The following is a 57,200-nucleotide window of genomic DNA, read 5'->3' on the forward strand; positions in this document are numbered from 1 at the left end:
AATCGCGGTCGCTGGGCGCCGGGGGCCCGAACACACACCGTGCCTGCGGCCGCACGGTCGCGGAGCGAAGAGGCACTGAGCGGCCAGCGCCCACGGCGATCGAATCCAGCCCGGCCTTGACTACATGAGTAACTCCAGGACTGTCACGTGACAGGAACTGGGAAGAGCCAGGCATACGGGGCTTGGCGCCGAATGCGTACGGAATGGACCGGACGTGACCAGCGTAATTCGTGCGTCGGGTGACTTGCCTGCTGCCTTCACCAGTTTCGTGGGGCGGCAGCAGGAGATGGCTGAAGTGCGCCGTCTTCTAGGGCGTGGGTTTCAAAAGCGTCGGCCAGCCACCGATGTCATCGTCCGCTACGAGGCCATTGCATGCTCTGACGCGCCAACACGCACCAGTGCTATGTTCCGATCGCGAATCGAACGGCAGTTGCTGGGCACGGGGGCTGGGGTGGCTTTGCTGGAAGCGCTGATCACGACCGTTACTGGAGCGGCCTCGGCGACTGCAGGAGTGCTGGTAGGTGGGATCGTCACCAGACGGGGCCAGGACCATCAGTGGTCGCGAGATCAGCAGCTCGTTGCTTACCAAGAACTCCTCGGCCACTACGCCAAGTTCACGATGGAGATCAAGCGCGCACACGCCGAACGTCGCGGCTGGGACTACGACTGGGCCGAGTGGAGCGCCGTTCTGACGAAGGTCAGCTTGATCGCTCCCGTAGAAGTTGCGGGAGAGGTCGACAGCTTCGGCCAGTCGGTCGACCGCTTCTTGGACCGCGTCGCGCGAGAAGTCGATCCGGTCCGTACGCCACTTGGCGAAGAGGAGTTCCGGGAGGCCGGCGCGGAGGTGGCTCAGGCGCAGGTGCGACTGGTCAATGCGATGCGGCGGTCGCTGGGAGGTGGACGGAAGGCGCTGACCTTCTGGATTGGAGGGTCGCACGCCGGCCCAGGGAGTCGCGGATCGTTGTAGTGATCACAGCCACTCGTTGATGACGGCGATGGTGACCGTGGCCTCGCAGCGGACGGCCAGTTTGTCGTACCTCGTGGCCACCGCCCGGTGACGCTTGAGGCGGTTGATCCCGCACTCGACTGCGTGGCGCTCGCGGTAGTCGGCCTTGTCGAACTTCGGCGGGCGACCGCCGCGGGTGCCCAGCTTCTTGCGGTTGCGGATCTGGTCGGACTTCTCCGGAATCGTGCAGCGGATGTCGCGTCTGCGCAGGTAGCCGCGGTTCGCTCGGGACCCGTAAGCCTTGTCGGCCCGGACCCGGTCCGGTCGGCAGCGCGGCCTGCCGACGCCCACGCGCGGTACCCGGATGCGCTCCAGGACCGGCTGGAACTGGGGACTGTCGTGCCGCTGGCCGGCGGTGACCAGGAAGGACAGCGGCTTCTGTCCGTGCTCGACCGCCAAGTGCACCTTCGTGGTCAGTCCACCGCGCGAGCGTCCGAGCCCGTGGTCGGCGGGCTCGACTGCGACTCCGCCGGGTTTGTCCTGCTGCAGATCCCCCTTTTCGAGCGCCTGCGGCATGCTGATGCGTCCGCGCGACCGTGGAGTCCACGCTCACGTCCCAGGTGATCAGGCCTCTCGCGTCGGCCTCGGCCTGCAGCTGGGTGAGGATCCGGCTCCAGGTGCCGTCGCGCTGCCAGCGACGGAAGAGGCCGTAGACGGTCTCCCACTCGCCGTAGCGTGCGGGAACGTCGCGCCAGGGCGCGCCGGTCCGCGTCCGCCAACGTATGCCGTTGATCAGCTGCCGCTTGGACCAGACCGGAGGCCGCCCCGGCTTCTTGCCCCCCGGCAACAACGGCTCCAGCTCGGCCCATTGCTCGCTCGTCAGATCTCCACGCCCCACGAGTGGATCATGACAGGCCTTGATCCACTTATGAAACAGGCCCTAGGTGTGGCGCGGCTGGTGGCCTTGAGCGGAGCGGGCGGGGTGGGCAAGACGCGGTTGGCCTTGGAGGTGGCTGCGGCGTCGGCTCGGGCACACCTTCGCCACCTTCGACCACTACAGCTCGTTCGCCTACCTGGGCCAGTACTGGCCGCAGGGACCGCTCATAGCGCGAGCAGTTGGGGCGGAGGTGTACCTCCGCCCCAACTGCTCGAGAAGGAAGACCCTCATGACAGGCACGACCGCCTGGATCAGCCCGCTGACGCAGGGGTGGGTCGGCATCCCCACGCGCAGGGAGGTGGCCGCCTCTCACTGCCGCACCAGCCGCGGTCTGTTCGCCGAATGGGCCGAAGGGCTCGGATTCCTGGCCCATTTCGGCCGCAACTGGGACGCCTTCCGCGATAGCCTCGGCGACGCCGTGGCCAACACTGACGTCGATGCATCGGACCCACACAACCCGCCCCGCTGGGGGTCCTCCTGCGGGAAGCCGGGGACCTCCTCGCCGACGAGCCACCACAAGCCGTCCGGATCCGATCATCGTTGACACCTGAGTCTCCGGTCACTCCGGAGATCTGCATGTCGAATTCCATGCGGGCGGGACCATCCCCGCGTGCGCGGGGAGCAGTCGCGCTCCAGGTCGTCGCCCTGGATGGGCTTGGGACCATCCCCGCGTGCGCGGGGAGCAGACTGCGTGACCTGCGGCTCCATGGCCACAACGCTTGGGTTTCATAGAGTTTCATCGAAGCGGTCGAACATGGCATACGGCGCGTTTCCGGAAACTCGATGTTGGTCGGCAGCGGATTCTACTGTCTGCCCACTGCATGCCGAGCGGTCGGGTTTGAAGTCGCTCAGACATCGGGCGATTCCCTGCAGAAGCCTGCGTCGCTTGGGATTTACCTTGACAAACTGCAGCTCGTCACGGAGCGGCTGTGCCTTCCGCTACGGGAGCGGGTGCTGTCGCTCCAGGGTGCTGACGATGCGGCCGGTCGGGAACGAGAGCCGTCCCACCGGGACGACCCATTGGGCCCACGCTGACAGTGGTTCCGGCAGGGGCAGCCCGGCGCTGGCAGCCGCGGCCGCAACTTGATCCATGCTGCGAAGCAGAGCCTGCCACTGCTGTGCTTGTACTGGCGTCATGTGCGGATCGGCACCGTTACGCCAGGCGGCGGGCTCCCGGTGCGGGGTCAGCGTGGTCCGAAACTGCGCCCACGTTTGATCAGGGTCGCGTGCTGCGGCATGGTGCAGGTGCAAGAAGAGCGCTGGCCCCAGGGACGGGTAGGAGATGAGCGCGGCGAGCAGCACCATGCTGCTCCGGTAGGGCCAGTACGTGACCGGTTGCTGTCCATTCAGCCTGCTGCCGGGCGGGGAGACGTGCTGTTCGGCGAGGTCTGCGTTGCGATGTGCATGGCGCATCGCTGTGAGCAGGCCGTAGCTGTTGGCGAACCGCTTGACCGCCCGTGGGGTGGACACCAGCAGTGGTGGGCCAAGGAGATCCATGAGCGTGATCTCGTCTGGGGTGAGGGTCAGGGGGTCGACCCGCTCCACGACGCGGGCGGCGGGCAGCTCTGCCCAGGCATCGGACGGCTGGGTGTGTTCCTCACTGTCCGTCTCAGGTTCAGGAGCCTGCGGCTCGGTTGGTGGCACTGGTGTGTCCGCCTCCGGGGGTGTGGGGGCGGCTGGTGTCTCCGGCGTTTGGGCAGTTGCCGTGCCGACCAATGTCCGCAACAGCCGCTGGTATCCGTTCGTGTTGAGGGGCGGCAGGGTGAGAACCACTTGGAAGATCTTTTCCAGGTACTGGGTCGGGGTTGAGCGCCACAGTTCCTCGTCGTCGGGGTCGACCGAGCTCCCTTCCTCGGTTTCGTCCTGTGCGAGAGGCGAGGGCACGTCCACCAGTTCGCGGTAGTGCGAAGCAATGGAGCGCAGGAGCCATCGGGGATCGACGGCTACCACGACAACGAACAGCTCGACGGCCAGCAGCAGATGGATGGCCTCCAGCATCTCGACGACGCGCTGTGGCGGGCAGCGATCAAGATCGTCGATATAGAGGATGATCCGGTCGATCCTCGGCAGTTCGTCATCTACTTCATCGGCACGTGCCCCGCCGCTGCGGTCGGGCTGGCCATCAGAGGCATCGCTGCCGGGAACCTCCGTTCCGTCTGCCAAGTCACGGCCTGGGCCCTGGGCGTGAGTGGGGATCGCCCGCTCCTGCGTGGCACTTGCCAGGAGTTCGGCCATGCGCTGGAAATCCTCGCGGATCTGTGTCATCACTCCAAGGCGGCCCCGGTAGCTGCCCTCCGTGGCCCGCTCTATGGCCAGTCCTGCCAACTGCCCGGCGGCCGTCAGGTTCTGCAGCTGCGTTTCGAACGCGTGGACCTCGGCTTCGGCGACCTCCGCGGCTGTCTCCATGCGCTGGCGCTGCTGCGTTCCGTACCGAAGGGCTGCCTGCCACGCCTTGCTTGCGCGTGCCTTCGCCGCGTTCGCGAACTGTGCTTTCAGGAACAGGGCCGCGAGCAGGCCGGCCACGCCCGGAACCGAGGCTGCCCAACGCCACACGCCTGGAAGACCCCAGACGACTGCTGCGGCCACCACGGCCAAAGCGACAACAAGGCTGAGGAGCTTCACGATCACGGCTGCGGGAACTCCACGGACAAGCCGCCATGCTGCTCTGCCTGTCTCCTGGAATGCCGCAGCGCTGCGAGCAGCCTCCCGGAAGACTTCTTCAGGGCGCTCACCGGCGAGAAGTCTCAACTCCTGTTGCTGAGCCGGCGGCAGTGAGTCCCAGGGGCCTGCCGGTTCGCGGAGGGCTCGCCGCAGGTCATCCCGACGCGCGCGGGCCGCTCGCAGCCGTTCCCTGAGGCCCCGCTCCGCGATCAACTCCGCTGTCAGCCGGGACTGCCGACGCTGTTCGGACGCCAGATCCCCGTCCGTGGGAGTGGCGAGCTGAGCGAACAGTTCGGCGACCAGGCTGGCCCAGAGGTCCGTCTCCGCGTAGTGCCAGGCGTTGAACTGCACCTGACGGACCGCGGTATGGGACAACGGGTTGTCCGGCCGCGCTGCTGTCTCAACCTCTTGGCGCAGCAGGTTGAGGAAATGGCTCTTGCCTTCACCCCAGTCCCCAAACAGCCCTACCGCCAAGGGAGGCGTGGCGGTGCGCGCGGTGACCAGTTCTGCCAGGGCGGCTGCATCGTCAGTGCGGTCCAGCTCGTCCACAGCGGGAACGGCATCCGACCTGTAGGCCGGCAGGAACCTGGGCAAGGGGCGATCTTCGATGATCTCCCAGGGCCGGATCTCCTCGCGGCTCCCAGTGAACAGAGTCGGCCGGTCTCCAACCTGCCCCCAAATACCCCAGCGGACCCCAGTTGGGTGACCGGTCAGCGGTTCCCCCAGCGGTGCGCCACGGACCGGGTCCCAGAGCCTTACCGTTGCGTCGTCGCCTCCGGTGGCCAGCACGGGACGCCCCTCGATGCTGCCCCAACTCCCCCACCGCACGGTGCCGGTGTGCCCGATCAGCCCACGAGCTGTTGAAGCACCAGGACCGGCGGTGAAGAGGTTCACGACCCGACCGTCACCTCCTGCCGCCAGGACAGCCTGGCCGCCGACAGTGGCCCATTTCCCCCACAACAGGGGGCCGGCGGCCCTCGTCTCACTGACCAGCGTCACGGTGGACGGGGTGGTGTCAACGCTGGTCATCTGGACCTTGCTGCCATCACCGCCGGTAGCGAGGACGGGCTGGTGGTCGACGATCCCCCAGGCCCCCCACTGGGTGGGACCCGTGTTTTTCTCAATTCCCCGAGTCTGCCCGGGTTCCCATAGGTTCACTACCTCGTCTTGGCCACCCGTGGCCAAGACCGGATGGCCGTTGGCCATCCCCCACGCTCCCCACGAGACAGGATGGAAATGACCGTGGAGCGGATTCCCCAGCGGCAGCCCCTCGGCTGGATCCCACCACCGGACCGTTCCGTCCTCTCCCCCGCTTGCCAGCACCGGCCGTCCCTCAATGCGCTGCCATGCCCCCCACAGCACAGGACCATCATGGCCGGTGAGCGAATGCGTGACGGCCGCCAGCGACGACGGGCCCTGGCCCGATTCGAAGTGGCCCCACAGGCTAATCGTCCCGTCCTCTCCCCCCGTGGCCAACACCGGCCGACGGCCAACCGACCCCCAAGCCCCCCATCGCGCAAACCCCTCGAAGCCGCGGACGGACAACCCGGCAACCTCGCTGGACGCCGACGTGGGAACCCAGAAGCTCAGATCGCCAAGGCCTGCTGCGGTGAGAACAGGCTGACCGTTGACATACATCAACGCCCCCCAATCGCCAAGGGAAGTCGAGTTGGCGTTGAGTAACGGCTGGCTCAGAGGCACCCCCCGCCACCTAGGACTCGGCGTACCCGACGGTACGTCCAGCACGCCGTGGCGTTCGCCAAGTTCGCGCAGGTCGGAGTGGGCGCCGTAGATCTGGAGGGCGGTTGCGAGCATCAGGCGGAACGTCGTGGGAGCGCCGGCGTCGATCTGGAAGAAGATCTCGTTCCAGAAGTTGAGCGGGCTGGTGAACGCGGGGACCTGACCCCGCGGGAAGCCGATGTTGTCCAGCAGTAGTCGGGCCGAGTCCATGTCGCGGGAGATGTCGGCGATCGCACTGAGGAGCGTGAGCCGTTCCTGGGGAGTGAGCTGAATGTCCCGGGGCGGCTGATTCATTTCTCCAGCTGTCTCCACGCTTAGCCCCCTCCGGCCGGGCGTACGGACAAGATGTCCTCCAGAGCGACGCTGAGCGTGCTCGGCCGTGTGTCCGGATCCGTCCGACCTGCGTTCGCCGGCTGAACCTGGGCCTCACCAGGACATCGGCAGTTCGGGCATGACGGAGTATCAATACCCGCTTGTGTGGGCTTGCGCGGCCCCTTTCAGACTAATGGCCGCATGTAGGGCAGGGACCGGTATCGGTGAACTCGGACCACGACAGAGGGCCATAGCCGGCTTCCAGTACGGCAAGCAGGGACCATCCCCGCCTGCGCGGGGAGCAGATTGCGTGACCTGCGGCTCCGTGGCCACGATGCTTGGGTTTCATAGAGCTTCATCGAAACGGTCGAACGTGACATACCGGGGAACTTTCGAAAGCCCGATGTCAGTCGGCAGCGGATTCTACGGTCTGCCTACTTGATGCCGGCGGTCAGGGATTGAAGTCGCTCAGACAGCGGTCGACTTCCTGCAGAGGCCTACGTCGCTGGTGATTTACCTGTATCCATCGGGCCATGACGGGTGCAGGGGAGCCCCGCTCAGTGAGCTGAACCGGATTTCGTAGAGGCCGTCCCACTGAGGCTCTGTACCGTCGTTGGGTTGCTTGAGGGCATGAATCTCGGCCCGGCAGTTGGGCGACAGCGGCGACGACCTCCTTGTCGGACGCGACGCTCAGGGCAGTCAGCCCTTGGGGTGCCGGTTCCTGACGCAGGATTCAGAGCTCTCTCCAGAGCCACGCGCGGAGATCGTCGAGCTCGCGCCGAATCGTCAGGCTGCGCGAGGGGATCGTCCAACTCGGCCTGCATCGGATCCCTCTCGTCCTCAGTCACGCGGCTGACTTTCTGTAGTGGAGGCGAGGGCCTGGACTTGCGACAGGGCGGTACGACGGCGCGCGAGATCGACGTCGATGATCTTCACAGTGAGGGCGTCGCCGACCTCGATGACGTCTTTGGACGATTCATGCAGCTCGCTGGTGTGCACGAGGCCCTGGAAGCCGTCTTCTCGGTCTTCGATGCGCACGAAGACGCCGAACGGCACGATCTTGGTGACCGGCCCAATGACCACTTGGCCGATCCTCTGCGCGATCTGCGGCCACGGGTCGTCCTGCACTGCACGTAGCGACAGTGGCACCCGCTCCCGGACCATGTCGACGTCGAGGACCTGGGCGGTGATCTCCTGGCCGACGCTGACGACGTCGGAGGGGTGGTTGATCGGACGCCAGGACAGCTCCGGAATGTTGATCATCGCAGTGAAGCCGCCGATGTCCACGAAGGTGACTCCGAAGCTGGCGATGGCCGTCACCGTGCCTGTGACGACCTGGCCGCGCCGCAGGGTTTTCAGGAAGGCCCAGTCCCGGTCGCTGGGCGTCGGCTCGGTCTGCCAGCGTGCACGGACAACGCCGTCGCTGTCGGGCAGTACAGCTGTGAACAGCGGGTGCCGCTCATCGGTAGCCAGAGATACGACACCTGCAGCACACGCGCCGGCGAGCTGGGAGGTCACTGCCTCGAACTGGGTCTCGTCCACGACGGTGCTGGTGATCCGCCCGTCCTTGTCCTCCCAGATGACTTCCACCAGGCCCTCGTCGGGCAAAGAGGCCACTGCCGCGTCGATGTCGGTGAGAAGGTCCGGCCAGACCGCCAGCTGTGCGCGCGGGGTCAGCTGAGAGCGCACCGCTTCGGGGTTGTCGCGGGTGAGGCGGTGCCACCGGGAGGCGTTCGCGGCGTAGGTCTCCTCCAGGAACGTGGCGCGGTGGGCGCTGACCGCCCAGTGGAGGCGGGCCCAGAAGTCGGCGTCGGCCGGGCGCTGTACGCGCACTGGGTGGTCGGGGGCGAACTCGTACGGAGAAGCGTCCAGACGTTCCGGGAACAGCCCGAGCGAGCGGGTGCGGGCCAGCGCCGCTTCGCAGGGCAGGTTGCTGCCGATGTAGAGGTACTGGTCCCAGCCGACGTGCACCGCGAATACTCCCTCCGTCTCCAGGCGGCACCAGGCGCCGTTGTCGCGAAGCATGGCCCGGACGAGTTCCAGGCCGACGGCGGTCGGCACCAACGCACCGTCGTGGAACCCGGCGAGGCCGGCTGGGAAGAGGTCCGCCAGGCCGTCGCCGTCGACCGGTGGCTCCAGGCCGAAGGGGGCGAAGCCGCCGATCTGCGGCTCGCGGATGGCCAGCTGGTCGACACCGGACTCTTCGGCGAAGACGGCGATGGCCTGCAGGTACGCGGCTTCGACTGGCCCGTGGTCGCTGATGGAAGGCTCGGTCCCGGTGTAGTGGCCGTGCTCATCGCGGTCGGCAGGATCGTACTTGGTGACCCGGTAGACGTAGGGCAGCACGTCACTGCCCGGCCGAGGTCGAAGGCGCGGGTGCGTTCTGGTGGCGTTCAAATACGCGGTAGACCATGGCGCGGCTGACGGAGAAGAGTTCGGCGATGGTGTGCTCGCCGGACTGGTGCTGCCGGACCAGGTGCGTCTGCTGACGGGCAGTGAGCTTGGGCTGCTTCCTTGAGTCTGCCCTTGGCCCGCGCCACCGCCATGCCTTCGCGGGTGCGTAGCCCTTGACGCGTTCGCTCATGCCCGGAGCGTACGGCAAGCCCCCGCTGAGCATACAGATCACCGGACACCCTAAATGGGACACCGTCAGCGCAGGTCGATCATCCCGACCGAGCAAGATCACAATTGTTCGGTCGGAGTTCCTCTCACGTACGCCGACGGACGAGTGCCCAACAGGCGTCAGGACCCGGGCAGGTAGATGAACTACCCCTTGGTGGAGGGGCGTACATCGACGTAGTCGCCGGTGGCCTTGGCCGGGCCGGTGGTGGAGGTGCCGGTGAAGTTCCAGCGCCAGTAACCGTCCTTGACCGCCTTGACCGTGGTGCGCAGGGTGCCGGTGTTGCTGGTGCTCACAGTGGCCACCGTGGTGTAGATGCTGCTGTTCTTCGGGCGGAACTGCAGTTCCACGGCCCGGCCCGCATATCCCGCATACCGGTAGGTGTCCCAGTTGGCCCGCACCAGCGTGCCGGTGACGGCGATACGAGCGCCCTTGGCCACCGGTTCCGGTGCGGCGTTGACCGTGAGCCGCGCGGCACGCTTGAGGCCGAACGACCCCACACCGGGGGCGAAAACGGAATCGCCGTCGTTGGCGTCGGCCAGTGCGTCGACCGACCATGTTCCCGCGTTGGTGTTGGCCAGGTCCACCGGATCGTCACTGCCCGGGGCCGGGTGGGCGTTGACGGTGAACACCGTCGTGCACGCTGTCGCGGTCTCGCAGAACGCGTCGGTGGTGTAGAAACCGCCGTGCGGCCCCTTCAGATCCACATCGGCGAAGGACAGGCCGGAGTCATCCGATCCGCTGACCGTGACCGGGAAGACCACGTTGTGTGTGATCCCCACGATGACGTCATGGCCGGAGTTGATGGTGGCGCCGCTGACCACCGGGGCACGGGGTGCGGTAGCCGATGCGGCATCGGCGGAGGCGCCGATGCCCGCCAGCGCAACGGCGACGGCCCCCACCAAAGCGGTGCGGCTTCTCGCACGGCCGCCGGGCCCGCGGCGTAGGACACGTGCGGCGGTGACGGGCGAGGCGATGTCGCGCCGGCCGCTCGATCTGTCGCCCGGTGATCCGGCGAAGCGGCTCATGAATCCTCCAAAGGATGACAGGGGCCTTGCCACCAACCACCCCACGAGCAGCAGCAGTTGGTGGCGAGCTCAGGAAACGGATGGGTGTCACCCCATACGACTCCCGAACCAGCCCGACCGTTGCCCCGGCGGGACCGGGAAAACAACCGCCATCGGAGCCGGACACCAGACGGACAAGACGACAGGGCCGGTACCGCTTCACGCGTGGCCAGGGCTCATGTCAGGCTCCGTCCCGTGGAAATTCCCGATGTCCTGACCGACGTGGCGCAGAACGGGCCGGCCGGGCCCAGCGTTGAGTGGAGCCCACTGGGGTGATGCGACCGCAGCCTCGGCGAACCGAGGGGCGTCGAAACGATGAGCCGGGACAGAAGCTGGCCGCGGCTCTATGCCTACGAGGAGTTCACGGGGCGGGAGGGGGCGGAGGGTGGCCGGGGCTGACGTGGGTGATTCAGCGGCGGGTCGTGCTGGCGGACCGGGTCGAGCAGCTGGGCAAGGAACTCGCGAAGGCAAAAGCCGTGGTGGCCCGTCTGGCGGCGGCCGCAGCAGGCCGTTGCCCGGCTCGAGGCACACCTGCGCCACCGCCGGCGGCCCAGGCCACCGTGCTGATCGCAGCTCTCAACGAATGGCTTTGATCGGCGGTGGCCTTCTCGTCTTCGTTCACCAGTCCCGGCTGGCGGTCAGCTCCTCCGCGTCCGCGTCCGTGAACCCGTATGCCGACGCGACGAAACAGAACTCGTCACAGATCCACTCACGCGCAACCGTCTCGATCTCACTCCCGGCCGCCACGAACTCCCTGTCCAGCAGGTTGAACTCCTCCGTCGCAGCCTGGGTGAGCGCATACAAGGTCTCCAGATCCGACGGCCGCTCGGCCTCAATTCGCTCGCACAGCCGCAGCAGGATGGCCTTCCCCTTGTCGACCACGTGATCAGGGAAGTACGAGTCGCCGTACATCTGCCGCAAAAACGCGTGTCCCGCTACCCGCTGGTTGGTGATCGGCATGCCACTCCCCTGTCTCCGCTACGAGCTGACGCGCCGATCATGCCCGGCAGCACTGACAACGGCTCAAAAGCCGTGAACGTGAGCCGGGCGTCACCCTTGCAGATCGCCAACCCGAACCGGGCATCACCCGTGAAGGGCCACCGTCCGGAAGCCGGTGCAGCCCGCAAAGGACGCCAACTCGAACCTGGCGGCGTCCTCGAAGACCCGCACCACGAACACGGCGCCGAATCTGAAAGCCACCGACGCGAACCCGCCGACGCCCGTCAAGACCGTCAGCCCAAACCAAACGACACCGGCCCGTTGGCTTACGGCCCGCTACCAGCGAGGGTGGATGTGGAATCTCGTCTCAGCCTGAGGAGCGGCTGGTGGAGCAACGCCGAACTGGGGACCGAACCGCACAGGACGCTGCCGGCTTTGACGGTGACGGATTCGACTTCCGGCGCAGCACGTTCCACGGCCCGGTGACAGGGAAGATCGCTTATTACCATGAGCCGTCTCGACCGCCGGCCTCGTGGCCGCATCAAGTCGGGGCAATCCCTGCGCAGGCGGGGGGCTTCCAGGATCGCGCGGAGACCGTCCTCCTGGACAGAGCCCTCCTACTGACGGGCGTAACCGGTGTCACGCATGCCACGCCGACAGCGGTCCTGGCCGGCCTGGGAGGGACGGGAAAGACTCAACTCGCCGCCCGCTACGCACGGACCCTCTGGCAGAGCGGCGATCTAGACGTGCTGGTCTGGGTAACCGCAGCCGAAACATCCGCCGTCATCTCCTCCTACGCGGCAGCGGCGACGGAACTGCTGGGGAGCACATCACCTGTCAACGCAGATCAGGCCGCCACCGCATTCCTGGCCTGGCTGGAGCCCAAGTTCGGCCAGCGTCCCTGCCGCTGGCTGGTCGTCCTCGACGACGTGACCGACCCTGACCACCTGTGCGGCTTATGGCCGCCCGCCAGCCCCACCGGCTGCACGCTCGTCACCACCCGCAGTCGCGAGCCCGCTCTGTTGGCCGGCCGTCAGCTCATCCCGGTCGGAGTCTTCTCTCCGGCGGAATCGCTCGCCTACCTCAACGCCGTCCTGGCTGCCCACTGCTTGGCCGAACCGCAGGAAGTGGTAGCCGCCCTTGCACATGATCTGGGACACCTGCCCCTGGCCCTGTCCCAGGCCGCTGCCTATGTCGCCGAGCTCTCTGACGTGGGAATGAACTGCGCTCAGTACCGCCGGCTGTTCTCGGACCGCGCCACAGTGTTGGATGACACCGCACCCGCTCGCCGACCCGATGGACAACGGGAGACGGTAGCCGCTACCTGGGCCCTGTCCATCGAACGAGCCGACGCCCTCCGGCCCGTGGGATTCGCCCGCCCTCTGCTTCAACTCGCGGCGTTCCTGGACGGCAATGGAGTCCCGGATGCCGTTCTGGTCAGCGCACCGGCTCGTGCCTATGTCACGCGGAACCGAAGTGCATCCCACTCAACAGCTCCTGCTGACAAAGCCCATGCCTCCACGCCGGCGGAGCCAACCGCTCGCCCGAGCGCAGCACACACCACGGCTGACGGACTGCTCTCCGAGAGGGACGTCCGCCTGTCGTTGAGTATCCTGCGCCGACTGAGCCTGATCGACCGTCCCCCCGAAGCCGTGGCCGCCGAAGTCCGCGTACACCAAATCGTCCAACGAGCCGTCCGTGACTCCCTCACCGGCCCCCAGCGCGATGATGCCGCCCGTGCGGCTGCGGACGCCCTGGCAACCACCTGGCCCTATGTGGAGCGCGATACCTCACTGGCGCGGCTCCTGCGCGACAACACGGCCGCCCTGGCTTCCTGTGCCGAGGACGCGCTCTATCGGCCGGGCGCGCATGCGGTGCTGTTCCGGGCCGGCCGCAGCCTCGGCAAATCCGGCCAGGTCGCCGCTGCCCGCGACTACCACCGTCGGCTCGTCACCAGCACGACCAAGCGTCTTGGCCCCGATCACCCCAACACCCTCACCGCCCGGCACGGTCTGGCTCGCTGGACAGGTCAGTGCGGAGAGGCTGTCAGGGCAACGGCCATCTTCTCCGCGCTGCTGGACGACATGGTGCGTGTTCTGGGCTCCGATCATCCGGACACGCTGGGCGCCCGGCACCATCTTGCCTACTCGTGCGGGCAGGCGGGTGATGCACCCGCTGCGGCTGCCGCTTTCGCCGGACTCCTCGAAGACCGAACCCGAGTCCTGGGACCCGACCACCCGCACACCCTCGACACCCGGAGCAACCTTGCCCGGTGGCGGGGAGAAGCGGGCGACGCACCCGCTGCGGCTGCCGCCTTCGCCGAACTCCTCGAAGACCGAACCCGGATCCTCGGCCCCCACCACCCGCACACCCTCAGCACCCGAGCCAACCTTGCCTATGCCTGGGGACAGATGGGTGATGCGGTAAAAGCGTCAACGGCCTTTTCCGAACTCCTGGACGACATGGTCCAGGTGCTGGGACCCGAGCACCCTTCCACTCTCATCACCCGTGAAACCCTGGCTGAATGGCAAGGTGAGGCGGGAGACCCTGCCGGAGCCGTGGCCGCTTTGACCGGCGTAGTGGAGGACATGACGCGGGTACTGGGGGCCGACCATCCTCTCAGTACCACCAGCCGGAAGACCCTCGCCCATTGGCGCACACGAGAAGAATCGGGGCCGAGGAGCAGTGGGTTGCCCCGCCGAGGCTGGAAGAACTTGATGATCTTTGTTGCCCTTCGACTGATACGACACTCGCCTGCACCGGAGAGGCGCTCCTGACCCGTACGTTCTCCCACCTACCCGCGTGGTCCGCAAACCGAGGCGGGACCCTGATCATTTGACAGGACCCCGCTCTGCAGCGGCCCGACGGACCGAGCTGTCAGTCGTCGATCCCAGCGTTGTTTCGATGCTGAGCAGGAGCAACAGAACTAGGCGCTGTTTCTCGGATCTCGCTTCGTGGGTGGGGTGTTGGGGGCAGGCTGACTGCCTGGGACGCGGAGACCTGACGAATGCGGAGTGGGATCGGCTGGAGTCGTTCTTACCTCGCGGTGGTGCGCGTGGGGCCGGTGGAGTGATCACCGAGGGGTGATCAGCGGGGTGCTGTACCGGGTCCGTACAGGGGGTCAGTGGCGGGATCTGCCCGAGCGGTTCGGGCCGTGGGAGACGGTCTGCAAACGCCATCGTCGCTGGTCGGCGGACGGTACCTGGCAGATGCTTCTGTCCAAGGTGCAGGCCGCCGAGGACGCCGCAGGGCGGATCGACTGGGACGTGTCCGTCGACTCCACGGCGGTGCGGGCTCACCAGCACGCCGCCGGCGCAAGCAAGGCACCGCCCGCCGCGGTTCAAAAGGGGCTTCGCCCGGGGACGAGGCGCCGATCCCAGCACGTTGACGCTCATTTGATTCAACCGAGACCCTCGTGCCAGGCAGATGCCGGCGTGGGGCTTTCGTCGTCTTGGGGGCCGTTGGGAAGTCGCCAGTGCCCGCCAGCGGGATCGGTGTCTGAGCTGGGACTCCAGGGCCGGTTCGGGCCGGGAGAAGTCCACGCCAACGGCGGGGCCCAGTGACCGTCGAGCACGCCGACGTCAGCCCCGGCCGAAGAGGCGCTTCCAGATGTTTCCGGCGGGTGTCTCCCGCTGAGGGCACGTACAGCGTTGGGACTTGGGGACTCCGGCCAGCACCTGTTCGACGTGCATGCCGCAGCCGCGATAGGTGATTCCCTGGCATGTCCGGCAGACCGCTCGCTGGCACATGGGATTTCTCCTTCTTCGAGGTGAGAGTTCTTCGGTGGTTGGAGAGAGGGGAGGTCGCCCGGGCCTTGTTCCAGGCCACCTCCCCGGTCACTTCAGCCGTGGCTGAAGTGGATGTCGGGCAGGATGCGCCTCAGCCAGGCAGGCGTGTGCCAGGCGGCGCGGCCGGTGAGGCGGAGCAGGACCGGCAGCAGCACGAGGCGGACCAGGGCGGCGTCCAGCAGGACCGCGATGCCGAGGACGATGCCCATCTCCTTCGGCGGCAGGGGCCCGGAGAGGGCGAAGGTGAAGAAGACGGCGACCATGACGGCCGCAGCAGCGAAGATGACGCGTCCCGAGTGGCCGAGCGCGGCCACCACGGCGGTGCGTGGGTCGCCGGTCTTGTCGTAGTGCTCCTTGGCCGTGGACAGCAGGAAGACCGTGTAGTCCATGGCGATCGCGAAGATCATGGCGAAGAAGAACACCGGCGCCCAGCCGTCCAGGAAGCCCTGGGAGGTGAAGCCGAGCAGTTCGGCGCCGTGGCCGTCCTGGAAGATGAGCCGGGCAGCCCCGAAGGCCGCGGCGGTGGCGAGCAGGTTGGTGAGGGTGCCGATCAGCGCCACCAGCGGCGCCTGGAGGGCGACGAGGAGCAGCAGGAAGCCGAGGGCCAGGATGACGCCCATGACGAGCGGGGTCTTGTCGTCGAGGGTGGTCTGCAGGTCGAGGTTCTCGACGGCTGCGCCGCCGACGAGAGCGCTGCTTGGCAGGTCTCGGCGTAGTGCGTCGACGGTCTTCTCCAGGCCTGGGTCGGACGGGTCCACCGTGGGCACGGCCTGGATGAGCGACAGAGAGCTACCGTCTGCGGCCGGCTGGGCCGGCATCACGCCCGTGATGGCCTTGTTCGCGGCGAGTTCCTTCGCGGTCCGGTCGGCCTCGGCGGTCGGGGTGACGATCTGCAGGGTGCCGGGGGCGCCGTCGCCGAACGCCTTTTGGACGGCCTCGTATCCGACGCGCGAGGAGTCCTTCTCCGGAACGACGGTGATGGACGGCATCGCGGTGCGCAGGCCGATCACGGGGGCGGCGAGTGCGACGAGGACGAGCAGGGCGGGAAGGCCGTAGCGGAGGGGGTGGCGCCAGAGACGCTCGCCCCAGGCGGTGAAGCGCGGCGAGGAGCCGTCCCCGGTGGCCGCGGCGCGGGCGATGGGCAAGGACGCCGCGTTGACACGGCCTCCCAGGCGGCCCAGGACGGCGGGCAGCAAGGTCAAGGTGGCGGCCAGGACGAAGACGACGGCGAGCATGATGCCCAGTGCCATGGACCGGAAGGCCGGAGCGGGTACGAGCATCACGGCCGACAGGCTGACCAGGACGGTGAGCCCGGACAGAGCCACGGCCTTGCCCGCGGTGTCCATGGTCTCGGCGACGGCGCGGACAGAGTTGCCGTGCCGGGCGAGGGCGGCGCGGAAGCGGACGACGAGGAAGAGGGCGTAGTCAATACCGAGCGCGAGGGCGAACATCATGGCGAAGTTCATCGCCCAGATCGATGTCGGTGTCGCGTGGTTGAGCAGGACCAGGGCGCCCGCGGAGGCGGCGAGCCCGGCGATGGTCAGCAGCAGTGGCAGCCCAGCGGCCACAAGCGAGCCGAAGGCCAGCACGAGGATGGCCATCGTCACCGGCCAGGACACCATCTCCGAGTGCATCATGGCGTCGTGGTTGGCGGTGTTGAAGTCGCTCCACATCACCGACGATCCGGTCGCGCTGACCTCGATGCCGTCGCCCGACAGCTCGGACAGCGGCTTCTTGAGGTCATCGGCGGCCCGGACCATGTCGTTCGTGTCGGCGCCGGCCCCGGCGAGCAGGATGGCCGCCTTCTCGTCTTGGCTGATGGTCGCGCCCGCCTGAGGCTGTACGACGGTCGAGATGCGTGAGTCGTGCTCCAACAGGGCGGTCGCTTCGGCGATCACCTTCCGTACCGAGGGGTCGGACACCTGCTTGTCGGTGGTGACGACGACCTGGACTGCGGAGGAGGCGTTGCCTCCGAAGTGCTTCTGCGCGAGTTCGCGCACCGTCACCGACTCCGACCCGTTGGCCTGCCATCCGGCCCCGGCCAGTGCCGAGGTCACCTGCGGCGCGAAGGCTCCGAGGCCGACGACCAGGACGAACCACAGCACCAGTACGAGGCGCAGGCGTCTGGTGGCCCAGACGCCGAGGCGCCCCAGCACGCCGGGCAGGACTGTCGGCGGCCCGGCAGAGGAGTCCGCTGCTTCCCGTGTGGATTGGGCAGTGGTCATGCTCAGTTCCCTTTCGTATACCCGGAGGATGGTTTTCCAGCACTGACTGCCTAATACCCCTGGGGGTATATGGGTGCGATGCGTCTGCCTCGGAAGAGGTGCGACAAAGGCCACGCACCGGAACCCGGGCAGTTGCAAGGCCGCTACGCGAACCTGTCCTTCACTGCGGCCAGCACGGCGTCAAGGCGGACGGCCGCTTCCTCGGCGACCGCGGCAAGCGTGCCGTCACCCGTCAAGGTCACCGACATGTTCGGCTCCACACCCTGGACGAGCACGCCGTCACCATCGGCGCGGACGACGACGTTGCACGGCTGGAGCAGCCCCACGCTCCGATCGGCATCGAGTGCCCGGCGGACCAGGGGCGGGTTGCAGGCGCCCAGGATGACGCGGTCCTCCATGTCGTGATCAGGCTTGGCCCTGAGGGTGCTTTGGACATCGATCATGGTCAGCACCCTGAACCCCTGGGCTTCCGGCTCTTCCCGCACTGCGGCGACGGCCGTCGCGATGTCGGCTGCCACGTGGGCGGTGCGGCCGTATGACGGGTCCGGCATTCGACTCTCCTACTGCTCACCGCCGATAGCGCTCACATACCCACCGGGGTATTGATGAGATCAGAAGATACCCCCGGGGGTACACCTCAGTGACTATATACCCCGGGGGGTAATTTTTCGAGTGGGCCACCGCGCTCTTCGTCGACACCCAGGGCTGGGCAATCGCCCCCACCGATCGCCCTCTGATGCCGCAATGAGTCTCTATAGCGCCAGGCGGACGCTCACCGGCACCCCGCGGTCGGCAACAACGTGCAGCGGCCGGCACTGGGCACGCACCCGGGGCGGTCATCACCACCTCGCACCGGCCTGCGGGACCACACGCCCGCTCGGGCGCCTTTCATGACCGGCGGACCGTCGACACCAGCCCGACGTCACGCTCAACCCGCCGACGCGCTCACCGCACGGGCTTGCACCCGGCCCACCCGAACTGAAGCGCCCTGACTGCCACGGAGATCTGGGCGCCACCCGGGACGGGGAACGTCTACCGGTGAAGGCCGGGGCCGCGACGCTTCAATGAGCCTCGTCCTCACCCGGCAAAAAGGGCACATCCGCCGTGTACGGGAATGGCGGACGCGCCCCAGTCAAGCTTCCTCAGGCCAGCGACAGGAACAGCTTCTCCAGCCTGGCGCGCATCTGATCCTGGTCCTTCCCACCGCCCGCGCCGCTCTCCGCGTCCACGATGCACTGCTGCAGGCCGGTCGCGATGATGGCGAAGCCCGCCCGGTCGAGCGCTCGGGAAGCAGCGGCAAGCTGCGTGACGACGTCCTCGCAGTCGCGGCCTTCCTCGATCATCCGGATCACCCCGGAGATCTGCCCCTGCGCCCGGCGCAGCCGGTTCAGCACCGAGCGCAACTCGTCGCCCGCCAGCTCAAGCTCCACGAATACTCCTCCCAAATACCCCCAGGGGTAACTATACGGTAAACCTCTCCCCGCCTGCGGCTCCGGACGTCGTCCGGACGCCCCCTGCCGCCAGTGCGGTTGATCGGCGTGCATCACACCAGCGCGTCGATCAGCATGACGGTCACAACCGCCAGCAGCACGAGTGTGAAGGTCCGCTGGAGCGCGCACCCGGAAACCCTCGGGTGTAGACGCGATGCGGATGGCTGTGGTCGACGTCGAGGAGCACGAGCTGGTGTGGATCGCCTTCTGGACCTCCGAGGAAATTCGTACGCACTCGAAACCGGGCGTTCATGCCGGCTGACAACGGGCCGTACCTGATCGACCGTGTCGACGGCGGACTGCACCAGATCGGCGTCGTCTCCGCGGTAGCCGGGGAGTGGGAGGCCGACTATCGAGCCGGATACGTGGGCTGCCGGTGCGCACCGCAGTGGACGATCCACACGATGCGCTATGCGGAGTAGCCGCTACGCGCGGACGCATGCACGCTGTGCGGACGCTGCGCCAGAGGCTGCCGGCGCGCCCGCCTGCGGAGGCCATCAAATACGTGAGCGCGTTGTTGGACGGTGATGCACCCGCGCGTCTGGTGGCCGTTGCCGCCAAAGAGCTCGTGGAGCCGCTCAACCCGGTTCTTGCCGTGCAGACGATTCTGAGCAGGGAGGAGTCACGAGCCGGTCAGAGACCTGAGGGATGACTGGAAAGCCAGTCGGCATGCCGATCGCGCATCCGGTCCCGTTCCTCGGGTGTGGCGAGGAAGACGTCGGCGCCACCGTCGTAGGGGTGGTGGATGCGCTGCATCCGTGTGTCGGTGATGAGGACTCCCGCCACCTTGTCGTCGGCGATGTCTCGGAGCGACTCGTCGATGCAGCCACGCCGCCAGGGCCGACGGGCGGCGAAGAGGTGGCAGTAAGTACGGAACTCAGGGTCAGGATCGTCCTCCACCAACAGACTCTGCCAGTACCCCGTGACGGGTTGCGATGACGGAACCTCGGCTTCGGTTGTCCAGAGCGGAGTGATCACATAAACGTCCGCACCAGCGAACAACTCATCGAGGACGGTGTTGTAGCGCCCCAGGACTACGGTGTACTCGCTCTCGTCCTCCGCGTACCGCTTCGACTCCGGCAGACTGTGAAAACGTACCCAGACATCTCGATATGGGTCACGGAGCTTGTACCCAACCGGAGGGCAACTGGGCCAACGCTGCTGCCACAGCTCCGTCAAATCCGCCTGTCCGTCTCCAGCCACCCGCCACACTCGTCCCTCGCGTATGAACCTACCGACGGCCATGATGCCGGGGCGCACCCACGAGAGAAACCGACTTCTTTGCTGTCGCTTCGCCGGCTGCTGAGGTAGCCGGCCCAGTCGCGCTTAACGAAGTTCGTCCAGGCCGTCGGGGGGTCGAGCTGGTCCCGGTGAGAGCGGCGAGGATTGAGGCAGGACCGTCGGACGCCAACGCAAGGCGGCCAGTGTTGTGGAAAACCCAGGAATGCACGCTCCTGGAGAACAGCTCAAGGCCGCCCACACCGCGATCGCCGCACTCTTCCACGACAACGAAGCCCTGCGGCAGCAGCTCAACAAGGACACCGGAAGCACGGTCACCCACTTCCGGCGAGAATTGCGGCAGCACGCCCACGGCGTGCGTGACGGGCGTCGCGGCCACAGTGCCGGCGGTCGCTCAGAGGTGGCCGTCCAGGCACTCCCGTATCTCGGCGATGGTCATGGGCCCCGTGCCGTGCGCCACCGCCTCTCCCTCCTTCAGCAGGACGTAGGACGGGGCTCCGGTGATCCCGTATCGCTCGGTTGCGGCCGGACAACGTGTGATGTCGGTGCGGACGGCCGTCAGGCGACCCGTGTAATCGTCGGCGATGCCACCCACGACGAGGTCCATCGTCCGGCAGGGCTCGATTGCCTTGGGCCATGTCCCGGTGAAGTATGCGAGGACCGGAACTCCGCTCATCCCGAGGATGAAATTGAACTCCGCGTCCTCACGGGGTTGGTGAACCCGCTTCGCCATGGAAGCTCCTGACTTCGCGTTCCGTCATTCCGTCCCCATCATCCCTCACGCGGTGGGCCAGGCCGGCCCGGTCGATCGTCCGGCTGACCTGCCGGAAGGGAGGCACGGGGCCGTCGCAGAACCACAGTGGTCCCAGCGCGAGCGGCTCTGCCACCGCCCCTGGTGACCCGGCCCGGCCGCCCCGCCGGTCATCCAGCTGCAGCCCGCCACGCGCCCGTGGGTCAGCTCGGGCCACGACAGTTCCACTTGAGTTGACGGTTCACCTCGACGCAAGAACGCGGCTGGTGATCCCCAATCAGCGGCGGCCGGTGGCCAGGATGACGAGGAACTGGCCGCCGCCCGCCTCGATGTCGGCGGTGACCGGCAGCCCGGGTGCCAGTTGAGAGAACCGGTCCACCAGCCAATCCGCTGCTTCTTGGGCGTCCTGCCTGGTCGGACAACGGCCCACCATCTCGCGGCCCCCCTTGCGCTCCAACCTCGCGGCAGCGGTGTCGGACAGCATGATGAGGGCCGCGAGGTGCAGTGCAGTTACCCCAGGGGCGCGAATGGGTTCGAGAACGAGGTCAGGTCACTCACGCGGACCAGGCTGAGCTCGCTGGGTTCGATCTCGGCGCCGGACAGGACCAGTTCAGTGCTCTCGACGCATCCCCGTGCGACCCAGTAACGGTTGCTGCTGTGGCGCCAGAGTTCGAACGTCATGGGTTTCCCGTCGGTGGTGATAGTGACGGGTTCGGAGGCCGGCAGGCTGGCCGGGGGTTCCTCGCCGGGGTGGTAGTAGTCCTCGAAAACCCGCTCCAGAGCATCGCCGCCCTCCGCGTTGCCGGAGGAGGCGCTCAAGACCGTGACATGCTCGACCTCGGGGTCGAATTGCGGAGAACCGAACCACAGGTAGACATGGATGTCGCCGGTGCCTCGGTTGTAGCCGTGCCCCGTGACCTGCCGTGATTCCGGCCAGCTGCCGTCGACAGCGAAGACGTTGAAGCCTTCTGCCGAACCGGGGCTGCCTTGATCGTGCATGGGATCTCCCTCTGCTCCTCCGTGATCAGGCATCCTGCCACCGCAAGAAAGTTCCCACGAGACCCGCTTGGCCCCTTCCGACTCGCAAGGGGTGGACACGTATCGGTTCGGTCACCTTGTGTCACGTCGCGTATCAGCCAAACGGTTCATCCTGTGTCCCATCCCCCGGCGGAATGCCACACTCTGTGACTGCGGTGGGTGGACCTCTGCTGTGATTGATCTCGGGTGTTGGGGGACAGCTGCTCGGCCACGGACGGCCAGTCGCCCGCAGTCGCGGGGATGCCGAGCCGGGCCCGTCCGCCGAACCCCCCGCGTCGCTCCCCATCGTGCAGGCCGACCAAGACAACAGATCCTGCCTCTCCTTGATGCGATCCCACCGATCCAGGACCCGCGCGGACGCCCGCGCACACGACCACGCAGGCTGTTCGCCGAACGGGGTCACGACTTCGACAAGTACCTCCGCCTGCTGCGGAAGCGCGGAATCAAACTGCCAATCGCCCGTCGCGGCGTCGCCCACCGCTCGGCCCGGGCAAGACTCACTGAGTGGTCGAGCGACCTTCGCCTGGCTCCCCAGTTCAAGCGCCAGCGCATCCGCTACGAGATACACGCCGCCCAACACGCCATCTGACGGCCGGCGTCACCGGTCGTGGAATTCCCAGCCGGGCCCGGGCCTCCAGGAGCGGCGCATGCACACGCAGCCTCCCTCCTGCGGACTCTTGGTCCAGGACGTCATTACCACCTGCACGGTGGTCTCCGTGGAGCCTCACTCCCCGGCCGGTTCGTCGAGGATCTCGCTGTAGTGACGACGCCGATGGGCAAGCGTCTGGGCGACCTCCTCGTCCGTGACTTCGGAGATCTCCCCCACGTACTTCAGGAGGTGCTCCCGCTGAGGGTGGTCAGCGCCTTGGACATACTCCGTGGTGGTGGCCACCCCGGCGGCGAACAGCAAGCGGTGGGGAAGACCGCACCAGGTATCGAAACTCGTGGAGACGGCTTCCCAGAGGAGCCAGACATCCTCGACGCGGCGTTCTTCGGCAACCCGTAGGGCCGCGATCTCGATGCAGTGGCTGAAGCCCCAGGAGTGCCCGTGCCGCCGTGTCTCCTGGATCAGCAGGAACCGGGCAAAGTCCCCATCCTCATGGCCAGGATCCCGGACCAGGGCTTCGAGGACCTGCTCCCGGTCCTCCCAGCGGATGTCGATGGGCAGCCCGTCCTCATCGTGCTGCCCATCGAACTCCACCAGTTCCCATCGTTCGGGGTCCTCGCGCCACCAGGCCAGGTCGGGTATTGCGGGAGGGCTCACTGGTGCTGGTTCCGTTCGGGAGAGTTGGCGTCACTGCGTAGGCCGGAAGACCTGGTCCATCGTGTTCTTGTCCAAGTGTCCATCAGACGGGGCGCGGAGCAGATCTGAGGGCTGAAGCCGCTGGTCAGGTCCGCGTAGGGAGGACGCGAACCATTTCGCCCGCGTCGGCCGATGTCCGCAGTTGGTGGTTGTCGATCTCCAGTACGGGGCCTGTGCACTCACCGGTGCAAATGATGATCCTGAAGAGACATCAAGTCACTGACACCGTGACCGAGTTCGCGGCCGCCGATGGCCAGGCGGATCCGTCGCCGGAGGCCGCGAACGGTCAGGCAGAACTGATGGTCGCCCCGCCGCAGCGATCAGCAAGGTGCCCTGGGGCACCAGCCGCGGTCACCAGCACGGCCAGGACCAGGCCGAGACAGTCAACGATCACGTGCCCGCTTGCGCCCGCCCACCCTTTTGCCGCCGGCTCGGCCCGACGTCGCGCGCGGGATGTTCGCCGCGGCCCGAACCGACGGCGAGTCCACGATCACCGCCGTCGGATCCACCGAGCGGCCCTCCTTCACGCACACGCGGTCGCACTGAACGGGGCTGCGGCCGGCTCTCCTGCCGGTCTCAGCTACACGCGCCGATCTTCTTGTAGCCGATCCAGAATTCGCCCCTCGTGTTCACGTTGGCATTCGTTCCGAAGTGCTGGAGCGTGTGCGCGCCCCAGATCTCGGCCAGTCGGCCCTGAGAAGTGCTGTCGATGGTGACGGATGGCGGGCCCACGATGGTGCCGTGGAAGGTTGCGGAGGTGTCGCCGCCCGGCGCGCGGTCCGTTGCGCTGCGCCAGCAGGCCGTTCCCGTCGAGATCACACGCAGAACCAGATCGCCGTTCGTCTGCATCCGTACGAGGTAGTTGCCGTTACAGATGGCCTTTCCCGACTGCAGGGTTCCGGAGAACGCGGAACCGACGCATCCCGCTGCCTGCGCCGAGTCTCCCGCGGCGGTCGATGCGCCGGCGGCGGGCGCAGTGAGGGCGATGGCCCCCAGGGTTGCAGCGGCCAGTGCTGTGGCCAGAGTCCGATTCCTGTGCACTGATTCGGTCCTTTCCTGTACGAGCCGGGATGTGATGGGGTGAAAGCTGTCCCACGGGTCAACGTGAGTCTTGGGCGGCGGTTGATGTCCTCGGTGCCGAGCCGGACGCGGCATCGCATTCGGCTCCTCGAGAGGTGCGCTGACGCGTCCTTCCTCGGTGGTGGCCGATGGGGGTTTCACCACCAGGGACCGCAGTAGGAGTACCCGCTGGGGTAGACCTTGCCGCAGGCGCGAAAGCGCCAGTTGTGGTCATTGCTGGTGTGCTGAGCCGCGGTGGTCTTGGAGGACTTCGAGCCGAGAGTGAAGGGCCCGCATTGGATCCAGCTCGCCCCGCCGTCCCGCGTCCAGTCCATCCACACTTCGTCCTGCGGGAAGGAGATCCCGCTGGCCGCGAGGTGGGCCCAGCCGCGCTGCACGCCCCCGACGGTGCCGTATTCCAGACTGAAGTGACTGCCTCCGATCTCGAAGGGGTAGCCGGGCACCACCCTGCCCGTGAGGCTGTCGGAGATGTCGGTGAATCCGTTCCGGCCGCCGTCGCAGTCGGAGGCCGCGGCATGGGCGAAGCCAGCAGGTCCGGCGATCGACAGACCGCATCCGAGTGAGAGTGCAGCGGCGGTGGCCGTCAGGCCGCGCCGCAGGCGGTGCGCCATGGAGGTTCCCCCTTGTTGGTCGTACCCGCTCTCCGGCGGATGGGCAGGGCTCGTGCGCCCCCGGCGCGGAGCAAGGCTCCGCCGGCCCGCGCGGGCCGGGTCGGCGCGCGTTGAGTTGGTGAACGGGCCGGTGCATCTCGTCCTGCTGTCGCGCCCGTCCCGTTCGGCACCTTCATCAGGGTGCACGTCGCAGCCGGGCCTGTCGTTACGGCAGAGCGCACAGGCCTTTAGTCCGGGCGCACTGCCGTGCGCTGCCGACGGAACTGGCTCGGGGAGAGGCCGTAGGCGCCGCGGAAGACCTGGCTGAAATGCGCGGGGCTGGCAAACCCCCAGCGGGCGGCGATCGCATGAATCGGGCGGGCGGCCGACTGCGGGTCGGCCAGGTCGCGTCGGCACTGCTCCAGGCGGCAGGCGCGGACCCAGCCGGCCACCGTGTGCCCTTCCTGCTTGAACAGCTTGTGCAGGTAGCGCAGGGAGATGTGATGGGCCGTGGCGATCGCATCCGGGGTCAGGTGCGCGTCGCCCAGGTTGTCCGCGATGAAGGCGTGGATACGGGTCATCAGCGCGCGCCGCCGGGTGGGAGGCGCCACCGTACTGGAGGCGTCCGGAACGCCGGCCGACGCGGTGGCCGGAGCGTCGGGAGCTGGGGCGGACAGCCGGGCGGTGGCGGACGGGCTGGGCCCGTGCAGTTGCCAGGCGACCAGCGGCAGGCAGTGCGGCGACAGCGCGCCGATGCCCTGCGCGCCCGGGATGCGCGCCGTGCCCGGCCACCGCGGGTCCCGGGCGGGCAACGGCAGCAGGAAGCGCGGGAAACGCAGGAGCAGCGTCTGGCTCAGCGGAGACTCCGGGGCATGCTTGGCCACTTGGAGACCCGGGATGTCGAACAGCGCCAGATCTTCGACGCCCGGCTCTGCGTGTCGGCCCGGCTGCGCAAGCGGGCCTGCACCGCGCACGAAGCAGCCCGGCTTGAAGGCCCTGGGATCGGCCTGGCGAACGGGCCGGGGCGGGCGGTGGGCCGGAGGCGGTATCGCGGTCATCAGCGTGGCCTGTACCGGGCCGAATCCGCTGATACTCGCTTCAGCCGGAAGCCCGCTCTCCATCCCCGGATCGCAGGGCACCCACAGCCTCGCGTTCACCTCGCGCCAGAAGGCGAACCACTCCCCCGCCGAGATCAAAGCCGCGCTCACCACGTCTATCTCGTCTGCCCATACTGCCGTCGTGGCGGGGGCACACCAGCACTCGAACAGGCCGAACACAAGCCGCCACCGCCGCTGCAGGAGGGTCATCACGAGGTACCCGGGCAGGAGTGCCATGGCCTTGGCCCTGCCGTCTGCCGGCTGGACTGCGGTGCGCCGGCCGACCGGAGCTGGCGCGTCTTTCCCCCGTGCCGCCGCCCCTGTGCGCTCGCGCCGGCGAGAAGCAAGGAGACGGCCGCCGCTGAAGCCAGCGCGGCCGCCGCGTAGTTCGTCCATCGCATAGGTGAGCCTCCGTGGTCGGCATGCCGGCGGCGGGATTCCCGCCGCACCGTCCATGACGGTGCAGGCTGTTCTCTGTCGCCTTCGCTGCAGGGCGCGCCGTCCAGTCTGGAGCCGGGGAGCAGACCTCCAGGAGTGCCAAGTGGCCTGTCTGCACGTGGAGTTGTCATCACTAGGCGTGACATATGTCATTTGGCAACCGCTCAGAACCATCTCTGAACTTCGAAGTCGATCGCCGTCTACTTGTAGGCCTGGCTCAGCGTCCAGATCGCCCAGCCGATCACGGCCAGCGGAATCACGACGACCGCGGTGCCAAGCGCGACACCCACCCGCGCCCGGAAGCGATCGGCTCCCTCCCGGCCCCGCATCCTGCGCAGAGCGACGGTTCCCGGGACAACCGCAGAGATCCCCACGGGCACGATGAAGTACACGGGAAGAAGGCGCCGCGTCCGAGATCGAGCGGGCGAGCTTGCGGTTGGTCAGCATGTTGCGGACGGTCAGGTCCTCGATCACGACCGTTTGATTTGCCCCTGAGCCGACGATAGGTGACGCCGCACAATGCATCGAAGTCGCGCGTTATGGGCGCCGCCCCGGTGCAAACCTGAACGCCCCGAGCGCCGAATAGGTCGCGCGCTCGGTCTGCGGTCTGGTTCGCATCACGACGACGTTAAAGTTCGCGTCACGACAGCGTCAAAGTAGATGCGATCGGGGCACCGATGAGAAATAGCGCCGGCAGTGGTCTGAGTACGGTCTGGTGAACGCGGGGCGCGCATCAAGGAGAGCAACGAGATGAGAGCACTTCGATACTCGATCAACGTCACGCTCGACGGCTGCTGCCATCACGAGGCAGGGCTCCCCCCGGACGAGGAGTCGATGCGCTACTGGACCGCTGAGATGGAGCGAGCCGATGCCCTGCTATTCGGCCGGGTGACCTACGAGATGATGGAGTCGGCGTGGCGGAAGCCGGCCACGGGCACGTGGCCTGACTGGATGGATGAGTCGCAGATCCCGTTCGCCGAGACCATTGACCGGGCGAAGAAGTACGTCGTGTCGAGCACCCTGAGCGGGGTCGATTGGAATGCCGACCTGGTGCGAGGCGACTTGGAGCAAGCGGTTCAGCAGCTCAAGCAGGAGTCAGGCGAGGGCCTGTGGGTGGGTGGCGTGACGCTCCCCCTGGCGTTGGCAGATCTGGGACTGATCGACGAGTACGAGTTCCTTGTTCAGCCGGTCCTTGCCGGACACGGGCCGACGTTGCTCGCCGGACTACGCGAGCGCATCCAGCTCGAGCTCGTGAACCGCCATGAGTTCCGGTCGGGGGCGGTAGCCCTGCGATACCGGCCCACGCGAGTTACGGCTTGACGTGATGTGTCCTGGCACGTAGACCGCTCCCTCGAGACGAACGACGGCTCGGGGTCGCGTTGCCCCGAGCGGGCCGTGCCCTCGAACGGCGGACATATCGGCGCGGGACATCGCCCCCAGGTGCCGCTAGCGGACAGGGCAACCGTTGCCTGACGTGGCACTGGATCCACAGGTCCTGACTATTCCTCCCGCTGGCGGAAGCACGGGCGGCGGCCTCGTCGGGCATGTTCTTGCCGGTGGCGAAGCTCAGATCTCACGGGCACGCATCCGACTCCTTCGACACACAGCACGCCCTCAACCCTTCGTCACTCATACCCGCAACAAGTGAGCACCGCCCGTCAGTTCAACGACCAGATCGCTGCGCCTGCGCACTGACGCTCAGTCGACGACGTTCAACTGGCACTCCCCATAGAGGGCTGAGCGTTCCTCCAGGGAGTCGGGGATCGCCGAGTCCGGGGGGCCCAGCGCCCGCAGGAACGCGCCCAGCACCCTCTTCGGCTCCGCCGCCTGTGTGCCGCACCCTGCAGGTCCACGTACAACTGCCCGTCGGCGAAGGCGGCCCGCGCTCTCTGCGCCACGTGCACCGCCAGCGTCGTCTTGCCCACCCCGCCGATGCCCGACACCGCTATTACCCGGCCTTCAGCCTGGGCGAGGACCTCGCTCAGCTCTGAGACGACGGCGGCACGCCCCGTGAAGTCGGGGACGGTGGCGGGGAGTTGATTCGGGCAGACCGGCACTGCACCAAGTTCCGGGGCTGATGCACAGGGCTCCTCCATTCCTGGGTCCGCCTGCAGGATGCGCTGTTGCAGTTCCTTAAGAGCGGGGCCCGGGTCCACGCCCGGCTCGTCCGCCAGCAGGCGCCGCGTGTTCGCGTACACCGCCAGCGCCGTCAGCTCCGACATCGCCTCCGCGTGGCAGCCCTGCTCCAAGTCCATGTCCAAGCGGGACTCCAGGAGTTGGAGACGCCACTCCTCCAGGCGAACCCGCTGAGTCTCCGCGTACGACCCCGGCACGCCGACCAGCACCTCGCCGCCCCACAGCGCCAGCGCCCGGCCGAGCACGTCCCGCGCCCGGTGCAGGTTGCCAGCGCACCGGCGCCTTTTCCGCCTCGGCCGCCAGATCCTGAGCTGCCGTCAGGTCGAAGGCGCCCTCGCTCAGCCCCCGTTCCGCGTAGCCGCCGGACTCAGTCACCAGGACCTCGGGGCCCAGCACCTTGCGCAGCCGGGACGCGTAAGTCCGCAACGCCGCCAGTGCCTGCGACGGTGGCTCCTCGCCCCACAGCGCGTCGATCAGCTCGCTCGCGGTCGCCATCCGGCCCTCGCGCAGCAGCAGGGCGGCGAGCAGGGCACGTTGCTGCGGGGAGCCGGTGCCCCTCCGTCCGCGACGACTTCGGCGGCGGCCTTGTTCGAAAGCGAGGATCTCTTCCGCCCTGCTGACCTTTCCCGCTCTCGTGCACCGACGGCGGTCTCGACGGCTGCGGGTTCACCGGTCGGCCATACGTGCAAAACGGCCGGCCGATGGTTCCCCCGCGCGTCGAGTCTTGCCTGCCGAGCACTTCCCGGCTTATTGTATTATGACCGTACGGTAAATGATGAAGGCCGAACGATGGCTCGCCATCAGCTCAAACGAACGCAGCCCACCACGCGCCGCGCAGGTGCAGGCGGGGCCGCCCCAGCCGATGCAGCTCCGAACACGATCACGGCCACGCAAGCCCAAGCCCCCTACGAAACACGAGACGGAACCCACGCCATGAGCCAGCCCAGCACGATCCGCCTGGAGCGGACGACCCCGCAGACCGCGAGGATCACGTTCTCGAATCCTCCCGTGAACCTGGTGATTCCCGAGTCGATCCTGACGCTGCACAAGATCGTCGAGGAGCTCGAGAACGACCCGGACATCCAGGTCGTCGTCTTCGCCAGCGAACTCCCCGACTTCTTCATCAACCACTTCGACGCCGCCGCGGCCGCCGACCTCCCCGCGCCCGAACACGAGGACGACAACCCGCTGTGGACCGACATGGTCCTGCGGCTGAGCAAGGCTCCGTTCGTCAGCATCTCGGCCATCCGCGGCCGTACCCGCGGCGCCGGCAACGAGCTGGCCCTCGCCTGCGACCTGCGCTACGCCAGCCGCGAGAAGGCGCTCTTCGGCCAGCCCGAGGTCGGCCTCGGCCTCGTCCCCGGCGGAGGCGGCGCCGAGCGGCTCCCGCGTTCCATCGGCCGCGACCGCGCACTGGAGGCGATCCTGACCAGCGCCGACTACGACGCCGACCTGGCCGAGCGCTGGGGATGGGTCACCCGGACCCTGCCCGACGCTGAGCTCGACGCCTTCGTCGACGCGACGGTCGCCCGTCTCGCCTCCTTCGACCGGCAGGCGCTGGCGACCGCGAAGTCCCAGGTCAACCGGGCGACACTGCCGCCTGACGCCCACCTGGTCGCCGCCTTCGGCGAGTTCGCGGGCACCCTGACGCAGCCGGGATTCGCCGCGCGTGCGGACGGGCTCGGCGCACTGGTCGCCGAGAAGGGCCTCGACGTCGAGTACCAGCTGGGCGAGTACATCGGCCGGGTCAACGAAGCCCTCTGATCGCCCCGGCCGCGCCCACGACCGACCGCAACGCCCCACAGGGCGCCCGTAGGCGCCGCGACACCCCGGGCGGGTTTCATCCCCGGCGGCCACCAGGGTCCCTGCCGCGGCAGGCACGCTTCCACGGCAGCTCGGCCGCCGGCTCCCGGCCGGAGGGCCCCGCCCCGCCCGCCGGGGTCCGAACTCGGAGAACGCGACGGACAATGCCTCACCGCGCAGGGTCGTTCGACATCGGGCACCTCTTCAGGCTGATGAAACAGACCCTCTTTCAACACCACGAGCAGTTCGTGCCGCATGTTCTGGAGCTTCCTCGATGAGCTCCCAAACCGGAGGTATCAGAAAGATGAGTCTAAACAAGGTGGTTCTTGGTTCCGCAGGCCTCGGGATCGGCGTGATCGGGTTGATCTATCTCTTGGCTCCCCACCTCTTGCTCGACGTCTACGGGGTCGGCATCCAGTCGCCCTCGGAGGCGAACATTTTCAGGAGCGGTTCCGGGTCACTGTTCGTAGCCATGGCGATCTTGTTCGGCCTGGGAGCCTCCAACACGCGTTACACCAGGACTTCGCTCATCACGCTGTTCACCTTCATGAGCGGCCTAGCTGTGGGGCGCGTGGTCAGCATCGTGGCGGATGGGTGGCCGCATGCGCTGCTGATCGCCGTTCTTGTCGTCGAGGCTTCCTACGCCGGCGCTGCGGCCTATGTGTTGCGGGTGGAGGACTCCTCTGCACAGTTGAGGGAGACCGCCTGAAGGCATCGCTGGAGTACATGTAGTGCCGCGCGATGCCGACCGCACCATCTGATTGCTCGTTCTCGCAGTACAGAGGCGTGGACGCGCGCTGAAACGGTAAGACAAGCTCAGGCTTCTGGGCTCGGTGCCGCCGACTGGTCACCGCTGCCGTGCGCCAGTGAGGCGAGGATTTCCTTGCGGCAGACATCGAGGATTTCGTCCGCCAGCGGAGAATCGTCGGGGCATGCCCGCGACAGCATGACCGCTCCGATCGAATGGGCGAGCATGTCGATCACCATGGCGCGGGCCGCACGCTGGTCCTGGTCCCCCTCCCCCGGTGTGTCGCTTGGGGCCTGAAGGGCCGTCAGCAGGTTCTCGATCCCGGCCGCGAACTCCGTTTTGATGTCCGCCGGCTGACGTGCTGCGTCGCCGCTGAGGGCCGCAATGGTGCAGCCGTCACTGCGCCCGTCGCGATGTTCCCGGGAGACGTAGCCCTCGACGAACTCGGCGGGGTCCAGGCCTTCTGTTCGTGCCGCGATCTGCGAGAGCCCGCTCGCGGACGCTTCGGCCATCAGGTCGGCCTTGGAGCGGAAGTGCTTGTAGAACCCGCCATGGGTGAACCCGGCGGCTGCCATCAGTTCCGCCACGCCGACACCGTCATAGCCGCGCTCACGGAACAGCCTGGCGGCTGTCGCGACGATGTGCGCACGGTTCTGCTCCGCCTGCGCCTTGGTCACTCGCATGTCCAGCCGCCCCTTCCACGGTCGACGCTCGACGCTCAAGCATACATAGATGCCGATCGACATCTAAGAGCTTGACTTTTCATATGACGATCGTCATTCTATTGCTCATCCCCTCACCAGAAAGGCGCAGGCCATGAGTGACACGCATGTGACCGCACCGACCGAGTACATCGAGGTCGACGGCGACCGGTTCGTCTACCGACGCTTCGGCAAGCCCTCCGGCGTCCCGATTTTCCTCGTCCAGCACTTCCGTGGGGGAATGGACAACTGGGACCCCCTGCTCACCGACGGCCTGGCCGAAGGCCGTGAGGTCATCCTGTTCAACGGGCGAGGCATCGCCTCCTCATCCGGCACACCGCGCAACCGAGTCGAGGACATGGCCGACGACATCGCCGCGGTCATCCGGGCGCTGGGGCTGGAGCAGGTCGACCTGCTCGGCTTCTCCCTCGGCGGCTACCAGGCACAGGAGGTCACGCTTCGGCACCCGCAGCTGGTGCGCAAGCTCCTCCTGCTCGGCACCGGCCTGCGCGGCGGGGACCCGACGATGGACCCCAAGGTGCCCGAGGTGGCACTGAATCCGGTCCCCGGCCTGGAGGACTTCCTCTTCCTGTTCTTCGGCCGCTCGGAGGCCGCGGTCGAAGCCGGCCGGGCCTTCTGGGAGCGACGCCACCAGCGGGCCGACCAGGACCCGCCGAGCTCGCCCGCAGTCGGGCAGGCACAGTTCGAAGCGACCATGGCCTACGCGGAGCCGCTGCCGGGCGAAAACCCTTACGCCTACCTGAACGCGATCACCCAGCCGACACTGGTCCTCAACGGCGAGAACGACGTGATGATCGCCTCGATCAACTCCTGGCACCTCGCCCAGAACATCCCCAACGCCCAACTGCTGATCTACCCCGACGCCGGGCACGGAGCACAGTTCCAGTACCCCGAGCGGTTCCTGAAGCACGCCCTTCAGTTCCTCGACGAGTAGATAGCTGCGCGCGCAAGGCGAACGGCACGCCCTCGACGGACGGCCGTCCCGGCCGTTCCTGCGCCGTCCGTCACCCAGAAAGACATTACGGACGTAATGTAATTTACCCATGCTCGTGGCGGATGCCCCATCGGACTCGCTGCCCGGAACACCCGGCCCACCGCATGCCCGCCACCAACAACCTGAGGAACCACGCATGCTCAACGCCCTGTGGACCCCGACCGTCGCCGGAAAGATCTCCCTGCCGCACCGTCTGGCGATGTCCCCCCTGACCCGCAGCCGGGCCACCCCGGACGGGGTGCCAACCGAGCTCAACGCCGAGTACTACGCCCAGCGCGCCTCGCACGCCCTCATCATCAGTGAGGGCACCCAGCCCTCCGCCGACGGCCAGGGCTACCCGGTGACCCCCGGCATCTACACCGACGAGCACATCGCCGGTTGGCGCAAGGTCACCGACGCCGTACACAAGGCCGACGGGCGCATCGTCATCCAGCTCATGCACACCGGACGCATCTCCCACCCCGACAACACCCCCCACCACCGACAGCCGGTGGCCCCCTCCGCCATCAAGCCCGCAGGCCAGACGTTCACCGGCTCCGGGATGCAGGAGATGCCGGAGCCACGCGCACTGTCCACCGAGGAAGTCGCCACAACGGTCGACGACTTCCGCAAGGCCGCCGCGGCCGCCATCGCGGCCGGCGCCGACGGCGTCGAGATCCACGGCGCCAACGGCTACCTGATCCACCAGTTCCTCTTCCCCACCACCAACCAGCGCACCGACCAGTACGGCGGCTCCCTCGACAACCGCATCCGCTTCGCGGTGGAGGTCGCCACCGCCGTGGCCGACGAGATCGGGGCCGGCCGCACCGGCATCCGGTTCTCCCCCGGCAACCCCTTCCAGCTCGGCGACCTCGCGGAGCACGACACCCACGAGCTCTATCCGCACCTCGTACGCGCCCTCGCCCCCCTCGACCTCGCCTACCTGCACCTCGCCCACGGCGGCGACGAGGAACTCCTGGGTACGCTGCGCGAGCTGTGGCCCAACACGCTGATCCTCAACCGCGCCGGCACCGACATCGCCACCCGCGCCAAGGACATCGAGAACGGCATCGCAGACGTCGTCACCGTGGGTTCGATGGCCCTCGCCAACCCCGACCTGGTCGAGCGCATACGTGCAGGCGCACCCCTGAACACCCCCGACCCCAACACGTTCTACGGCGGCGGAGCGGCCGGCTACACCGACTACCCCACCCACGCCGCCTGACCAGAGCGCCCGGCGCCCGAGGGAATCACCGTCCTCGGGCGCTTCGGCGTACGCACGGCGCAGCACGCAGCGGTGAACATACGCTCGCGACGCGGGCGGTGTGCCGGCGATGACGACGAGGTCCCGCCCCGCAGCTCGGAATCCGGACTCGCCGCACCGGACGTGGACTCGGCCCCCGTCCCATGACTGAGCCTTTTCCAACCTCAGGTTGAGGCGTGGTGAAGGACGAGCACGGTCTTCACGAGGCCGTTGCGGGTGGCACACACCAGGGATGGGCTCCTCGACTCGTCCGTTCGTTCAGGAAGCCCGGATCGCCCGATCGATCTCCGCGCCGGTGCGGGCCACGACGACGGGCCACTCGTCCCTGAGGGCGGCAGGCAGAAGGTCGCGGTCCTCGTCCCGCTGAATCATGGTTGGTCCGCCCGGGACGACGAGCACGGCGTCCAGCCGGCGCAGCAGGACGGCGAGGAGGTCCATGATTCCGCCGCCTCCGAAGCGGTTGAAGGTGATGTTGTCCGGGCTGGAGAAGAACACACCCGCCTCCTCCCCCTCCGCAGTACGCACCTGCAGAAAGTTCATCCGGGGGTCCCGTGCCACCACATAGGGGCCGAGGACCTCGTGCGCAGCACTCATGTCCAGCGGCGCCGGCTCACCGTTCTCGAACCGGCACATGAAGATGTCAACACTCATGGAGTCTTTTCTAGCCTCAGGTCGAGGCGTGGTGAAGGACGACGACGGCCTTCAGGATGTCAGTGATCCCGTTGGTGCTGCAGCGGAGTTTCCACAGAAGGCGCCAGCCCTTCAGGGTGGCCATGGCCTGTTCGCCGAGGCAGCGGGTCTTGGCGCGGCTGCTGTTGTGCACCGCTTCCAGCCCTTGAGCCGACGGCCCCTGAACGGCACACGGACCGGGCGGCCGGCGCCCTGGTGAGCCCTGTCCGCCCAGCACTTCACGTCGGCCTCGGCGATTGCGGCGATGATGCCGTGGCACCGGGCGGCGGCCCGGCCATGGGCCGATCCGGGCAATGCCTGTGAGGCCCACAGCAGTCGGCCGAACGGATCGGTGAGAACCTGGACGCTCATGCCGTGGCGTCTGTGTTTTCCGGAGTAGTACGGGGTGTCGGCGGCGATCGGTCGATCGGCAGCAGGGTGCCGTCCATAATCACGAAGGCTTGCGCCCGTATGGTCCCCATCGCCTCGGTCAGGGTCGACGCGGCGGCGGCCAGGACGTCGATCCCCTCACGTACGTATCGGTACACGGTCGCGACGCCGATGCCGAGCCCGGCGGCGAGCCGCGCGTAGGAGTCCCCGCACCGCAGGTGGGCAAGGACGAGCAGCACCTGAGGGCCGACAGACAGGCGTCGCCACCGGGTCCCGATCTCTCGCTGCCGGGCACGCACCAGTGTGGTCAGGAAGTGCAGGGTGCGGCTGGACAGATCGATCGACGAGGGGCAGGCAAGCACGCGAAGCTCCTGGCGGACACAGATCATCTTGGTCGAGAACCCACCTACCAGGACCTTCCCCCTTCCGCACAGCCGGCCTCCAACACCTCACTGTCGCCGTCAGATTGGAAAAGGCTCACCGAAGACGAAGCACCCGCATGACTGCATACGAACTCGCCGACAAGGTCGCATTCATCACCGGCGGCACCGTCGGCACCGGCGGACTCGGCAGCGCCACGACCCGAACCCTCCCCTCCCCTCCCGCGGCGCCCGGGTCGGCATCGTGGATCTGCGGCCGGACACGCCGGAGATCGCAGCCGGCATCTCGTCGTCCCACGCCGTCGGCCTTACGGCGGACGCCTGCGACCGCAACGCGCTCGACGGCGCAAGGTCGCCACACGGGCCCATGACTTGCCGTCCGATGGGAGGCGGATCGGCCGCAAATCAGCTGCCAACCATAATATTACATGCGTCAGGCCACACATTAGGATGGGATACGAGGCAATGGCCCGGCGGAGTTGATGGAGGAACCCTGTGGCGCGCTACACCAAAGAGCACAAGCAGGTGACGCGGCAGCGGATCATCGAGCGGGCCGGCCACCGGTTCAAGAAGGACGGCATCGACGGCTCCGGCATCTCCACGCTGATGTCCGACGCCGGGCTCACCAACGGAGCCTTCTACGCCCACTTCGAGTCCAAGGACGACCTCGTCGCCAACGTCGTCGCCGAGCAGCTGAGCGCGCAGGTGAAGCAGTACGGCGCGCTGCGGCCCGGCCGCGAGGGACTCGAAGACCTCATCCGCGCGTATCTGTCACCCGAGCACCGGGACAACCCCGGCGACGGTTGCCCGAGCGCCGCCCTGCTCGACGAGATCGGCCGCTGCGGTGACGGGGCCAAGAGCGCCTACACCGACGGCGCCAGGGCCATCCTGGACGAGCTCGCCGCCCGCCTGGCACCCGAGGATCCGCAGTCCGCCCGCGGTAAGGCCATCGGGCTCTACACCATGGCGGTGGGAACGCTGCAACTGTCCCGCGCGCTCTCCGACCGGAAGTTCTCCGACGAGGTCCTTGAGCAGGGAATCGAGAACGCCCTCGCCTTCGCGCGATGACGGTCAACACCGGCTGGTGACCAAGGGCCGACGCCGGTGCCTTGCACCCGCGTTTGCGCCGTCAGCGTGACGGGCGGCCCCCGAGGCAACCGCGATCTCGGGAGCAACACCGGCGCGGCCGGTCCTCCGCTCGTACGGCGGCCGGCGCTGCACGCGTTCGAAATACGCCGTAGCGGCAGCGCAGGTCCTGGGCCTGGGTCCTGGCGCCCGGACGGAACGTCGACCACGCCGGTCTCCGCATCGCCGTCCCGCACGTCAACCACCTCGGCGTCGTATGACCGAGAAGCGAGCAGGCCAGTCACGTCGAACAGGTGACAGAGCCGCCCGCCCACCGGGCGTCACGGCTCTGACCCCACGTCCTCGGCCCGTATGCAGACCGCACCGCGCCTCTACGGCCGGCCGAAGAACTCGAGAGCCGTCGGCACGAACTGCTCGTGGTACTGGAAGATGCCGCCGTGGCCGCCGTCGGGGTAGATCACCAGCTCGGCGTTGGGCAGTCGCCGGGCCAGGTCGTGCGAGTTCGGCGTCGGAACCATGCGGTCGTCGTCACCGTTGGCGACGAGCACGGGCTGCTGGATGACGGACAGATCCTGCGGCTTTGCCAGCCCCCAGCGGTGGATGGCCTTGAGCTGGGAGAAGTAGGACTTGAGGCGGATCGCCTTGTCACGGTCCTTGGTGCGCTCCTTCAGACGGGCCAGGAACTCCTTGCCGGCCCGAATCCCGTTCGGGGTGCGGGTGAAGAAGAGGAACTGCTTCACGTCCTGAAAGGTGAGCAGCGCCCGGACGGTGTCGTAGTGCGAGATCCGGGTCACGTTCTTGATGCCCTCGCCTCCGGCCGGACCGGTGCCCGCGAGGATCAGCCTGCGGATGAGCTGCGGATCGGTCTGGGCGATCACCTGGGCGATCATGGCTCCCATCGAGAAGCTGAGGACGTCCACCTTCTCGAACCCCAGCGCCCGGATGAAGGTGACGGAGTCCCTGGCCATCTCCTCGATGGTCTGCGGCGTCTCGCCACTGGACGCGCCCACGCCCCTGAGGTCGAACGTGATCACCCGGTGCTTGGCGGCGATGCCGTCAACGACCCGGGGGTCCCAGTTGTCCAGGACCGCGGCGAGGTGGGTGATGAAGATGACTGGCATGCCGGTCCGGGGGCCGAGGTCGCGGTAGGCGAAGGTTACTCCGTCGGCGGTGACGGTGCGGGTCTGCGCGTTCTTGTACGACGTCACCATGTCACCTCGTGATTCGCGTGCGTTCACGGTCGTGCCCTTCGATGTGAGAGTTACCGCCACCGTGCGTCAGCCTCTGCTTCCTCGCAGGCGGGCGCAGAGCGGTTCCCATGCGTCTCCGGGCTGCGACTGCAGTCCGGGGTCGACGGTCAGAGGAGGCCCAGGAAGTGGGAAACCCCTTGGATCAGGTCCCTGAACAACCCGCCGACTATTAAAGTATGACCGTACTTTCATTGGGGCGCAAGTGGCGGAGCCGAACGAGATCCACAGCGACGGAATAACGGGTTCCGCCGAGCATCGTGGCCCACAGCACAGCGCACCACCAGGGCAGGAGCGGCTCACCTACGCCGACGGCCACGAGAGGCAGGTCGTGACCGGCGAGTCGTGGCGGTCCGGCCCCGGACCGGTCGCAGCCGACGATCTGCACGACGGACAGGACATCAATGCGCGGCACGAGGACGACGCCTGGCTGCGCCCCGGTTTCCAGGACGAGGGCTGAGCCGGAGTCCGCACCGCGGACTACGACAACGCCCGCCTCAGCCCCGACCGCGCGCCGCCGGTACGGCGCATCGCCCACTTGCAGCGCTTCCGGCGCCCTTCTCCTCGACACCGGACAAAACCCCGTGGGGCGGCTCAAGCTCCGTGCACGCAAAGTGACCGGGACGGTCATCACGCCACGGCACGCCGAGGTCCTCGAGGACGGCGAGCTGTGCGACGGCCCCTGCGTTCGGCCCTGGCGACCGACCACTTCACCCTGAGCGGCGGCGACGACACCTTCGAACCGCCATGACCTTCCAAAGCGAGCGCTACGACATCCCCTGGACGGGCCCAACAACGCGGTCACGCCCGGCACGCGTGATCGTTTCACCGTGGGCACGCAGGGCGGGACACTTCACGATCTTCGTGAGCATTATGGCCATAGTGCTAAACGTGGGCGACCGAGCGCGCAAGGGGAGTCCCTGTGGCGGGCGGAACCTGCGGCCAGCCACGGGACCGCATGCAGGCCGGCAGTGCAGGCGGTTCAGTGCGGCGGGGACCGAGGGGTGACGGCCCCGCCCCGGCCGCGAGAGCGTCGGAATCCGGGAATATTGAATTACGTTCACAATACAATACATTGGAGGAACCGCTGGAGGGCGAGTGGCCCCCCGGCGCGCAGAGGAGTGTGTGTAGTGCGATACAGGAAAGAGCACAAACAGGCCACCAGGCAGAGGATCATCGAGACGGCGGGCCGCCGCTTCAAGGAGGACGGCATCGACGGCTCGGGCATCACGGCGCTCATGAAGGACGCCGGGCTGACCAACGGCGCCTTCTACACCCACTTCACGTCCAAGGACGACCTGGTGGCCACCACGATCGCCGACCAGCTGGAGGCCCAGAACGCGAGTATCGTCGCGCACGCGGAACCGGGCCGCGCCGGCCTCGAACAGATCGTGCGCTGGTACCTGTCCCCCTGGCACCGGGACAGCCGTGACGTCGGCTGCCCCTCCGCCGCCCTGCTCGACGAGATAGGGCGCTGCACACACCTCACCAAGCAGGCTTACACCGAGGGCGTACTGGTGGTCGCCGACGGCATCGCCGCCCGCCTGGCGCCCAACGACCCGCTCTCGGTCCGCCCCATGGCACTCAGCTCGTACGCCATGATGGCCGGCACACTCCAGCTCTCACGGGCCCTCGCTGACCCCCAGCTCGCCGATCAAGTCCTCGATCAGGGCATCCACAACGCCCTCGCGCTACTGGGCATCGAGCCCGAAGGGGACACCAGGACGGCGCACTGACTGGCGTACACGAACACTGCGGAGGGCGCGCTGATGAGGCTTCGTGAAAATGGCTCTGGCCGCAATTCCGTGACGAACCAGCACAGTTGTTGACCGTGGTGGCATCGGCTGTCAGTCGGGGCCAGCACAATGCCGCCATGAGCTATGACATGGCTCGCTTGATGGTTTTCACCCTATTTACGTGTCCTTCGACGGCTCCGGAGCTCCAGGGCAGGGTGAGTACTGCGGTGACGGCGTCGAGGTCCTGCCGGAGAGAGCCCGCGAAGCCCCTCGTGGGCTTCGGTGCGTGCTGCTCGGCCTGTCGGATCCACTTCAGCAGAAGGTACCTGCGCTGGTGGCGGACCAGGTCTGCGAAGGCGCGGGCGAGATCGCCGGCCCGGGCGATGTCCGGGCAGGCAAGCCGAACTTGCAGGAGTCGTTCGTCCTGGCTTTCGGTGAGCGTCTCCCGGGGCCGCATGCTCCACGAGGTGATCTTGCGACGGCTCGGGATGTCGGCCCGGACCGGTTCGGCGGCGCCCGCGCGGAGGGCGGCGAGAATTTCGCGGACGACCTGGCGGCTGCCGCGGTACCCGCGGGCCTGGAGTTCAAGGAACAGCCGGGTGCCGCTGACCTGGCCTTGTGCCTCGGTAAAACGGGCGTTGAGGTACGCCTTGAACGGCTCCAGGACGCCGTTGGGGCGACGCTCACGGGCGGAGGCCAGCAGCTCGTCGAGGTCTGCGCCGCGAAAGCGGCGGACGGTCTTGCGGTCGAGGTTCAGACGGCGGGCGATCGCGCTGACCGTCCAGCGCTTCTCCAGCAGGCGGTGGATGTCCTCGTAGCGGTGACCAGTGCGCTAAATGATCTGCGTGCGGGGCAGTTCCGCGGGAGGTAACAGCATCGGGGTCACCTCGGGCAGTTCGGCTATTTCGCTCGCCGTCTCCTCCTCGGCGCGTGTGCGCAGGAAGTCGCGGTGCTGGTGGCAGGTCTTCTCCACCGCGGCGGACAAGTTCTGCAACAGGCGCCAGCGATCAGCGACTTCAAGGGCGTTGGGGGCGGCTTCCCTGACCGCCTTGGTGTAGGCGGTCGCTCGGTCCCTGCAAATGATCTCCGCGCCGGGATGCTCCTCCAGCAAGGCCGCGAACGTCTCGGAGGTGCGATCGGGCAGCACATCCACGACTCGGCCGGCTTCGACGTCGACCAGCACCGTGCCATAGGTGCAGCCCTTGCGGAAGGCGAACTCGTCCACCCCCAGTACCCGCGGCGCACGGTCCGGCACCGGCGGTGCCGTCAGCAGCCCGAGCAGACGCGTCCGGCCAGCGGTCAGCCGCAACCGGCGGCACAGCCGTGCGGCAGGACGGCCGCCGAGCTCGATCGCGATCGACCGCAGCCAGCCCGCCAGCCCGGTGCTGGAAGGGCGTTACCCCGCGGACAGGCCCAGCACCCGCTCGACGAACGTCGTGCGGGAGCAGCTCCCGCGGTCGCAGAAGCACCGGCGCACCCGCAGCCGGACGACGACCCGGCGCGAGCCCAACGGCCGCTCAGCCAGGGTGCGTTGATACGTGCTGTGTACGCGGCGAGCCTGCTTGCGACAGTTCGGGCACCGGCATGGGCGGGCCGTCGACACCGCCTCCACCACCAGGACGTCCGAGGAATCGCTCACCCCCTCCACCCGCACATCGATCCCAGGAAACAGCACATCCTCAACCGTCTTGCTCGCCACGGCAGGAAGTACGCTGCCGAAACGATCCCGCATTCTGACCGCTGACCTGGGCATTCACGAAACTGCGGCCAGAGCCGCCCCAGGTCACTCGCCGAAGGATTGGCCGAAGCCCTGGCGGGCGCCATCGGTGAGGCCGATCGCCGAGGCGGTGTACTCCGTCGCTCCGATGGCGGTGATCGCGCCTTTCGCGGCGGGCAGGATGTCGACGCGACCGTTGTGGGACTCGTCGTCGCCGCCGGAGCCCACGACGAGGTCGGCGCGGTTGTCGCCGTTCAGGTCGGTCAGCTTCACGGCGGCGCCGAAGAAGTCGTACGAGGAGGGCCTGCCCGGCATGCCGTCGGTGCCCTTGAAGTAGGACGCCGCGCCCTTGCCGGAGACACCGCCCTTGCCGCCGAGGAGGGTGGTCACCTGGCCGGTGTGTTCCAGCTCGCCGAGGCTCTCGACGGAGGAGCCGACGGCGAGGTCCGCGTAGCCGTCGCCGTTGATGTCACCGACGGAGACCGAGACGCCGAAGTAGTCGTCCTTCTCGCTGGAGTCCGGGACGCCGTCGGTCTCCTGGGTGATCACCTGGACGGGACGGGTCGACTGACCGGTTTTGCCGCCATAGACGACGCTGACCTGACCGGAGTAGATCGGCTCCTCGTAGGTCCACTCCTTGCCGACGACGATGTCCGCGTGACCGTCCTTGTCGAGGTCGCCGACGGCGACATGGCCGCCGGTGGCGGAACGGTTCACCGGGAGCTTGCCGTCGGCACCGGTCAGGTTGCCGGTGCGGAGCAGGCCATTGTTCGTACCCCGATGGAGTTCGATCCGGTCGACGGGGCCCGTGCGCCCCGCAAAGACCTGGATGACGAGATCGGTGATGCCGTCGCCTGTCACATCGCCCGAGTCGAGGGCGGTGTGGACGTACGTCTGACCGTCCTTGAGGCCGAGGCTGATCACGGACTTGGCCTTGCCGGTGGTGCGGCTGATCGGCCCGTACAGCACCTCGCCGCCCCGCCCGGTGCTGTAGTCACCGGTCGCCAGGTCGGTCTTGCCGTCGCCGTTGAAGTCACCGGCCGCCAGCGACGAGCCCCGGCGGACATCGGGGCCCGTGGGCGGAGTCTGCTTCACGGTCACGGCGCCGTGGTTCGTCAGCCCGTTCTTCCCGCCCCAGACGATGACGATCTGACCGGCGTTACGGCGGTAGGTGGTGCCGAAGGTGATGTCTTCACCGCTCGCCGAGATCGCGAGGTCGGTGAAACCGTCGCCGTCGTAGTCGCCCGCGACGGACTGGGAACCGAAGCGGTCATAGCCCTCGGTGATGCCGGGGACGCCCGGGGTGTTCTGCGTGATGACCTGGCGCTTGGCCGCGTTCACACCCGTCTTGGAGCCGTACAGCACCGCCACGGCGCCGCCCTCCGCCTTCTCCCCGGAGCTGCCGTGCTCGTTGACGACGAGGTCCCGGTAGCCATCACCGTTGAAGTCGGAGACGGCCTGCATGGCCTTGGTTGCCTTGACGGCCTGCACCGGCGCGGCGACGGCGGCGGGCGCGAGGCCGCACACCAGGCATGTGGAGGCCACGGCGATGGCGGTGTACAGGGTGCGCTGACGCACGATCGTCTCCCACGGTAGTTCTGCTGTTGCTTCTGTAACCCGCTGAGGAGACCAGCGACCCGGCCCGGAGGTTGTACGAGAAGAAGAAGACGGCGAAGGGCTTGGAGTGACACTCCCCCACCTAAAGGCGGGGGCTTCTCGGCTCGCGCCGGGAAGCTTCCTGCTTCATCGCCGACTGCCCGCCCGGAGTACTCCGTTGAGGTCTTACACCAGCTCCACAGGTCGACACCGCCAGTCCGGCGGCCAGCAGGTTCTTCGCCGCGTTCACGTCCCGGTCGTGGGTCGTTCCGCAGTCGCACGTCCACCTGCGGACGTTGAGCGGCATCTTCTTTTGGAGTGTGCCGCAGGTGGAGCACAGCTTGGACGAGGGGAAGAAGCGGTCGACCGCGATCACTTCCCGCCCGTACCAGGCGGCCTTGTACTCCAGCAGGTTCCGGAACTCCGACCATGCGGCATCCGAGATGGCGCGGGCCAGGGACCGGTTCTTGACCATGTTCCGCACGGTCAGGTCCTCGATCACGATCGTTTGGTTCTCACGAACGAGTCGAGTGGTCAGCTTGTGCAGGCCGTCACGTCGGCGGTCGGCAATCTGGGCGTGGATCTTGGCGACCTTCTGTCGGGCCTTGCGCCGGTTGGCGCCGTCGCCCCTGGCTTTTTTCGCCAGGCGGCGCTGGGCCAGAGCAAGACGGGCACGGTCGCGGCGTTCATGCCTCGGGTTGGCGATCTTCTCGCCGGTGGACAGGGTCAGCAGATGGTCCAGGCCGACATCCACGCCCACCGCTTTGCGGTTCGCGGGCAGCGGCTTGACGGCGCGGTCCTCGCACAGCAGGGAGACGAACCAGCGCCCCGCGCTGTCTTGGGACACGGTTACCGTGGACGGCTTCGCGCCCTCCGGCAGCGGACGGTGCCAGACGATGTCCAGCGCACTGGTCATCTTCGCCAGCGTCAGCTTCGCGTCCCGGAACCGAAACCCGCTGGTGGTGTACTCGGCAGACTTCCGCGACTTCTTCTTCGACTTGAAGCGAGGGTACTTGGCCCGCTTACCGAAGAAATTGGTGAACGCCGTCTGCAGGTGCCGAAGACACTGCTGGAGCGGCACCGAGGAGACCTCGTTGAGGAACACCAGTTCCTCGGTCTTCTTCCACGCCGTCAGCATCGCCGACGTCGCGTTGTAGTTCACCCGCTCCTGTCTGGCCCACGCCTCGGTACGCGCGGCGAGCGCCATGTTGTAGACCTTGCGCACGCAGCCGAACGTGCGCGACAGCTCCGCTGCCTGCTCGTCCGTGGGATAGAAGCGGTACCGATATGCCCGCTTCACCTGCGTCGTGGTCACGCTCACAAACCAGCGGGACCATGACTAAGGATCAAATCCTGTGGGTCAGAGCACGGTCTCTCGCCCTGGCGGCGAAACCCCGCTCCTTGTCCTGCTCCGCAGCAGCTTCGTTTCCTCCCCCGGCTGAAGCCGGGGGCATCCACGAAGGAGACCTGATGAGCTGCCCCGCGTCTCACCGGGCCAGTACGCGGCGGTGAGCCCGGACGGCAGGGTGTTCGCCTACGGAGGCAACATTGCGGGCGGTGATCCCTGTACGCCCTCGGACACGGCCACCGTCGTCGACCTCGACACCGGCACACACACCACCACCGCCCTGCCCGGTGGCGACCGATCCACCCCGCTGCGGATCACGGGCGTGTGGTTCGGTCCCCACGACGAGGTCGAGGCCGGCGTCTTCACACAGCCCGCCGAGGTCTGTACCGCAGGGGCGTCGGCGCGGCGGCAGCCGACGGCCGTCTACCGTCTGGAGGACGGCGTCTGGACCCCGTCCGGCCAGAACGCGGTGATGGCCCGGACGACGGCGCACGGATGGAGCGCGCGACGTGCCGCGGACGCCGGACTCACCGACTTCCGGCCACCCGCCTCCCCGCTTGTCGTTTCCGACGCCAAGAACCGGGAGCTCAGGCTCGGCGACTCCGTCACGGCTTTCGCCTGGGCTCCCGCCGACACGACGCCCGACCCGGTCCTGGGCACCTTGTGGGCCCCCTATCAGAAGGGGTACGGGCTGGCCAGACCCACCATGGTCTACAACGGCGGCAGCCCCGCCGGGATGGTCCGCGACGTGAAGTGGACGTCCTGGGGCGGGGAGCGCGCCACCGGAACAGGGCAGTCGGTCTACACCCCCGACGGGGTGGCCGTGGCCGACGGGACCTGGGAGGAGAGCACCGTCGTGGCCTTCGACCTGGGCAACTGCGAGGGCACCCGGACCTATCGGAAGATCGTCTGGTTCCTTCCGAAGCGGGGCGGCCGCTTCGATCCCACCCACTACATCGACGTGTGCGCCGGGAAGTTCTGGAACAGTCCGTGACCGCAGTGCCCCGTTTCAGGCCTCGTTGTCGATGCCGGTGACCGTCGCGGGGCCCAGCGGCGCTTGGGCGTTGGTGAAGCCGGCCTTGTGCAGGGCGGCTGCCGCGGTCTCCTTGGCCTGCCGTTCCGCGGTGCGGATGTCGTCCGCCGTCACCTCCAGGCGGATGCTGAAGGTCCGGTCGTCGTTGACGGTGAGCAGATCCAGTTCCTCCCGCCGACCCAGCGAGGTGTGGTGCGGGTCGGCCGGCCGCAGCAGCCGTACGAGGTCGGAGCGCGCGCTGTCCTGCGGCTCTCGCAGGAATGTGCCAGGGATGGTGATGACGTAGGTGGTCACGTGAGGACTCCTCCTGTGGACGCCCTGCCAGAGCCGGTGCCTTTCGGGCCTTCCCCTGCGAGTGCCCGACATGGGGATCATCGAACACCCGCCAGGGCGCTCGGTGAGAACCGTCCCGGTGATCCAGTGCCGGAGCCTGGGCTCCTACTACCGGCGCAAGGCGGGTGTCCCACCCCCACCACACTGGCAGCGCCCCGCCCTCACCTCGGACAACCGAGTGCTGCGGTCGGCCGCAGCACATGCCTAGCAGCTCGGCGAGGCCAACGGATGGTCGCCGTCACTCGTGCGGTGCGCGATGGACGGCCTGACCGCGGTGCTGGCCGACCGCCCGCCCGGCAAGCCCGTGAAGCTCACCGAAGTCCGTGCGCGACTACCGCGACACGCTTCCAGCCTTCGGGTCGCCGAGGTCCTCACCGACCTGGAGCTGTTGGAAAACGACAGCGTATTGGCGGTCCGCACCTGGATCGAGAACCGCACCGCCGAGCTGCCCGCCGGGTTCGCCAGCGACGTCCGTGCCTGGCTGCTGGTCCTGCTCGACGGCGACAGCCGTGCCAAGCCCCCGGTCCCACGCTTGCGTCTACGTCTACTTCGGCGGCGTCCGCCCCCTGCTGGAGAACTGGGCGACGACCCGTGGGCACCTGCGCGAGAGCACCGTCACCGACGTCACGGCCGCGCTGTCACCCCTGCGCGGATGGCAGCGGCGCAACGCCATCGCCGCACTGCGCTCACTGTTCCGCTTCGCCAAGAAGCGCGGCCTGATCTTCGCCAACCCCACCACCCGCCTCAGGATGGAAGACATCCCACGCAGTCTGCTGCCGATGACCGACGCCGAAGTGCTCGCCGTCCAACGGATCGCCGTCACCCCGGCGCAACGGCTGATCGTCGCCCTGGCCGCCGTCCACGCCGCCCGCGCCACCGCCATCCGCCGCCTCACACTGGACGACCACGACCTGCCCAACCGTAGGATCACCATCGCCGGACACGGCCAACGGCTTGGCGAACTGCCCCACCAGACCTGCTGACCTGGCTCGACCAGCGCCGGGCCACCTGGCCGAAGACCCCGAACCGGCACGTCCTGATCAACGCGAAGACCGCCCTGGGAACCGGGCCCGTCAACCCCGAGTACCTCAAGCGGCACCTACCGCACCAGGGCTTCTACCTCGAACGCATCCACGGCGACCGGGTCCTGCACGAAGCACTTACCGTCGGCGCCGCCCGCTGCACCTCGCCCTGCTCTTCAACCGTCCCACACCATCGCGAGCAGCTACACGGCCATCGCCCAGAACCTGCTCGACGACACCGCTGCTGTCGAGGAGCAGCCGTTAAACCAGTGGCGTCCCCGTCAACGAACCTCATAGCTTGTGCGCTCGTGACTGATGCTCCGAGGATGCGCCCGAATCCACACGACCTCGGCCGGGTGTTCAACGAGGTGCCGGAGCTCTACGACCGGGTCCGGCCGGGATACCCCGACGAGCTGTTCGCGGACCTTGTCGCCGTTACCGGCGTGGCCGACAGGTCGTCGGTGCTGGAGGTGGGCTGCGGAACCGGCCAGGCGACGCGCTCGCTGGCAGCACTCGGATGCTCAGTGACCGCCATCGAGCCGGGCGCAGACATGGCCGCAGTCGCTCGCCAACGGATGGCCTCCTTCCGTAACGTCACAGTCGAGACGTCGACGTTCGAGGAGTGGGACGACCGCGGTCGACGCTTCGATGCTCTCGTGGCTGCGTCGTCGTGGCACTGGGTCGACCCGTCGATCGGCTGGCAGCAGGCGCACGACGTGCTCCATCCCGGAGGTTGGATGGCGCTGCTCGGCCACGTCGTTGTCCGCCGGCCGGGAGAGCCGGAGGTGTACGCCGAGACCGCCGATCTCCACGAGCAGTTCTGCCCCGGGAACCCCGACTGGGGTCATCCTCCCCTGGAGGACGACGTGCGCACCACCGACGAGGGCTGGGGCCTGGTCGAAGACCCCGGAGGACTGTTCGAATCAACGATCGTGCGCTGGTACCCGACCGTTCAGTGGTTCAACGGAGACGGCTTTGCCGATCACCTTCGCTCGTTGTCGCTGTACCGGAGGCTCGACCGCGACGTCCGTGAGCCCCTGCTCGACGCCGTCGCCGAGCGCATCCGCACGCGGATGCGCGACCGAGCATCACGCCGTTACCTGAGCGTCCTCCGTGTCGGACAGCGCGCCCAGTGAGCCCAGTGGTGAAGGACCTGCCGATTCAGCGGCAACGGACCCACCGCACCTTCACGCCTGCCTGCCGAAGACGCCGTGGGTTCCCAGTGAAAGCACCTGAGTCACGCTGAACCCACGGCCGACATGTCGGTAAGAACCCTGTCACCAGCCGCAAGCGAGTAGTCAGAGCTTCGTGACCACAGCCTTCTTGGGGTCCAGGCAAGATGAGGCCAAAGGCCGCAACAAGACGTCTGGGCATCTGTCACCGTGCTTCGGTCGCCCCGGTGCCCGGCTCACGCTCGGACTCCTGCAGCGCGAGCACCTCGTCCCACACGTCTCCTCCGTCGGCCCAGGTCCACAGCCACCGACGCAGCGAGGGCGCCGCGTACCGCAGAGTGACTCGTCATCGAACCTGGGTGCTGCGGCTCGGCGGTCTCGTCAGACGGTCTTGACGACAGTGCCGGCGCCCTCCAGGGCGGCGGTCTCGTCGGCGGGCGCGGTGGTGTCGGTGACGAGGGTGTGCAGGAGCGTGGCCGGGCCGACGTGGGCGTAGGCGGTGCGGCCGAGTTTGCCGCCGTCCGCGGCGACGATGACTCGGCGGGCTGAGGCGATGCCTGCCTTCTTCACGGCGGCGTCGTCGAGGTCATAGGCGGTCAGGCCCTCGGCGGCACTCAGGCCGCAGCAGCCGATGATCGCGGTGTCGAAGCGCAGCGCGGCTAGGGAGGCGAGGGTGAGGGGCCCCGTGAGAGCTCCTTCGGCGGCGCGGGGCCGTCCGCCGGGCACCATCAGTGCGGCCTGGCCGGGTGGGACGCTGAGGACGTGGATGGCCTGGAGGGACAGGGGCATCACGGTGACCGGCCGCTCGCGCAGCAGGCGGGCGACCTCCAGGCAGGTGGTGCCGCTGTCGATCAGGACGCTTTCGCCGTCGGCGATGAGCGAGGACACCTCGGCGGCGATCAGCCGCTTGGCATCGACCGCGTCGCGGGCGCGCAGCGCGAAGGGCGGCTCCTCGCCGCGCAGCAGCAGGGTCCGCGCTCCGCCGCGGAAGCGTTCCAGGACGCCCTGTCCGGCGAGCACGTCGAGGTCACGCCGGATGGTCATCTCCGATGCGCCGGTCAGCGCGGCGAGTTCCTGGACGGTGATCTGGCCCGACTCCCCGACGGCCTGCGCGATCACGGAGTGACGGTCTGCGTTGCTCATACCCGTGATTGAACACCACCTCAAAACGAACATACAGCGTGTTCGAAAGGCGGACTTTCAAACATTTGAGATGTTCGCTACGGTGGGCGGTGTGAACCCTTCGCTTCGAGCCGCCCGCGCGGCGACCTTCATCTACTTCGTCCTGTGCGGCACGCTCATGGGCACCTGGGTGGTGCACATCCCCGCCATTGAGACGCGGGTCGGCATCAGCCACGCCACCCTCGGGAGCCTGCTGGTACTGCTCGGGCTCGGGGCCTTCGCCGGCATGCAGGTCGCCGGCCGCCTGACCGACCACCTCGGCCCCCGCCTGGTGGTCCCCGCCACCGGCATCCTGGCCAGCGCCGTGTTGGTGCTGCCCGGCCTGGCCCGGGACCCGTGGACGCTGGCGGGCGCCCTGCTGGCCTTCGGCTTCTGCAACGGCTGCCTGGACGTGAGCATGAACGCCCACGCCGTCCACGTGGAGAAGGCCTACGGCCGGCCCGTCATGTCGGCTTTCCATGCCACCTTCTCCGTCGGCGGCGTCATCGCCGCCATCGCCGCAGCGGGCGCCGCAAGCGCGGGCATGAGCCCGGCCGCCACCCTCGGTGCCTGCGCCGCGCTCGGCATCGTGATCGCGCTGGCGTCGGCGCGGCTCCTCCTGCCCGGCACATCTGCCGCCACCGCCACCGCCACCGCCACCGCCACCGCCACCGCCACCGCCACCGAGCAGGGTCGGCAGGCTCCGGCCGCCAAGCGCGGCAGCACCGTGCGACGGATCTGGATCCTGGCCGCGCTGGCGTTGACGACGATGCTGTGCGAGGGGGCCGCGAACGACTGGAGCACGCTGCACCTCAAGGACGTCCTCGGTGCCCCGGCGAGCACCGCTGCCTTCGGGTACGGCACGTTCGCCGCGGCGATGACCACCGGGCGTCTGCTCGCGGACCGGGTCGCCGCCCGGTTCGGGGCGATGGCTGTCCTGCGCTACGGCTCGGCCACGGCCGCCGTCGGGATCACGATCGCCGCGTTCGCCCCGTCGGTCTGGGCCGCGTTCGTGGGCTGGGCGCTGTTCGGCCTGGGACTGTCGGGCTGCATCCCCCAGCTGTTCAGCGCGGCCGGCCACGCGGACCCCGCCGCGGCCGGGGCGAACGTCTCCCGGGTCGCCGGTCTCGGCTACCTGGGCATGCTCGCCGGGCCCGCCGTCATCGGCTGGCTGACCCACCTCACCGCACTGAACCACACCTTCCTGCTGCTGACCCTGCTCTGCGCAACTACCGCCACAGCCGCCGGCATCCTGCGCACCGGCTCCGGCGCCATGCCCGAGCCGGAACCCGAGCTCGCGTCCAGCAGCCACTGACCGCCTGTGCGGCACAACCCTGACACCGTGCCGCACAGGCACCCCACCAACCCGCGACAACGACCGGACCAGGAAGCCCCGCCGTGTCCCCCGACCGACGCATCGTGCTGTTCGACCTCTTCGGAGTCATCGCCTGCCACCAACGCCCCGGCGCCCTGGAACAGATGGCCGCCGGCTGCGGCGCACCCGCCGACGCGTTCGCCGACGCCTACTGGGCCTGCCGCCCGCCCTACGACGCCGCCCAGCAGACCGCGGCCACCTACTGGACCACCGTCCTGCGAAAGCTCTCACGCCCCGTCGACGGCGACACGATCGAGGAGCTGCGGCTCGCCGACATCGACAGCTGGTCCCGGGTCGACGACCGCATGGTCACCTACGCGCAGCGCCTGCGGGACCGCGCCGAGGTCGCCCTGCTGTCCAACATCCCCGGCGACCACGCTGACGCCTTCCGCACCGCCCAGCCCTGGCTGCGGAACCTCGACCTCGTCGCCTTCTCCGGCAAGATCAAGGCCGCGAAGCCGGACCCGGCAGCGTTCCGCCACTGCATCACCGCCCTGCGTTCCGCACCGGCCGACTTCCTCTTCATCGACGACCGCGAGGAGAACGTGCGCGCAGCCCAGGCCCTCGGCATGAACGCACACCTCTTCACCCAACTCGACTAGCTGACAGCGACTATCGACACTTGGCTGCCACCCCGCGCCGCGTGACCAAGACCGCTGCCGCAGGCGAAGATAGGGAATCCAGCGCAGCAACTCTGCCCCATGCTTGAGCGAGTCGTGGGGAATTTCAACGAGCGCCATCAGCGCCGCGCCCTCCGCACCACCCACCCCGCGCCAACACCTGACCTGCGGCGCGACACCCGTACGGGAAGAGGTGCCCACTCGAAACCCGGATCCTGCACGCGGCCCCGTCCACCCCCCTACGCTCGGGCACGACGTCGCGGGCGTCGTCTGCCGCGTCGGACCCGCGGTGCGCGGGTTCAAGGTGGGCGACGAGGTCTATGCCCGACCTCGCGCTACAGCGCCACCCTGCTCCCGGCGAGCACACCGACCCCGAACTCGCAGGCCGCTACCCCCGGTTGTGCATGGGCATGGCCGTCCACGCCCCCAGCAAGGAAATCGGTCAGCAAGCCGTCCGGCTGCTGGAGACCGTCCAGCACCTCTGGCTCGTCAAGGGCTTCATCGCCGGAGACACCACGGCCATTCGCTCCCGACGCCATCGGGGCGGGCCAACCTGGCTCAACGCACTAAAGGACCAGGCGCCCTGGACCGGCTTGATAGCCCCGCCGCGCTACTCATCGTCGGCCTGGGCGCCATCCATGCGGTGCATGCCGCGGAGGTCGCCCGGTTCGACCCGGCCGACCCCGACCTGGCCCGCCCGGACGCTGGCGCCGATTAGGCTGCGCTGACAGTTGAGGCGGACCGACGGGGGCCACGTGGATGTCACCGAATGCGAGCTGACCGACCCCTGGGAGGGCATTCTGGCCACTCCCGCCCGCGGCAGTGACATCGGTGTCCTGGTCCTGGCGGGTTCCAGCGGGCGCGTCGAACGGGAGAGAGCACGCATCCTTGCCCAGCAGGGCATGACGGCCGTGTCGATCCGCTGGTTCGGCGGTCCGGGGCAGACCCCGGGGATCTGCGAGATCCCCCTGGAGACGTTCACCGCCGCCGTCGACTTCCTCCGGTTGAACGGGGCGGAGCGCATCGGCATCCTGGGCACTTCCAAGGGGGCTGAGGCAGCTCTGCTCACGGCACTGCACGATCCGCGCGTGGACGTCGTCATCGCGATGTCGCCCACGTCCCGGGTCTGGTGCAACGTCGGGCCAGGCCGCGACGGAGCACGACACCCTTATCGATCGTCCTGGACCTGGCGAGAGCAGGCGCTGCCTTTCGTCCCGATGGACGATTCCTGGACTCCCGCAGAGGGGGGCGGTGGGCCGGTCGCCATCCGCGGGTGGTACGAACTCAGCGAGCGGACGTTTGCCGGCCTGCTCTCTCCGGCGGAGATCCCGGTCGACAAGGCGCGGGCCGATCTGGTGCTGGTCGCAGGCGGCGACGATGCGATGTGGCCGTCTCTTCCCTTCGCCGAAAAACTGGCGCAACGCCGACGCTCAGTTGGGGCCACGGTGCGTCTGATCGCCCGCCATGATGCCGGTCACCGCCCTCGTTTTCCTGGCGACAGCCCAGCGTCGGCATCCCCACGCTTCCTGTACGGAGGCACGCCCGAAGCTGACGCGCTTTTGGGGACGGCTGCCTGGCCCCACGTCCTCGACGCGCTCCGCGGCGGGAGCTGACCCTCCCCCGGTTGATCGCGCACGAAGCCCGAAGAGGGTCTCTACTGCGTCCCGTTGCTCTTGTTTGCCCTGATGCGGGCCAGGCGGTAGGACTCGGCGCCGGTCTCGATGAGGGTGGCGTTGAAGGTGACCCGGTCCACGATCGCCGCGCAGAGCCGCGGGTCGGCGAAGGTCTTGCTCACCTGGTGAACGCCTCGTTGGAGGCGATCGCGATGCTGTTCTTCTCCTCACGCTCCGTTAGAACCCCGCGGGTGGTGACTTCTTTGCAGGTCACGCCCTGTCGGCGTGCAGCGCCGGGTAGTCGGTGTAGCCCCTTTGGTCGCCGCCGTAGAAAGTGGCCGCATCGGGGGCGTTGTAAGGGCCGCCGGCTGCGAGGCGGGCGGGCAGGTCCGGGTTGGCCAGGAACAGCGCGCCGAAGGCGATGATGTCCGCGGTGCCGTCCTCGATGTGAGCGACAGCGCCGGGGCCGGTGGGCTCGGGGTGGGTGAAGGGGTTGAGGATGAACGCCGTCGGCCAGTCCTTGCGCAGCCGGGCAGTCAGGTCGCGGTCCGGGCTCTCGAGCAGGTGCAGGTAGGCGAGGTCCAGCCGGGCGAGATGGGCGATCAGGGTGGTGTAGGTCTCCAGCACGTCCGCCGGGTCGGTCTCGGCGATGTCGTTGTAGGGGTTGCCGGGAGAGATGCGGAAACCGGTCCGGTGGCCACCGATCGCCTCCGCGACAGCCGTGGCGACCGCGATACCGAAGCGGACCCGGTCCGCGGCCCCGCCTCCCCAACTGTCGGTGCGCAGATTGGTGTTGGGGGCGAGGAACTGGTGTATCAGGTAGCCGTTCGCCCCATGGATCTCCACGCCGTCGAAGCCAGCGGCGATCGCGTTGCGCGCGGCGTCGGCGTAGTCGGCGACCGTCTGGGCGATGTCGTCCTGGTCCAGTTCCTTGGGCGTGACGTAGTCCTGGGGGCCCTGGTACGTGAACACCTGGCCCGTCGCCGCGACGGCGGAGGGGGCGACGGGGATGAGGCCGTCGGGCAGCAGGCTGGGGTGGCTGATCCGGCCGGTGTGCATCAGCTGCGCGAAGATCGTGCCGCCCTGGGCGTGGACGGCGTCGGTCACCTTCCGCCAGGCGTCGACCTGCTGGGCGGAGTGCAGGCCGGGGGTGTTGGTGTAGCCCTGGCCGGCCACCGAAGGCTGGATGCCCTCGGTGATGATCAGGCCGGCGCTCGCACGCTGGGCGTAATAGGTGGCCATCAGGTCCGTCGCCGTGGCTGCGGGAGCGTCGGCGCGGCTGCGGGTCATCGGAGCCATGGCGATGCGGTTGGCGAGCGTCTTGCCGCTCAGGTCGATCGGGTCGAACGCGGTAGTCATAGCAGCTTTCCTCAAGAAGGGGTCGGGTGAGAGAGGCAGGCGGGAGTCGGGCGGGCTGCCGGTTCGCAGCACTCCGATCGAAATGCAACCTCCACCGAGAGACTCTACATCTATTTGAGACTAAGTCTCAAGATGATTCGATGTCCGGTTGTTGCGTGCGGGCGGGACGCGTCATTGAGACCAAGTCTCAAGTTGAGTCTTGGCGGTAGTGTTTCTCGTATGACCGACTCCGCCAGCACCGCCAACCACACCCCGCCGAAGCCGCCCGGTCTGCGTGAACGCATGCGGGCAACGGTCCGGGCGGAAGTGACAGAAGTGGCGCTCCGGCTCTTCACCTCTCAGGGCTTCGACCGCACGACCGCCGACCAGATCGCCGCCGAAGCGGGACTGTCGCGCGCCAGCCTCTTCCGGTACTTCGGGACAAAGGAAGACATCGTGCTGGGCGGTCTGGAGGGCGATGGCCGGCACGTCGCGGAAGCGCTCGCCGCCCGCCCCGCCGAGGAGCGGCCCTGGGTGGCGCTGCGCCGGGCGTTCGACGTCCTGGTGCAGGTGAACGAGGAAGCACCCGAGCAGACGCTGAGCTTTCTGCGCCTGCTGCAGCAGACGCCGTCACTGCGCGCCCGGCACTTCGAGAAGCAGTCGAAGTGGCAGGACCAGATGGTGCCGGAGATCGCCAGGCGACTGGAGGCCAGTCCGGGCCCGCCCGAGGATCCCAGACCGACCGCGCTGGTCGCAGCCGCCCTCGCCTGCCTGGACGCGGCCGCGAGAGGGTGGGTGGCCGGCGAGGGCGCTGTTCCCCTCGCTGACCTGCTCGATCAGGCAATGGGCGCGCTGACGGAGTAACCGCCCACCCAAATCCGGCGACCGGCGCTCACCGACCGGCACGTCGAGCCACGGCTGTTCCGTGCCGAGTGGCACGGAGTCTGGGGAGGGTCCGCGGGGAGGGAAGGACGCCGGGCAACTGCACCCGGCCAAGACCCGGATCATCTACTGCAAGGACGACAGGTACCGCGCGCTGCCCTCACTGGTCGTACGGCTGTGGGCGGACGCGGATGTGCACAGGGCCGCCGCCTTGGTCAGCCGCTTCGTGACTGTGGTCGTCCGCTCCCTGGAGGCACGACGGCTGGATGCCGGTCCCCCATCTCTCACGACCCGTCCAGCACGATCCACCTTCACGTTCCCGCCCCATGCCCGGGTCAACATCCGCCTCACCAGTTAGCACACGGTCTGAAAAGGAGTGCGTGAGGCTCTTCCAACCTTCCCGCCGGGGCGATCCACACGCCGGTCTGGTGCTCGCGGCCGTCCGGGAGTCGCTCGACGTGCTCGCGCGCCGGCATACCGCCGTTGGCGTCGTCCTCCCGTTTGCCGGTACCGCGCGACGGCCTCATCACTGGGGGAAGGCCTCTGAGCGCCGTACCGCAGGGATGTGCTTGCGGGCTTGGCGCGTGCTGCTGCTCCCGTATCCCGGGCCGGGTGGTGTCACCTGCTGTTGTCGCGTTCGGGTCCGGGTCCGGGATGGGCGTGGGAGCGGAAGGTGCGGCGGTAGGTGTCCGGGGGAACGCCGACGGTCCGGTGGAAGTGTCGGCGCAGGGTGGTGGAGGTGCCCATGCCGGTGGTGGTGGCGATGGTGTCGATGGTGTCGTCGGTGGTCTCCAGGAGTTCCTGGGCGTGGCGGATGCGTTGGGCGTGGAGCCACTGCAGTGGCGTGGTGCCGGTGAGTGATTTGAAGTGGCGGCCCAGGTGGCGCGAGCTCATCTGTGCCTGTCGGGCCAGGTCTTCCACAGTGAGCGGCTCGTTCAGGCGTTGGAGGATCCAGGGGAAGAGCTCGGCGAGGGGGTGGTTGCCGGGTTCGGGTACGGGGGTGGAGATGAACTGGGCCTGCCCGCCGTCGCGGTGTGGTGGAACGACCAGTCGGCGGGCGATCTTGTTGGCGTTCGCCGAGCCGTGGTCGAGGCGGACGAGGTGTAGGCACAGGTCCATGGCGGCGGCTTTGCCGGCGGAGGTGAGCACGTCGCCGTTGTCGACGTAGAGGACGTCCGGGTCGACCGTGATGTTGGGATGTCGTCGGGCGAGTTTCCCGGTGTGCCCCCAGTGCGTGGTGGCGCGTTTGCCGTTCAGCAGGCCGGCGGCGGCCAGGACGAATGCTCCTGTGCACAGGGAGACCATGCGTGCGCCCGCCGCGTGGGCCGCGCGCACCGCGTCGAGGAGCTCCGCGGGCGGGTCCACATCCGTGTCTGCCCAGCCGGGGACGATCACGGTGTCGGCGTGCGCAAGGTGGTCGAGTCCGTGGTCCATCTCCAGGCGGTAGCGGTCGATCCGCACGGCGCCCGGTCCGCAGAGGGAGAAGTCGTACCAGGGGTTCACGATGTGGGTCAGGTCCGAGCCGAACACTTCGATGGCCAGGGACAGTTCGAAATGCAGCATGCCGTCGGTGACGGCCAGTGCGACGGTAGGCATGTCCGAAAGTGTATGGCGCGTGTCGTTCCAGACGCTCGTGGCAGGTGCTGTTCCTCGTCAGGATGTCCGTAACGGATCACAGCGGAGCAACCGCGGATCAGCCGGGAGCAGGGAGCAACTCATGAGGTCGGGCCAGCAGGTGGCGGTTTTCGGCGCGTACGGGCACACCGGCCGGTTCGTCGTGGCGGAGCTGCTCAAGCGCGGGTACGTCCCTGTGCTGAGCGGCCGTGACGCCGACAAGCTGAAGGCGCTGGCGCACGAGGCCGGCCTGGACGCTCGTGTGGCGTCGGCCGGCGACCCGGCCTCACTCGACCGCGCCCTGGCCGGTACGTCTGCCGTGATCAACTGTGCCGGGCCGTTCGCGTCCACGACGGCCCCTGTCATCGAGGCCGCCTTGCGGGTCGGGATTGCGTATCTGGACGTCGCGGCCGAGATCGAGGCCAACCTCGACACCTTCGCGCACTTCGCCGACCAGGCGCGCGAGGCAGGAGCGCTCATCGTCCCGGCGATGGCCTTCTTCGGCGGTCTGGGCGACCTGCTGGCCACAGCGGCGATGGGCGACTGGAGCGAGGCCGACTCGGCGCACGTCGCCTACGGACTGAGCCACTGGCACCCCACCGCCGGCACGCGCCTGTCCGGCGCGGTCTCCCGGGAACGGCGCGGCGACTACCGCCTTCGCTACACCGGCGGCCAGTGGGAGCACCGCACCGATGCCCCGCCCGCCCTGGAATGGTCCTTCCCCGAGCCGATGGGATCACGTCAGGTGATCGGGGAGTTCACCATGGCCGACGTGGTGACCATCCCCAGCCATCTGTCCATCCCGGACGTGACCACGTACATGACGGCCGAGGCGGCCCGCGACGTCGTGTCGCCCGACACGCCCGCGCCGGCCGCGGCCGACGAGAGCGGCCGGTCCGACCAGACCTTCCTCATCGACGCCGTCGTACGCTCGGGCGGCACCGAACGACGCGCCGTCGCA

At 68.1% G+C, this 57,200-nt stretch carries 49 protein-coding genes and 7 pseudogenes (1 of these 56 running past the window's edge); 24 read left to right on the top strand and 32 right to left on the bottom strand.

Annotated elements, in window-relative coordinates; all coding sequences use genetic code 11:
• Positions 1-214: 214 nt before the first annotated feature.
• On the top strand, positions 215-967 hold the full coding sequence (locus ABZS97_RS13655; RefSeq protein WP_356137097.1) for a hypothetical protein: 753 nt from the start codon (positions 215-217) through the stop codon (positions 965-967).
• Between the two features lie 3 nt (positions 968-970).
• Here ABZS97_RS13655 and ABZS97_RS13660 read toward each other — a convergent pair.
• A protein-coding gene (locus tag ABZS97_RS13660) for an IS5 family transposase (protein WP_356137099.1) occupies positions 971-1,844 on the bottom strand; the annotation gives its coding sequence in 2 pieces (ribosomal slippage) (positions 971-1,454 and positions 1,453-1,844; 876 coding nt in all).
• 268 nt (positions 1,845-2,112) lie between these two features.
• Between ABZS97_RS13660 and ABZS97_RS13665 the strand changes: the two genes are divergently transcribed.
• Positions 2,113-2,427, top strand: a complete 315-nt coding sequence (locus ABZS97_RS13665; protein ID WP_356137101.1) for a barstar family protein — start codon at positions 2,113-2,115, stop codon at positions 2,425-2,427.
• Positions 2,428-2,822: 395 nt separating this feature from the next.
• On the opposite strand, the gene ABZS97_RS13670 is transcribed toward ABZS97_RS13665, so the two are convergent.
• The 5 genes from ABZS97_RS13670 to ABZS97_RS13690 all read right to left on the bottom strand — a co-directional run bounded on the left by ABZS97_RS13670 (position 2,823) and on the right by ABZS97_RS13690 (position 11,243).
• A complete protein-coding gene (locus tag ABZS97_RS13670; RefSeq protein WP_356137103.1) occupies positions 2,823-6,578 on the bottom strand; it encodes a P-loop NTPase fold protein in 3,756 nt (1,251 codons plus the stop codon).
• Between the two features lie 858 nt (positions 6,579-7,436).
• Positions 7,437-8,942: a S1 RNA-binding domain-containing protein gene (locus ABZS97_RS13675; protein WP_356137105.1), complete on the bottom strand. Its 1,506-nt coding sequence runs from the start codon at positions 8,940-8,942 to the stop codon at positions 7,437-7,439.
• 1 nt (position 8,943) lies between these two features.
• Positions 8,944-9,180, bottom strand: coding sequence for a hypothetical protein (locus ABZS97_RS13680; protein WP_356137107.1), 237 nt, complete (start codon positions 9,178-9,180; stop codon positions 8,944-8,946).
• Between the two features lie 182 nt (positions 9,181-9,362).
• On the bottom strand, positions 9,363-10,244 hold the full coding sequence (locus ABZS97_RS13685) for a calcium-binding protein (protein ID WP_356137109.1): 882 nt from the start codon (positions 10,242-10,244) through the stop codon (positions 9,363-9,365).
• A 657-nt stretch (positions 10,245-10,901) separates the two neighbouring features.
• Entirely contained in the window at positions 10,902-11,243 is a 342-nt protein-coding gene (locus ABZS97_RS13690; RefSeq protein WP_356137111.1) for a DUF5713 family protein, read from the bottom strand.
• Positions 11,244-11,608: 365 nt separating this feature from the next.
• On the opposite strand from ABZS97_RS13690, the gene ABZS97_RS13695 reads away from it, so the two are divergent.
• Positions 11,609-13,999 carry a tetratricopeptide repeat protein gene (locus tag ABZS97_RS13695; protein WP_356137113.1) on the top strand — a complete coding sequence of 797 codons (2,391 nt, stop codon included), beginning with the start codon at positions 11,609-11,611 and terminating at the stop codon, positions 13,997-13,999.
• A gap of 208 nt (positions 14,000-14,207) precedes the next feature.
• Positions 14,208-14,545: pseudogene (locus tag ABZS97_RS13700) on the top strand (IS5 family transposase); the annotation flags it as partial.
• A 518-nt stretch (positions 14,546-15,063) separates the two neighbouring features.
• Here ABZS97_RS13700 and ABZS97_RS13705 read toward each other — a convergent pair.
• The 3 genes from ABZS97_RS13705 to ABZS97_RS13715 form a co-directional block, all read right to left on the bottom strand.
• Positions 15,064-17,235, bottom strand: a complete 2,172-nt coding sequence (locus tag ABZS97_RS13705; RefSeq protein ID WP_356137115.1) for an MMPL family transporter — start codon at positions 17,233-17,235, stop codon at positions 15,064-15,066.
• A 143-nt stretch (positions 17,236-17,378) separates the two neighbouring features.
• The gene (locus ABZS97_RS13710) at positions 17,379-17,786 is read right to left on the bottom strand and encodes a DUF302 domain-containing protein (RefSeq protein ID WP_356137117.1); all 408 of its coding nucleotides are present in this window, start codon (positions 17,784-17,786) and stop codon (positions 17,379-17,381) included.
• A gap of 591 nt (positions 17,787-18,377) precedes the next feature.
• On the bottom strand, positions 18,378-18,665 hold the full coding sequence (locus tag ABZS97_RS13715; protein ID WP_356137119.1) for a metal-sensitive transcriptional regulator: 288 nt from the start codon (positions 18,663-18,665) through the stop codon (positions 18,378-18,380).
• A gap of 311 nt (positions 18,666-18,976) precedes the next feature.
• On the opposite strand from ABZS97_RS13715, the gene ABZS97_RS13720 reads away from it, so the two are divergent.
• Positions 18,977-19,147: a hypothetical protein gene (locus tag ABZS97_RS13720; protein WP_356137121.1), complete on the top strand. Its 171-nt coding sequence runs from the start codon at positions 18,977-18,979 to the stop codon at positions 19,145-19,147.
• A gap of 211 nt (positions 19,148-19,358) precedes the next feature.
• On the opposite strand, the gene ABZS97_RS13725 is transcribed toward ABZS97_RS13720, so the two are convergent.
• The 4 genes and pseudogenes from ABZS97_RS13725 to ABZS97_RS13740 all read right to left on the bottom strand — a co-directional run bounded on the left by ABZS97_RS13725 (position 19,359) and on the right by ABZS97_RS13740 (position 21,714).
• Positions 19,359-19,625 carry a hypothetical protein gene (locus ABZS97_RS13725; RefSeq protein ID WP_356137123.1) on the bottom strand — a complete coding sequence of 89 codons (267 nt, stop codon included), beginning with the start codon at positions 19,623-19,625 and terminating at the stop codon, positions 19,359-19,361.
• A gap of 733 nt (positions 19,626-20,358) precedes the next feature.
• Positions 20,359-20,697 (bottom strand): thioredoxin domain-containing protein, encoded by a 339-nt coding sequence (locus ABZS97_RS13730; protein ID WP_356137125.1) that lies wholly within the window; start codon positions 20,695-20,697, stop codon positions 20,359-20,361.
• A gap of 295 nt (positions 20,698-20,992) precedes the next feature.
• Positions 20,993-21,181: pseudogene (locus ABZS97_RS13735) on the bottom strand (hypothetical protein); the annotation flags it as partial.
• A gap of 44 nt (positions 21,182-21,225) precedes the next feature.
• Positions 21,226-21,714 carry a hypothetical protein gene (locus tag ABZS97_RS13740; protein ID WP_356137127.1) on the bottom strand — a complete coding sequence of 163 codons (489 nt, stop codon included), beginning with the start codon at positions 21,712-21,714 and terminating at the stop codon, positions 21,226-21,228.
• Between the two features lie 346 nt (positions 21,715-22,060).
• Between ABZS97_RS13740 and ABZS97_RS13745 the strand changes: the two are divergent.
• Positions 22,061-22,237 (top strand): annotated as a pseudogene (locus ABZS97_RS13745) (IS5/IS1182 family transposase); the annotation flags it as partial.
• Positions 22,238-22,477: 240 nt separating this feature from the next.
• Here ABZS97_RS13745 and ABZS97_RS13750 read toward each other — a convergent pair.
• The 4 genes from ABZS97_RS13750 to ABZS97_RS13765 all read right to left on the bottom strand — a co-directional run bounded on the left by ABZS97_RS13750 (position 22,478) and on the right by ABZS97_RS13765 (position 26,033).
• Positions 22,478-23,017, bottom strand: a complete 540-nt coding sequence (locus ABZS97_RS13750) for a hypothetical protein (RefSeq protein WP_356137129.1) — start codon at positions 23,015-23,017, stop codon at positions 22,478-22,480.
• Between the two features lie 615 nt (positions 23,018-23,632).
• On the bottom strand, positions 23,633-24,097 hold the full coding sequence (locus tag ABZS97_RS13755; RefSeq protein ID WP_356137131.1) for a hypothetical protein: 465 nt from the start codon (positions 24,095-24,097) through the stop codon (positions 23,633-23,635).
• Between the two features lie 176 nt (positions 24,098-24,273).
• Positions 24,274-24,747 (bottom strand): hypothetical protein, encoded by a 474-nt coding sequence (locus tag ABZS97_RS13760; protein ID WP_356137133.1) that lies wholly within the window; start codon positions 24,745-24,747, stop codon positions 24,274-24,276.
• Between the two features lie 227 nt (positions 24,748-24,974).
• Positions 24,975-26,033: a helix-turn-helix transcriptional regulator gene (locus ABZS97_RS13765; RefSeq protein WP_356137135.1), complete on the bottom strand. Its 1,059-nt coding sequence runs from the start codon at positions 26,031-26,033 to the stop codon at positions 24,975-24,977.
• 978 nt (positions 26,034-27,011) lie between these two features.
• Here ABZS97_RS13765 and ABZS97_RS13770 point away from each other — a divergent pair.
• Positions 27,012-27,581: a dihydrofolate reductase family protein gene (locus ABZS97_RS13770; RefSeq protein WP_356137137.1), complete on the top strand. Its 570-nt coding sequence runs from the start codon at positions 27,012-27,014 to the stop codon at positions 27,579-27,581.
• A gap of 408 nt (positions 27,582-27,989) precedes the next feature.
• Here the strand turns inward: ABZS97_RS13770 and ABZS97_RS13775 are convergent.
• Positions 27,990-29,000 (bottom strand): annotated as a pseudogene (locus ABZS97_RS13775) (BTAD domain-containing putative transcriptional regulator); the annotation flags it as partial.
• A gap of 330 nt (positions 29,001-29,330) precedes the next feature.
• On the opposite strand from ABZS97_RS13775, the gene ABZS97_RS13780 reads away from it, so the two are divergent.
• Together ABZS97_RS13780 and ABZS97_RS13785 are read left to right on the top strand one after the other, a co-directional pair.
• Entirely contained in the window at positions 29,331-30,161 is an 831-nt protein-coding gene (locus ABZS97_RS13780; RefSeq protein WP_356137139.1) for an enoyl-CoA hydratase/isomerase family protein, read from the top strand.
• 343 nt (positions 30,162-30,504) lie between these two features.
• On the top strand, positions 30,505-30,909 hold the full coding sequence (locus ABZS97_RS13785) for a DUF4345 domain-containing protein (protein WP_356137141.1): 405 nt from the start codon (positions 30,505-30,507) through the stop codon (positions 30,907-30,909).
• Between the two features lie 107 nt (positions 30,910-31,016).
• Here ABZS97_RS13785 and ABZS97_RS13790 read toward each other — a convergent pair whose 3' ends face one another.
• On the bottom strand, positions 31,017-31,694 hold the full coding sequence (locus ABZS97_RS13790; RefSeq protein ID WP_356137143.1) for a TetR family transcriptional regulator: 678 nt from the start codon (positions 31,692-31,694) through the stop codon (positions 31,017-31,019).
• Positions 31,695-31,764: 70 nt separating this feature from the next.
• Between ABZS97_RS13790 and ABZS97_RS13795 the strand changes: the two genes are divergently transcribed.
• On the top strand, positions 31,765-32,604 hold the full coding sequence (locus ABZS97_RS13795) for an alpha/beta hydrolase (RefSeq protein ID WP_356137145.1): 840 nt from the start codon (positions 31,765-31,767) through the stop codon (positions 32,602-32,604).
• Positions 32,605-32,800: 196 nt separating this feature from the next.
• Positions 32,801-33,868, top strand: a complete 1,068-nt coding sequence (locus ABZS97_RS13800; protein ID WP_356137147.1) for an alkene reductase — start codon at positions 32,801-32,803, stop codon at positions 33,866-33,868.
• Positions 33,869-34,165: 297 nt separating this feature from the next.
• On the opposite strand, the gene ABZS97_RS13805 is transcribed toward ABZS97_RS13800, so the two are convergent.
• Positions 34,166-34,558, bottom strand: a complete 393-nt coding sequence (locus ABZS97_RS13805; RefSeq protein WP_356137149.1) for a hypothetical protein — start codon at positions 34,556-34,558, stop codon at positions 34,166-34,168.
• A 16-nt stretch (positions 34,559-34,574) separates the two neighbouring features.
• Positions 34,575-35,328 (bottom strand): annotated as a pseudogene (locus ABZS97_RS13810) (transposase family protein).
• Between the two features lie 513 nt (positions 35,329-35,841).
• Between ABZS97_RS13810 and ABZS97_RS13815 the strand changes: the two are divergent.
• Complete coding sequence (locus tag ABZS97_RS13815) at positions 35,842-36,414, top strand: TetR family transcriptional regulator (protein WP_356137151.1); 573 nt, start codon at positions 35,842-35,844, stop codon at positions 36,412-36,414.
• 389 nt (positions 36,415-36,803) lie between these two features.
• Here the strand turns inward: ABZS97_RS13815 and ABZS97_RS13820 are convergent, their stop codons facing one another.
• Complete coding sequence (locus ABZS97_RS13820; RefSeq protein WP_356137153.1) at positions 36,804-37,670, bottom strand: alpha/beta hydrolase; 867 nt, start codon at positions 37,668-37,670, stop codon at positions 36,804-36,806.
• Between the two features lie 214 nt (positions 37,671-37,884).
• On the opposite strand from ABZS97_RS13820, the gene ABZS97_RS13825 reads away from it, so the two are divergent.
• The 3 genes from ABZS97_RS13825 to ABZS97_RS13835 all read left to right on the top strand — a co-directional run bounded on the left by ABZS97_RS13825 (position 37,885) and on the right by ABZS97_RS13835 (position 39,415).
• Entirely contained in the window at positions 37,885-38,139 is a 255-nt protein-coding gene (locus ABZS97_RS13825; RefSeq protein WP_356137155.1) for an alpha-L-rhamnosidase N-terminal domain-containing protein, read from the top strand.
• The gene (locus tag ABZS97_RS13830; RefSeq protein ID WP_356137157.1) at positions 38,084-38,398 is read left to right on the top strand and encodes a family 78 glycoside hydrolase catalytic domain; all 315 of its coding nucleotides are present in this window, start codon (positions 38,084-38,086) and stop codon (positions 38,396-38,398) included. The genes ABZS97_RS13825 and ABZS97_RS13830 overlap by 56 nt, the downstream gene beginning before the upstream one ends.
• 411 nt (positions 38,399-38,809) lie before the next feature.
• The gene (locus ABZS97_RS13835; protein WP_356137159.1) at positions 38,810-39,415 is read left to right on the top strand and encodes a TetR/AcrR family transcriptional regulator; all 606 of its coding nucleotides are present in this window, start codon (positions 38,810-38,812) and stop codon (positions 39,413-39,415) included.
• Between the two features lie 142 nt (positions 39,416-39,557).
• Here ABZS97_RS13835 and ABZS97_RS13840 read toward each other — a convergent pair whose 3' ends face one another.
• The 5 genes from ABZS97_RS13840 to ABZS97_RS13860 all read right to left on the bottom strand — a co-directional run bounded on the left by ABZS97_RS13840 (position 39,558) and on the right by ABZS97_RS13860 (position 44,043).
• Complete coding sequence (locus ABZS97_RS13840) at positions 39,558-39,872, bottom strand: transposase (protein ID WP_356137161.1); 315 nt, start codon at positions 39,870-39,872, stop codon at positions 39,558-39,560.
• 375 nt (positions 39,873-40,247) lie between these two features.
• Positions 40,248-40,640 (bottom strand): transposase, encoded by a 393-nt coding sequence (locus ABZS97_RS13845; RefSeq protein WP_356137163.1) that lies wholly within the window; start codon positions 40,638-40,640, stop codon positions 40,248-40,250.
• A 171-nt stretch (positions 40,641-40,811) separates the two neighbouring features.
• Positions 40,812-41,114 carry a transposase family protein gene (locus ABZS97_RS13850; protein WP_356137165.1) on the bottom strand — a complete coding sequence of 101 codons (303 nt, stop codon included), beginning with the start codon at positions 41,112-41,114 and terminating at the stop codon, positions 40,812-40,814.
• 84 nt (positions 41,115-41,198) lie between these two features.
• The gene (locus ABZS97_RS13855; protein ID WP_356137167.1) at positions 41,199-42,710 is read right to left on the bottom strand and encodes an FG-GAP-like repeat-containing protein; all 1,512 of its coding nucleotides are present in this window, start codon (positions 42,708-42,710) and stop codon (positions 41,199-41,201) included.
• A 121-nt stretch (positions 42,711-42,831) separates the two neighbouring features.
• Entirely contained in the window at positions 42,832-44,043 is a 1,212-nt protein-coding gene (locus tag ABZS97_RS13860; protein ID WP_356137169.1) for an RNA-guided endonuclease TnpB family protein, read from the bottom strand.
• Positions 44,044-44,254: 211 nt separating this feature from the next.
• Here ABZS97_RS13860 and ABZS97_RS13865 point away from each other — a divergent pair, with 211 nt between their 5' ends.
• On the top strand, positions 44,255-45,070 hold the full coding sequence (locus ABZS97_RS13865) for a hypothetical protein (RefSeq protein WP_356137171.1): 816 nt from the start codon (positions 44,255-44,257) through the stop codon (positions 45,068-45,070).
• A 15-nt stretch (positions 45,071-45,085) separates the two neighbouring features.
• Here the strand turns inward: ABZS97_RS13865 and ABZS97_RS13870 are convergent, their stop codons facing one another.
• Positions 45,086-45,403: a hypothetical protein gene (locus ABZS97_RS13870; RefSeq protein ID WP_356137173.1), complete on the bottom strand. Its 318-nt coding sequence runs from the start codon at positions 45,401-45,403 to the stop codon at positions 45,086-45,088.
• Between the two features lie 548 nt (positions 45,404-45,951).
• Here ABZS97_RS13870 and ABZS97_RS13875 point away from each other — a divergent pair.
• Positions 45,952-46,425 (top strand): hypothetical protein, encoded by a 474-nt coding sequence (locus ABZS97_RS13875; RefSeq protein ID WP_356137175.1) that lies wholly within the window; start codon positions 45,952-45,954, stop codon positions 46,423-46,425.
• Positions 46,426-46,772: 347 nt separating this feature from the next.
• Complete coding sequence (locus ABZS97_RS13880; RefSeq protein ID WP_356137177.1) at positions 46,773-47,600, top strand: class I SAM-dependent methyltransferase; 828 nt, start codon at positions 46,773-46,775, stop codon at positions 47,598-47,600.
• 417 nt (positions 47,601-48,017) lie between these two features.
• Here the strand turns inward: ABZS97_RS13880 and ABZS97_RS13885 are convergent, their stop codons facing one another.
• The gene (locus ABZS97_RS13885) at positions 48,018-48,779 is read right to left on the bottom strand and encodes a DeoR/GlpR family DNA-binding transcription regulator (RefSeq protein WP_356137179.1); all 762 of its coding nucleotides are present in this window, start codon (positions 48,777-48,779) and stop codon (positions 48,018-48,020) included.
• A gap of 70 nt (positions 48,780-48,849) precedes the next feature.
• Here ABZS97_RS13885 and ABZS97_RS13890 point away from each other — a divergent pair, with 70 nt between their 5' ends.
• The 4 genes and pseudogenes from ABZS97_RS13890 (at position 48,850) to ABZS97_RS13905 (ending at position 52,405) form a co-directional block, all read left to right on the top strand.
• Positions 48,850-50,112: an MFS transporter gene (locus tag ABZS97_RS13890; RefSeq protein WP_356137181.1), complete on the top strand. Its 1,263-nt coding sequence runs from the start codon at positions 48,850-48,852 to the stop codon at positions 50,110-50,112.
• Positions 50,113-50,195: 83 nt separating this feature from the next.
• Positions 50,196-50,774: an HAD family phosphatase gene (locus ABZS97_RS13895; RefSeq protein WP_356137183.1), complete on the top strand. Its 579-nt coding sequence runs from the start codon at positions 50,196-50,198 to the stop codon at positions 50,772-50,774.
• Positions 50,775-51,036: 262 nt separating this feature from the next.
• Positions 51,037-51,510, top strand: a pseudogene (locus ABZS97_RS13900) (alcohol dehydrogenase catalytic domain-containing protein); the annotation flags it as partial.
• A 37-nt stretch (positions 51,511-51,547) separates the two neighbouring features.
• Entirely contained in the window at positions 51,548-52,405 is an 858-nt protein-coding gene (locus tag ABZS97_RS13905) for an acyl-CoA thioester hydrolase/BAAT C-terminal domain-containing protein (protein ID WP_356137185.1), read from the top strand.
• 41 nt (positions 52,406-52,446) lie between these two features.
• On the opposite strand, the pseudogene ABZS97_RS13910 reads toward ABZS97_RS13905, so the two are convergent.
• Positions 52,447-52,649, bottom strand: a pseudogene (locus ABZS97_RS13910) (ATP-binding protein); the annotation flags it as partial.
• 26 nt (positions 52,650-52,675) lie between these two features.
• Positions 52,676-53,764 (bottom strand): alkene reductase, encoded by a 1,089-nt coding sequence (locus ABZS97_RS13915; RefSeq protein ID WP_356137187.1) that lies wholly within the window; start codon positions 53,762-53,764, stop codon positions 52,676-52,678.
• Positions 53,765-53,983: 219 nt separating this feature from the next.
• Between ABZS97_RS13915 and ABZS97_RS13920 the strand changes: the two genes are divergently transcribed.
• Positions 53,984-54,607: a TetR family transcriptional regulator gene (locus ABZS97_RS13920; protein WP_356137188.1), complete on the top strand. Its 624-nt coding sequence runs from the start codon at positions 53,984-53,986 to the stop codon at positions 54,605-54,607.
• Positions 54,608-55,243: 636 nt separating this feature from the next.
• Here the strand turns inward: ABZS97_RS13920 and ABZS97_RS13925 are convergent.
• Positions 55,244-56,221, bottom strand: coding sequence for a helix-turn-helix domain-containing protein (locus ABZS97_RS13925; RefSeq protein WP_356137190.1), 978 nt, complete (start codon positions 56,219-56,221; stop codon positions 55,244-55,246).
• A gap of 121 nt (positions 56,222-56,342) precedes the next feature.
• On the opposite strand from ABZS97_RS13925, the gene ABZS97_RS13930 reads away from it, so the two are divergent.
• Positions 56,343-57,200, top strand: the 5' portion of a protein-coding gene (locus ABZS97_RS13930; RefSeq protein ID WP_356137192.1) for a saccharopine dehydrogenase NADP-binding domain-containing protein. It continues 171 nt past the right edge of the window; only the first 858 of its 1,029 coding nucleotides appear in the window; its start codon is at positions 56,343-56,345; its stop codon lies off the right edge, out of view.

Source organism: Streptomyces sp. NPDC005485 (genome assembly GCF_040606085.1).
In the GTDB taxonomy this organism is placed as follows: Bacteria; Actinomycetota; Actinomycetes; order Streptomycetales; family Streptomycetaceae; genus Streptomyces.

Bases quoted from the DNA above. Each gene is read 5' to 3' on its own strand.
- ABZS97_RS13665 (WP_356137101.1), top strand. From the start codon at position 2,113: ATGACAGGCACGACCGCCTGGATCAGCCCGCTGACGCAGGGGTGGGTC.
- ABZS97_RS13670 (WP_356137103.1), bottom strand. From the start codon at position 6,578: ATGAATCAGCCGCCCCGGGACATTCAGCTCACTCCCCAGGAACGGCTC.
- ABZS97_RS13680 (WP_356137107.1), bottom strand. From the start codon at position 9,180: ATGAGCGAACGCGTCAAGGGCTACGCACCCGCGAAGGCATGGCGGTGG.
- ABZS97_RS13685 (WP_356137109.1), bottom strand. From the start codon at position 10,244: ATGAGCCGCTTCGCCGGATCACCGGGCGACAGATCGAGCGGCCGGCGC.
- ABZS97_RS13690 (WP_356137111.1), bottom strand. From the start codon at position 11,243: ATGCCGATCACCAACCAGCGGGTAGCGGGACACGCGTTTTTGCGGCAG.
- ABZS97_RS13705 (WP_356137115.1), bottom strand. From the start codon at position 17,235: ATGACCACTGCCCAATCCACACGGGAAGCAGCGGACTCCTCTGCCGGG.
- ABZS97_RS13710 (WP_356137117.1), bottom strand. From the start codon at position 17,786: ATGCCGGACCCGTCATACGGCCGCACCGCCCACGTGGCAGCCGACATC.
- ABZS97_RS13720 (WP_356137121.1), top strand. From the start codon at position 18,977: ATGCCGGCTGACAACGGGCCGTACCTGATCGACCGTGTCGACGGCGGA.
- ABZS97_RS13730 (WP_356137125.1), bottom strand. From the start codon at position 20,697: ATGGCGAAGCGGGTTCACCAACCCCGTGAGGACGCGGAGTTCAATTTC.
- ABZS97_RS13740 (WP_356137127.1), bottom strand. From the start codon at position 21,714: ATGCACGATCAAGGCAGCCCCGGTTCGGCAGAAGGCTTCAACGTCTTC.
- ABZS97_RS13760 (WP_356137133.1), bottom strand. From the start codon at position 24,747: ATGGCGCACCGCCTGCGGCGCGGCCTGACGGCCACCGCCGCTGCACTC.
- ABZS97_RS13765 (WP_356137135.1), bottom strand. From the start codon at position 26,033: ATGACCCTCCTGCAGCGGCGGTGGCGGCTTGTGTTCGGCCTGTTCGAG.
- ABZS97_RS13770 (WP_356137137.1), top strand. From the start codon at position 27,012: ATGAGAGCACTTCGATACTCGATCAACGTCACGCTCGACGGCTGCTGC.
- ABZS97_RS13780 (WP_356137139.1), top strand. From the start codon at position 29,331: ATGAGCCAGCCCAGCACGATCCGCCTGGAGCGGACGACCCCGCAGACC.
- ABZS97_RS13785 (WP_356137141.1), top strand. From the start codon at position 30,505: ATGAGTCTAAACAAGGTGGTTCTTGGTTCCGCAGGCCTCGGGATCGGC.
- ABZS97_RS13790 (WP_356137143.1), bottom strand. From the start codon at position 31,694: ATGTCGATCGGCATCTATGTATGCTTGAGCGTCGAGCGTCGACCGTGG.
- ABZS97_RS13795 (WP_356137145.1), top strand. From the start codon at position 31,765: ATGAGTGACACGCATGTGACCGCACCGACCGAGTACATCGAGGTCGAC.
- ABZS97_RS13800 (WP_356137147.1), top strand. From the start codon at position 32,801: ATGCTCAACGCCCTGTGGACCCCGACCGTCGCCGGAAAGATCTCCCTG.
- ABZS97_RS13805 (WP_356137149.1), bottom strand. From the start codon at position 34,558: ATGAGTGTTGACATCTTCATGTGCCGGTTCGAGAACGGTGAGCCGGCG.
- ABZS97_RS13830 (WP_356137157.1), top strand. From the start codon at position 38,084: ATGCGCGGCACGAGGACGACGCCTGGCTGCGCCCCGGTTTCCAGGACG.
- ABZS97_RS13840 (WP_356137161.1), bottom strand. From the start codon at position 39,872: ATGCGGCCCCGGGAGACGCTCACCGAAAGCCAGGACGAACGACTCCTG.
- ABZS97_RS13885 (WP_356137179.1), bottom strand. From the start codon at position 48,779: ATGAGCAACGCAGACCGTCACTCCGTGATCGCGCAGGCCGTCGGGGAG.
- ABZS97_RS13890 (WP_356137181.1), top strand. From the start codon at position 48,850: ATGTTCGCTACGGTGGGCGGTGTGAACCCTTCGCTTCGAGCCGCCCGC.
- ABZS97_RS13915 (WP_356137187.1), bottom strand. From the start codon at position 53,764: ATGACTACCGCGTTCGACCCGATCGACCTGAGCGGCAAGACGCTCGCC.
- ABZS97_RS13920 (WP_356137188.1), top strand. From the start codon at position 53,984: ATGACCGACTCCGCCAGCACCGCCAACCACACCCCGCCGAAGCCGCCC.
- ABZS97_RS13925 (WP_356137190.1), bottom strand. From the start codon at position 56,221: ATGCCTACCGTCGCACTGGCCGTCACCGACGGCATGCTGCATTTCGAA.